Here is a 54,294-nt window from a genome sequence, read left to right on the forward strand (position 1 = left end):
CTAGCTCCAGCTCAGCTACTTGTTTCGCGCTTTGGCGCAAAGCCTTGATGATCGGCGTGGATGCAGCCGCCTTGAGCCATTTGAAAAACTCGTTCGTGAATTTTGCCACGATCGAGTAAGCGATCTGCGCCTGCTCCTCGCGAAGCAGCAAATTTTTCTTTACGATTTCCTCCAGATCATCGACGCTGTAAACTTCAATATCCTCGCTCTGGCTAAGCTCCACGTCGCGCGGCACGGCGATATCGAAAAAATATCGCTTAAAGCTTTTGGGCTCAAGCAAGCTATCGGTAATGATCGGCTCTTGCGAGCCCGTGGCGCTGAAAAACAAGCTCGCAGAGTTTAGATATTTTTTCAGATTATCCAACGCGTCGGTCTTGATGCGAGCCGCGCAGCTGCTCGCGCCGCCGTTTGAGTCTGCTTCCGCGCAGTTTAAAGCTGCGCCGGCGTCTAAATTTACGCCACACTTCGCGCTTGCGTTATTTAGATTAACATCCGCGCGATTTAAATCCGCACTATTTTCCGAATTTGCGCCGGACTCCGCGCTGATCAAAGAATCCGCTAGCCTTCGCGCGCCGGCTAAATTTCGATTTAGAATTGTAATATTCGCGCCGCTTGCGAGCAGGTGTTTACACGCTAGCTCGCTCATCTCCCCCGCGCCCACTACCACGGCGTTTACGCCATGCAAGGAGCCTAACTTTTCCTTTGCCATCGCCACGGCGACGCTTGAGACCGAGATCGGATTTTTTGAAATTTCGGTCTGGTTGCGGATACGCGCCGCGCATTTTAGCGCTTCGTCTATCGCTCTTGCGATCTGCGCGCCCGCGTGGGCGTTTTGTTTGGCAAATTTAAAGGCGTCTTTGAGCTGGCCTACGATCTGCGTCTCGCCCACTACGAGGCTATCAAGAGATGCTGCGACGGCGAAAAGGTGGTGTATTGCGCCGTAATCCTCGTAAATATCGGCGCGCTCGGCTAGCTCGTCGTAGCTCACGCCGCTTACGCGTGAAAGCGCTAAAAGCACGAATTTGCTAGCCGCTTTGAAGTCGTCCACCGCGGTAAAAATTTCTACGCGGTTGCAGGTGCTTAGCACCAAGCACTCCTCTATTGCGGAGTTTGAAGCCAAAAGGCGCAAAATTTCTTTCTTGCGCACGTCGTTTGAAAACGAAAGTTTCTCGCGAACCGTGATGTCCGTGTTTTTATGGGTGAAGCTCACGCTCATATACGCCATCAAAACTCCCTATCTATCATATCTCGCACGATTTGCTCCAGCTTGTCGTTTTTAAATTCCACTACTGCTTCGAGCGCCTTCTGCCCGTAGGCGCGAGCTTCGTTTATACAGCGCTCGATGATGCCGTGCTCGCTAAATTTTGCTTTTATCCATGAAATTTCACTCTCGCGTAGCTGTTTTTTAAAAAACGATTTTAGCTTTTGCCGTCCGGAATCATCTAAATTTTCGTATAAATAGATGTAGGGCAGGGTGGTTTTACCCTCTGCAAAATCGCTCAAGCTCGGCTTGCCGAGCGCTTCTGAGCTTTGCGTCACGTCTAAAATATCGTCGATGATCTGAAAGGCAAGCCCAAGGTTTTTGCCGTATTCGCCGAATTTTGCGCTCGCGCTTGAAATTTTATCATGATCTTTCGCGGCTTTCGGATTCCTGTCCTCGTTTTTTGCGCCGTTAATATCTGAAATTTCGCCGCGATTTTCCGCGCCGCCGAATTTTAAAAACGCCCCGCAGCGCGCGACTTCTTCGATCAAAGCGGAGGTTTTTAGATAGATCATCTGCAGATATTTGCTCGCATCGTCGTTAAAATCATTGCTTAAGCTCACGTCCATCAGCTCGCCCACGGCTAGTTTCGTGACAGCGCCCGAAAGCGCGGCGGCGATGCGGCTTTCAAATTTAGAAAGCTCGAAGTATGCCTTGGAATAGAGTATGTCGCCCAGCATCACGGCGTTTTTGGAGCCGTAAGTGGCGTTGATCGAGGGTTTGCCGCGGCGCACCGAGCTTTCGTCGATGACGTCGTCGTGCAGCAGGCTCGCAGCTTGAATGAGCTCGATGATCGCGCACAGACGCAGCGATTTTTCATCTTTTTGCGCGATGTTTAGCAGCAGCTTGGAGCGCAGTTTTTTGCCGGGGCTTAGCCTGTCAAACATCTCGTTAGCGGGCTCGTAGCCGCAGTCTGCGATGAAGCTTTTCATAATTAAATCAATTTGATCTAGCATTTTACTCGTCGTTGCTTAGGATATTTCCGCTTATTTGCAAAAATTTGTCGTTTAGCTCGTCTTGTAGATCCTGCTGCGCAATGAAGCTTTCGATCTCTCGCTCGCTAATGCCGCGCGCTTCGCAGAGCCGCTCACAGGCGATTAGGCGGATTAGAGCTTCTTCGATTTCGTTTTGCACCAAAGTAGGGCTTGCAGTGGATAAAATTTCAAAAAATTTCTCTCTTGGGCTGCCTTCAAAAATATCCATTTACCTTCCTTAAAATTTCGCGATTATAGCAAATGTAAAATTTAATTTAGGTTAGGGCGCGGCAAACTATCGGGGGCTTTTAAACATGAGTAATTACGCAGATTTTGCACTTGCGTGCGGTAAATTTTAAGCTTAAGCGCGGGATTTTGGGCTTTGAATCTCATAAATTTTAAAATTTTATTTATTTGCGAGATAGGCAGAGCGAGCGGAATTTAAAAATTTAATCTTGGTCGCGTGGCTGATTAAACGCGAAGCTTTGCAGAAGGTGGAATTTTAAATTTATAGATAAGCAGCTTTATTTTTTTTGCGGAAATTTTAAAATTTTGTGGCGCGGGTGAAATTTTAGATTTCTTGTGAGCGGACAGAATTTCGCTTTGCTTGAGCGGTAAAATTCTTGGATTTCGCGTAGGTGGAGAGGATTTTGGCTTTGCTTGTGCGGTAAAATCTTTATTTCTGAGCGGCGGATAAATTCTACTTATGCAAAATCTACTCGCGTGCATAACACAGATCAGGCTTTTTAAAATTTTAAAATTCCGCCGCTTTGCGAGAATTTGAAATTTCATGGACGCGGTAGAATGCTAAAATCGCGTTTGGCATTAAATTTTTAAACTATAATTTTGAGGCAAATTTTAAATTAATCTGCGAGAGTATCTCTAAATTTAGAATTCCGCCACCTTTTACAGATAGAATTTCATTTTTAGCGCAGATAAAATCGCGCACCACAAGAGCTACTTTTAAAATTTTAAATTCCACTCGCGCAGATGAAATTTCGGTTTTTGTGCTGGCGGAATTTTTCGCGCAAGGATCACTTTTAAATTTTAATTTCGCTTACGTTGCGCACGAGGATGGAATTTGCTCTGTTTTAGGAGCCTAAAACGCGATTTTGCCATGCTGCAATACTGCTTTTAATTTAGCTATGCCTAAAAACCAGGCTGCTTAAATTCCGCCGATGATTTCGCGCGCTTGCGCGATGCTTAGGGCATTGCAGCTTAGTTCGCTAGGCTCGCCAAACCCCCAGCATACCTGCAAATACTCAAGTTTTGCGCCTCTTAGATCTGCCAAGTTTGCCTGAAAACATCGCGTTGCCGCAGTTTGTGAGTCTTCCGTCGCTTCTGTTTTTGCGGAAATTTTAGCGCCTTTAAAGCTTAGTGTTGCCACCCCGTCAGCGTCCGAGTCGTTAGGGCGGAATTTTTCATCCGCGTTAAGATTTTTGCCGCAAGAGTTTAAGCCCTCGCTAGTGCTGAAATTCTCTCTACTCGTGTCACGGCTAGCATTTAAGCTCTCGCCGTCATTGCCGCCTTGAAATTCTAAATTTTGTAAGAATTCCGCGCCACGGAGTGCAGCTAGTTCATCTTTTTTGCTGTCGCCCAAAAAAATCGCGTTTTTGTGCGGCGAGCGCGATATTACGTGTAGCAGCATCGTAGGGTTGGGTTTTGATGGCATCTGCTCGTTCGCGCCTACGACCAGATCAAATAGCCTGCGCACGCCCGTTTTTTCTAAGATCGCGCTTAGGGTATAGGAAGGCGCATTGGAGGCGACTGCGAGAAAAAATCCTGCTTTTTTGCACGAGTGCAAAAGATCTTCGATACCCTCGTAAAGCACGGCAAAATCGCGGTAATTGCTTACGAATTCTTTTTCAAAAAACGCAAGCTCTTCGGCGCTCGCTTCGGTTTTGCCGTAAAATTCCAAAAAGGCGTTTTTGCTTGGATCGTTGATGGTGTGGACGATGAAATTCTTTTGCAGCGGTGCTAGATCGTAGAGCTCGCGGCGAGTGTTATTGACGCTGATTTCGATCGCGCGCGAAGAGTCAAGCAGCGTGCCATCCATATCAAAAATCACGGTTTTCATCTAATAATCCTTTAAAAAATCGATTTTGTGCTTGTCTTTTTTGTAACTCTTATTATTTTTGAGCTTTTGCAGAGTGTTTGCTTCATGCTGTAGCGCTGATCTAAACGCGGCATCGTTGATCTGTCCTGCCTCGCTAGCATCAAGGACGTTTTTAGCAAAGCTCTCAAGCGCCTTGGTGTAGGGACTATCGAGATTCGTAGCGGCCGCTTTAGATAAAATTTCATAGTTTTTAGCTATTCGCTTCGCAAAAAGCTCTGCGTCGAAATCCTCGCGCTTTAGCAGTGCTACGGCGGATTTTACGAAGCGCTCTAATGCGCGGATATATTTAACGCGCTCATCTTTTTCTTTGATTTGCATGATTTTTCCTTAATTAAAGCGCGCATTATAGCAAAATTCGAAATTTTGGCAAAATTACGCATATTGTAAAACTATATTTTAATAACATTTTTTCTATAAATCCTGTATTATAGGCATTTTAAAATCATATAAAAATACTTGACTTTATTTTAAAATTTAGCTATTATTCGCCAAATTTTTTACAAAGGACGAAAATGCAAAAAGAAACCCTCGCAACTCACTTCGGTTACGACTCCGTCGCAGGCTACGGCACGATGGCAGTTCCCATTTATCAAAGCACCGCGTTTAACTTCGGTTCTAGCAAAAAGGCCGCCGATCGCTTCGCGCTGCGTGATCTAGGGCCGATTTATGGGCGTTTGACAAATCCTACTACTGATGTTTTTGAGGCGCGACTTGCGGCGCTGGAAAACGGCAAAGCTGCAATCGCGGTCTCTAGCGGGCAGGCAGCGATATTTTTTGCGGTGGCAAATTTAGCCGCAGCGGGCGAAAATATCATCATCGCCGAGAAAATTTACGGCGGCGCGACTACGCTTTTGGCACATACGATCAAGCGTTTCGGCATCGAGGCTAGGGTTTTTGACTCCGAAACGGCAGATAATTTGGAAGGTTTAATCGATGATAAAACTAGAGCGATCTTTTTCGAGACGCTTTCAAATCCTCAAATTTCAGTTGCAAATACCGCTAAAATCGCTACAATCGCAAATAAGCACGGCGTAGTAACGATTGCGGATAACACGATCCCAAGTCCTGCGCTTTACAATCCGCTTGATGACGGCGCCGATGTCGTAATCCACAGCGCGAGTAAATATATAAGCGGACAGGGACTTAGCATCGCGGGCGCGGTCGTTTCGAGCAATGGGTTAAATTCCAAACTCAAAGGCAATCCGCGTTACGCACATTTCAACGAACCTGATGAGAGCTATCACGGCTTAGTTTATGCAGATTTAGTAGATAATTTCGACATTTACACGCTTAGGATTCGCTTGTCCCTGCTTCGCGATATTGGTGCGACGCTATCGCCGTTTAACGCGTTTCAGCTCATCCAGGGGCTTGAAACACTGCCGCTTCGCATGCAAAAACACTCGCAAAATGCATTAAAGATAGCAGAATTTTTGCAAAATCATCCGAAGGTAAAGCAGGTCAATTATCCGGGGCTTGCAAGCTCGCCGTTTAATGTCGCGATTAAAGCGAAATTTAAAAACGGCTATGCAAGCAGTCTGATGAGCTTCATCGTAGATAGCGAAGAAACAGCGCTAAAGGCGGTTAGTAAGGTTAAAATTTTCTCCGTCGTAGCAAATATCGGCGATACGAAGTCGATCATCACTCATCCTGCGAGCACGACGCATTCGCAGCTAAACGAGGAGCAGCTAAACCGCGCTGGCGTGCCTGCGAGCCTAATCCGCCTAAGCGTGGGTATAGAGGATGCGAACGATTTGATTTCTGATCTTAGTGAGGCACTGAAATAATGGCACTTTTAAGCACAAAGGGCGTTTATGGGCTGGCTGCGATTTTGCAGATCGCCAAAGCTAGCGAAGTAGCGCCGATAAGTATCAAAGAGATCGCCGAGCGTACGGGAGTTTCTAAGAATTATTTGGAGCAAATTCTAAATACCCTTAGAAACGAAAAGCTAGTGTGTAGCATCAAAGGTAAAAACGGCGGTTATCACCTAGCCAGAGATGCTAGCGAGATTACTTTCGGTGAAATTTTTACCGCTCTTGAAAAGGATCTGCGGATGACTAGCATCCAGATGAGCGATCCCGGACTGCGGGCGTTTTTTGAGAAATTTGACGTCAAGCTGGCAGAGATATTTAACGAGCCTCTAAGCAGCTACGAGGAGATGATGGCGCGAAGCGTCCAGTATTTAAATTTCAGCATTTAAAGGAAAAATATGAAAATAGCAAACGATGTTACGGAGCTCATCGGCAATACTCCGTTAGTTAGAATCAATACGTTTGGCAAAAATGCCCTCATCTTAGCCAAGGCGGAATTTTTAAACCCAAGCCACTCGGTCAAGGATCGCATCGCGTGGCAGATCGTAAAAGACGCGCTAAGCTCGGGCAAAATCGATAAAAATAGTGTTTTGATAGAGCCTACCAGCGGAAACACGGGCGTGGGGCTTGCGATGATCGCAGCAAAGCTCGGTATGAAGCTCATCCTAACGATGCCAAGCTCGATGAGTATCGAGCGCCAAAAGCTCATCGCGGCATTCGGCGCTAAAATCGAGCTGACCGATCCGAAATTTGGAATGAAAGGCGCGGTAGATAGGGCAAATGAGCTAGCGGCGAGCACTCCAAATAGCTTTATCCCGAGTCAGTTTGATAACCCGAGCAATCCAAAGGCGCATTTTCAAAGCACTGGACCTGAAATTTGGGAGCAAAGCGGCGGTAAGGTAGATATTTTAGTCGCAGGATTTGGTACCGGAGGCACGCTCAGCGGCACGGCGAAATTTTTAAAATCTAAAAATCCAAACCTCAAAGCCTACGGCGTGGAGCCTGCTAGTTCGCCGCTTCTTACGTGCGGCAGTGCGGGCGGGCATAAAATTCAGGGCATCGGCGCAAATTTTATCCCTGATAATCTTGATAGAAGCGTCATCGACGGTTTTTTGAGCGTTGAGAACGACGATGCGTTCGCCGCAGCTAGACAGCTAGCACAAAAAGAGGGCTTACTCGTGGGCATCTCAAGCGGTGCGAACGTTTATGCTGCCGCTCAGATCGCTGCCAAGCCCGAAAACAAGGGCAAAGTGATCGTTACGATCCTTTGCGATACCGGCGAGAGGTATCTTTCTACCGAGCTTTTCAAATAGGCGGCGGTTTTTGCGCGAGCGCGGCGTTAGCGCGGTAATTTTTGCGCGCTTTTTGCGGACACAGAGCTTTGCGCGATTAAATTTCACGCTGGCGCCGGAATTGGCGCGATGAGTTTTGCGCGATCGCGCGGGTTATTGCGACGATTGCGAAACTATATTTTGCATTTTCGCGTTACGTAGGCGATAGATTTACGCGATAGTTTCTGTGCGGGCGAGGCGATAGTTACGATGGTTGCGCGATGACTTTACGTAAGCATCGCGATTTTGCACTTCACCCATTTGTTGATTTATCGATTAGTGCCCGTCGCGAGATAAAATTTAGCCCCAAAATAGGGTTAAATTTTAAAATTTCGCCTCGCTCACAGACAATAATTTTCGGGCGCGCTATGTATGACGGCGCGATCGCGCAACGTAAGGCATTAAATTTTAAAATCGCTAGGCTCGCCAAATCTGCGCGATCTGTTCTTGCCGCAAAATTTTATATCACCGTCCGCATATGCGGCACAAAATTTTAAAATTCTACTGAAATTTTAAAGCTCGTTGCGCGGCGCAAATTTCAAACCCGCGCCGTATGTAAAACCCAAACCGCCTTTTAAATTTAGCCAAATTTCAAAATTTAATCATAAAAACGCTATCATCGGGGCAAAATTTTTAAGGTTGTAAAATGAGTTTGAGCCTGAAATTTCGCCCCAAAAGCCTAGAGCAGATCGTGGGGCAGGGCAAGATCGTAGCGGTTTTTAAAAAATTCGTCGCCGCAGGCAGCATCCCGCACAGTATATTTTTCGGCGCCGCAGGCAGCGGCAAAACGACGATGGCGCGCGTGATCGCAAGCGAGCTGAATTACGATTTTTACGAGCTTGACGCCACGAGCCTGAAGGTCGAGGATATCCGCAAAATTCTATCCTCGCACGCCGGCTCGCTCATCAAGCCGCTCATTTTCATCGACGAGATCCACCGCCTCAGCAAGACGCAGCAGGAGGTGCTTCTTATACCGATGGAGAACTACGCCGCGATCATCATCGGCGCGACGACGGAAAATCCGCAGTTCGTACTAAGCAGCGGCATCCGCTCGCGCTCGATGATCTTTGAGTTCGAGCCGCTTAGCTACGAAGATTTGGAGGCGCTTTTGGCGCGGGTGCAGGGCGAGATCGGCTTTGAGATGGACGAGGAGGCGCGAAAATACCTGCTAAACTCCAGCAGCGGCGATGCGAGGAGTATGCTAAATCTGCTGGAATTTGCACTTTTGGCAGACAGCGCCATTACGCTGGATACGCTTCGCACGCTGCGTGCAAATGCCGTAGCTGCGGGCGTTAGCAGCGATGATGTGCATTATGAGCTTGCCAGCGCGATGATAAAAAGCCTGCGCGGCAGCGACGCCGACGCCGCGCTGTATTACGTCGCGAGGCTGATAGATGCGGGTGAGAGCGCGGATTTTATCGCGCGCAGGATGGTGATCCTAGCTAGCGAGGACATCGGCAATGCCAATCCAAACGCCCTAAATATCGCGGTTAGTACGCTAGCTGCCGTCAGCAAGATCGGCTACCCCGAAGCTCGCATTATCTTAGGTCAATGCGCGATCTATCTGGCGCACAGCCCCAAATCAAACGCCGCGTACTTGGGCATCAACGCCGCTTTAAAGTTCGTCCGCTCCGCCGCTCCGCTACCTACGCCGCGCTATCTTATCAACTCGGACAAGCAGATAGCGGACTACAAATACCCGCACGACTTCGGCGGCTGGGTCGAGCAGGCCTATATGAGCGAGGCGGCGAAATTTTACGAAAGCAAGGGGATCGGCTTTGAAAAGACGCTGGATGAGTGGCTGGCGCGATTGCACAGGGAAAAGATCGATATCAAGGAGTGAGAAATGAACTTTAGCAGCGTCCTAAAACTAATGAAGCAGCGCTACGGTGCGGATGGCGAGTATCTGTGGGATGAATATCCGAATTTTGCGGTTTTTCGTCACGCAGGAGGGAAGCGCAAGTGGTTTGCGCTTTTGATGCGCGGGCTTGCAAAGGAAAAGCTTGATCGCGCACTTCCTGGCTCAAGCGACGTGATAAATTTAAAAGTTTCGCCCGATTTGGCGGCAATTTTGCGTGACGAAAAAGGAATTTTTGCAGCCTATCATATGAATAAAAAGCACTGGATCAGCGTCTGCCTTGATGCGGTGCCGCGCGAGCAGATCGAGGATCTAATCGAGCATAGCAGGGAGCTTACGAGGTAGAATTTGCGCCTGGGATCGGTTTAAATTTGCGTGCGAAAGAGGCTAAAATTGAACCGAGAGCGCAGATTTTAGCGGCTCGTGAGACTTAAATTTAAAAATTTTTGCAAAGAGCGCGGATGAATGAGCAAAATTTGAAATATATCGCAAATTTAAAAGTGCAGGACGTGCCGTGGAGCAGGCTCACGACCGCTTACGGTAGGGCGAGCGAGTTTGCTGAAATTTTTGAGAAACTCGCGCGGGCAATCGAAGCTTGTGATGCGGCGCACAGTTCGGGCGGCGAGCAAAATTTAAAAAGCGAGCTCAGCGCAGGGGAAAATTTAAAAAATCATCATGGCTGCGGGCAAAATTCTACGGATGTGGCAAGATGCGGCGCGGCACAAAATTTCGTAAATTTAGCGCAAAAGAGTGAGTCGAAATTTAAAAAGGCAGATAACGGGGCGGCGAAATTTAAAGCGGGCGGAGAGACGGAGCTTAAAACGGACGCGGCGAAGTGCGGTGAGGCGGAATTTAAGAGTGCGGATAGCGCGGCGATAAAATTTAAAGCGAGCCAGGCGAGTAAATTTAAAACGAGCGCAGCGGATAAGGACTTGGATGCGGGCGAGCGGGAGAAATTTGATATTAAAACCGCCCAGGGCGCGCTTAGTAAGATTTTTACGAGATAGAGCATCAAGGCTCGTTTTGGCACGCAACCCCTTTTGCGCTGCTGTTTTTGGTGCGTATCTTTATGCAGGCGCGCGCTGCGGCGGACAAAAACGCGAATAAAAATAATCAAAACGCCGCGGCGGAAGAAATCGGCGGAAATAATCAGAACGCGGCGGATAGAAATGCGGATAAAAGCTGGCAAAATGATGCGGCAGGCTTTATCGCGGCTCGGCTCGGTGGATTTTTTGCGTTTATGATTGAGATTTGCGATGATGCCGATAAGATCTCGCACGCAGCGCCGCTGTCGAACTTTTCGGATATGCTTGCGGAAAAATATCTGTGGCCGCAGAGCGATGAGAATGACGAGGAGCGCTGGGAGGAGTACTTTTACGACGATGAGCTATTTTACAGCCTCTATTTTTATTCGCGGGCGGTTTTGGACGCGACGGGAGTGGACTTTGCGCAGTTTAAGTCTAAGCCAGACCGGCGTTTTTAGGTGCATCGTTTAAGCGCTATGTTTAAGCCTCTTTCGCCGCCATGTTTAAATTTATCGCGACGCGCTTTGGCGACACTTTGTTTAAATTTAGACTTCAAAAAATTTTTAAAATTCTTTAAAAATTTACGGCATGCAGAATTTACAGATCGTCTGTTTAAATTTAAAATTCGCGCGATTTTTGATCGGCGGTGCGGTTAAGGCGCGGGTAACGCTTTTAAATTTAGATTGCCGCGAAGCTTCAAACTCGCTTGCGGCAGAGCTTTTTATGTGGTTTTAAAAAGATACCAATTCGGCGCAATTTTTTCTATCATTATAAACTCGCTAGGACTCATTTGCGGCAGGTCCGCCTCGTCTTGCACCCGCAAAAAGCCCACGGAATTATCGGTGATCCCGCCGATGAGCAGCATAAATCTTTTGCCATCCGTCTTGGTGTGAGAGAGATGCGGGCTTTTGATCTCCGCCTTTGCGCGCTCGGGCTCGCCGCCTGCGTAAAGCTCGTAAATTTTTTCAAATGCCGCTAGGTTTTGTTTCCCAAACTCCATAAGCTCTTTATCGGGCGCTAAGATTAGCTTTAAATTTATGATATCCGTATCGGTTCTTTGCTCAAATTCGCGTTTTTGCGCCTCGTTAAATTTTTCATATTCGCTTACGATAGCCTCAATAATAGCGGTTTGCGCCAAAACTCGCACGGCGTAGATTCCGTCCTCCTTAGTATAGACATAAAGGTCGAAGTGCTTCTCTTTAGAGCCCAGAAATACGTGAAAAATCTCGCTAAATTCGTCGCTACGTCCAAGCGGAGCAACCGTGATTTTGCTATAATTATCTGCCGCGTAGAATTTGCGCTTTAAATAGCTTCTCATCTCGCCTTTGAAATAAAGATTTTTATCGAAGTTTGCGTCGCTAAATAGCGAGCGGACGAGCTCTTCGTTAGAGCTCGCGTTTAGGTTTAACGCGCAGCTTGCACAAAGTATGAGCGAGGCAAAAATTTTTGAAAATCCCGCCGTTTTAAAAAATCTAAATAAGCCCAAAATTTAACCTTTGGAAATTTTATAAATTTAAAAAGTCCATAAATTCTGGAAATTTTAAAATTTTGCAAATTTTAAAACTCCGTAAATTTCGTTTTTATAGGCCCGCCATCTCCTCAGCGCGCGCAAGAAGCTGCTTTGCACCCTTTTCGATAAAAACGCGCGCAAGCTCCGCGCCTACACTTTGGTATTGCGATTTTTGCGCGACGATGCTTTGGCGGATGCTCTCGCTGCCGTCGGGTAGACCCACTATCGCGCTGATGTGGATATTTTCGCCGTCAAGGCGTGCGTTGATGCCGATCGGCACCTGGCAGCCACCCTCTAAAACCCTGACAAAATCCCGCTCTACGGTCGTTTCGATGATCGCGCGCTCATCTTTTAAAAATTCTATCGCGCGCAGGATTTGCGGCTCGTCCACCGCCTCGATGCCAAGCGCTCCTTGCCCCATCGCAGGGATCATCTGCGAGACCTCAAAGGGCGCTACGTGCTTTACCTCGGCGCGCAAATTTAATCGGTTGATGCCCGCCATAGCTAAGATGATCGCATCGAATTCCCCGTCTTTTAGCCTTCGCAGGCGGGTCTGGACGTTGCCGCGCAAGGAGATTATCTCTAAATCAGGCCGCATGCTAAGCAGCTGCATTTTGCGGCGAAGGCTTGTGGTGCCGACTTTTGCGCCGCGAGGTAGCTCGCCGAATTTAGAGTATTTTTCGCTAATCATCGCATCGCGCACATCCTCGCGCGCGCAAATCGCCGCTAGTACGAGCCCCTGAGGAAACTCCACTGGTACGTCTTTTAGGCTATGCACGGCGATATGTGCTTCGCCGCGAAGCATGCTCTCCTCAAGCTCCTTCGTAAAAAGCCCCTTGCCGCCGATCTTTGCAAGCGGCGTGTCTAAAATTTTATCGCCTTTGGTTTTCATGCTTTTTAGCTGCGCTTGGATGCCGCGGGCGCTAAGCAGCGATGCGATGTGCTCGCTCTGCCACAGCGCAAGCATACTGCCGCGAGTAGCGATGATCAAATTTTTCATTTTTTCTCTCCTATGCTTTTTCGAATCTCGATTTCGTTCTCTTCGATCACCTCAACGTCGATTACATCGTCGCTTGTGCGGCTGCGTCGCCAAAATTTTCGCTCTCTTTTTTCGGAATTTTCACTACTAGCGTTAAATTTAGGCACGTCGCTGGTAACGCAGTAAAACGACGCGGTAATTATGCAAACGCCTAAAATATCGCCGAAAATGCCAGGTGCAATGAGAAAAACGCCACCTACGACGAAGCCTACGCCGCTTAAAATTTCTTTCGGCGAAATTTTCATTAGATTAAAAAAGCCCATCCACGAGCGGTTTGCTACGACGTATCCGCCTAAAATCGCGCTTATGACGATCTCCACCGCATACGCCGCAAATCCGTTTGCGCTTACGAAATAATAGGTCGTAAATGCCTCAATTATCAGATACGGAACGATCAAAAGCCTAAACATATTTTTCCTTGAATTATCGCTTTAAGCCGCGCCTCTTTAATGGCGCTAAAATTTAATCGCGGATTTTAGCAAATTCCGTCTGAATTTTTAATGTATCGCAAGAGCCCCTCACAGCCGCGCTTGATATCTGCGTAGCAGCGCTCAAAATCACGCGTGTAGTAGGGATCGGCGATTTGTAGGCGTTGGGGATCGGTTAAATTTAAACCGCCGCTCTTTAAATTTAAGTCGGTTTGTTTTGCCGAGCCTTTGAAATTTAGCGCATCGCAGTCTGCAAAATTCCCCTCTTTAAATTCCAAAAGAAATTTTACCTTAGCCATATCCTTGCCGCGAAAAATTCGCCCCAGCGAGCGCATATTTTCATCATCCATGCAAAGAATTAGATCGTAGCGCTCGTAGTCTGCGGGCGTGACCTGCACGGCGCGATGCACTACGAGCGGCACCTTTTGCTCTTTTAGCACGCGCTGCGTTTCGTAATAGGGCGGCGAGCCGATCTCGTCGGTGTGCGTCGCCGCAGAATCCACGCTCACGCGCGCACTTAGGCCGCTTTGATTAATGAAATTTTGCATCACGGACTGCGCCATCGGCGAGCGGCAGATGTTACCGTGACAGACGAAAAGTAGCCTCACGCGCGCCTACTGTGTGATGATGTCGTAATTTTTCGGAATTGCGGGCTTGAAGATCGCATCGTTTACCGGCGCGTTTTTGCGGACGTTGCTTAGATTTATGACGACCTTATTGTCCATTTTATCGGTGTAGCTGATCTTGCTCGGCAAATCGCCCTTTAGCTCGATGAGATATTTCACGTCGTCGAAACTCGCCTCATAAACGCCGTTTTTATTTGGCTTTGCGTTCGCTAGGATCGCGGTTAAATTTGGCGTTTCTTTGATATTCGTGATGATGGCCTGCTCGAGTTCGGGCTCGATTACGACGACCTTTGTGAAACTAAAAAATATATTTTTTATCGTAGGGGTCTTATAATGCCACACGGCGTGCTCTTTCGTGGCGCTAAAATCGCCGCCGTAGCTGATTTTTGCATCATCGCTCTGCACGGTTTGCGAAAAATTTGCGCTCAGAGTGTTGAATTCTATCCCGCTTGCGAATGCAAAAATGCAGCTTGCCGCTAAAGAAATAAGAGTTTTTTTCATAAATTTGACCTTTATTTTTGGAAATTTGCGCGTATTATAGCCGTTTTTCTAGGATTTAATTAAATAGAAACTAAAAATATGTTAATATGCACGGTTAAAATTTTAAAACTAAGGTTTGAGATGTTTAAAAAGGTCATCCACGGGATTTTCGGTACTAAAAACGATAGGATCGTCAAACAATACGCCAAGCGCGCAGCACAGATCAGTGCGCTTGAAGAAAACTACGCGGCGATGGACGATGCGGCGCTTAAGGCCGAATTTGAAGCGTTAAGAGCGCAAGTTCGCGCGGGCGAAAAGAGCACGGACGACGTGCTTAACGAAGTGTTTGCTATCGTGCGAGAGGCGGGCAAAAGAGTGCTAAATATGCGCCACTTTGACGTTCAGCTGATAGGCGGTTTGGTGCTAAACGACGGCGCGATTGCCGAGATGAAAACGGGCGAAGGAAAGACCCTCGTAGCGACTTTGGCGGTAGTGCTTAATGCGATGGAGGGCAAGGGTGTGCATGTCATAACCGTAAACGACTACCTAGCTAAGCGCGATGCTGCGCAAATGGGCGAGCTATATGAATTTTTAGGGCTTAGTACCGGTGTGATCGTAGGCGGCGAATACGATGACGCCAAGCGCAAGGCCGCATACGCGTGCGACATCACCTACGGTACGAACAACGAGTTCGGTTTTGACTACCTGCGCGATAATATGAAATTTAGCGCAGATGAAAAGGTGCAGCGTGGGCATCATTTCGTAATCGTCGACGAGGTCGATAGCATCCTAATCGACGAAGCCAGGACGCCACTTATCATCTCAGGTCCTACGAATCGCACTCTAGATGGCTACATCAAGGCAAATGAAGTAGCTCGCCAAATGATCCGCGGTGAGGCGCCAGCCGATCCGAAAGGCAAGGCGACGGGTGATTTTACCGTAGATGAGAAAAATCGCGCCGTTTTGATTACAGAGGCAGGAATCTCAAAAGCCGAGAAGCTTTTTGGCGTCGATAACCTCTACAGCCTTGAAAATGCCGTGCTTAGCCACTACCTTGATCAAGCACTTAAGGCGAATTATCTATTTGAAAAGGACGTGCACTACGTCGTGCGCGACGGACAGGTCGTAATCGTGGATGAATTTACAGGGCGTCTGAGCGAGGGTCGCAGATTCAGCGAAGGCTTGCATCAGGCGCTTGAGGCCAAAGAGGGCGTACAGATCCAAGAGGAGAGCCAGACTCTTGCCGACATTACCTTTCAAAACTACTTCCGCCTTTACGAAAAGCTCGCCGGTATGACGGGTACGGCGCAGACGGAAGCGACGGAATTTTCTCAAATTTACAAGCTCGAAGTGGTCTCTATCCCCACAAACGTGCCGGTCATCAGAAAGGATCAAAACGATCTTATCTACAAGACCGAGCGCGAGAAATTTGACGCCGTCATAAATGAGATCAAGCGGCTAAATTCTAAAGGTCAGCCCGTGCTCGTGGGTACGGCGTCGATCGAAAAAAGCGAGAAGCTGCACGAGCTTTTGGTTAAAGAAAACATCGCGCACTCCGTGCTAAACGCTAAAAATCACGAGCGCGAGGCGCAGATCATCAAAGACGCAGGCGTAAAGGGTGCCGTAACGATCGCTACGAATATGGCGGGACGCGGCGTGGATATCCGCATAGATGATGAAGTGCGTGCTTTGGGTGGGCTATATATTTTAGGTACCGAGCGTCACGAAAGCCGCCGTATCGATAATCAGCTCCGCGGACGAAGCGGACGTCAAGGCGATCCGGGCGAGAGTAGGTTTTTCTTAAGCTTGGAGGATAATCTGCTTAGAATTTTTGGCAGCGACAAGATTAAAAATATCATGGATCGCTTGGGTTTGAAAGACGGCGAACATATCGAATCAGGCATGGTTTCGCGCGCCGTAGAAAATGCACAAAAAAAGGTCGAGAGCTTACACTTTGAAGCACGTAAAAATATCCTAGAATACGACGACGTCGCAAACGAGCAGCGCAAGACGATCTATAAATATCGCAACGAGCTTTTAGACCCCGACTACGATCTGAAAGATAAAATCATTCAAAACCGCAAGGAGTACATCTCTAGCGTGCTTGAGGAGCTTGAAATTTTCGACGGCGCAAATATCAAAGAGGTAGATAAATTCCCGATTGTCGCCAAAATCGCTCAAGAAACGGGCGAGGTGCTCGAAAACAGCGAGCTTGAGAAGGTCGATGATTTCAAAGAGCTGAAAGAAAAGATCATCGGCGCGCTTGCCGTTTCGTATGAAAACAAGATGGCGCCGATCGATCCGCAGCAGCGCAAAAGTATCGAAAAGATGCTTTATCTGCAGATCGTCGATCGCGACTGGCGTGAGCATCTGTATCAGATGGATATCCTAAAAGCGGGCATCGGACTTCGCGGCTACAACCACAAAGACCCGCTTACGGAGTATAAAAAGGAGAGCTACAATCTTTTTATGGAGCTTGTAATGCGCCTCAAATCCGATAGCATCCGCTTGCTGCATTCAATCCAGTTTAAATCTAGGGAGGAGATCGAAGCTGAGCAGCGTGCGATGCAGGAGCGCATGGAGAGCTCAAACGCCAAAGAACTCGCCGCCGCAAGCACGAATGAAGCGCAGCTAAAGGGCCCCGATGAGTTTGGCGACAAAAAGCCTAAGCGAAACGATCCTTGCCCTTGCGGCAGCGGCAAAAAATACAAAGACTGCCACGGCAAGGGCGGTCCTAAAAAAGGCGGCTTTGCGAGGTAAGCGCGACGATCGGTCGTAATATCGCGCAATCGGTGATTTCGATTGCGAGTATTACGCGATCGGCGCTTCTCGATCTTGCTTTGCTTCTGTGTTCAGCGGATATGTCGCGGGCGAAAGGCGTCATAAAATTTTAAAGAGGCTTAATCGCGAGGCAGCGCGCAAAGATGTGCGATGGGGCGGAATTTTAGTTTTGAAATTTTAAAATTTAAAAGCGTGCCTGATGCTTTGCTGCATATTTTCATAGCGCTCTGTTTCGGTGCGCCGTGCGGTAAAACGCAAGCCAATCAGCGCGTGATACTTAAATTTAGCGTGCGGCCAAGATGCTGCTCGCAGTTAAAATTTTAAATTTATGCGATTAAAGGCGAACTTTCAAGCAAAGTTCGTCTTTAAATTTTAAGAATTTTAAAATTCTAAAAGATTTGGAATTTCTAAAATTTTAAAATTTTGAGGCGTTTGAAATTTTAAAATTTAGAATTCTGATTTAGAATTTCAAGGTTTCGGCAAGACGATCTGTTTGGTTTGTCGTATCCGATATCGCTCGGGGTAAATTTTATTTGTGTATAAAAATAGATTGTAGCGCGATTTTAAATTTTTAAAACTCGCTGAGGTTTAAACCGGCTACCAATCAAGCAAAGTGCAAGAAGCAATAGAGTAGAATTCTATCCCGTTGGGAGTTAAAGCTCATCTTCCACTATCTTTAAATTTAACTTCAATTTTGTCCCGTTGGGATTTGAAATATTTCAAGAGTGTTTAAAATTATAGTTCATACCTAGTTAAAATTCTATTTAGTTAAAACTTAGTATTCCAAGGTGTGAAGCCTGTTTTTGAAATTTCAAAATTTCAAAATACCTAAAATTTCACATAAAATTTAACGCTAAATTTTATGTGAAATTTTACAAGGACGGCTTTTTGGTAAAGTATTTATTATTCAAATATCTCAGATTCGACCGCTCCCAGCCCTTCATTACGCTTTCGGCGCTACTTGCGTTCTTGGGCGTCGGCGTGGGGCTTACGGTGCTGATCGTCGCGATGGCGATAATGAACGGTTTCGATAAAGAATTCGAGCGCAAGCTATTTACGATGAACTACCCGATCACGATCCACAGCCACTTTCGCGGCGGCATTTCAAAAGACGACGTGGAGGGGCTGCGAGCGGACTTTCCAGATCTGATCTTTAGCCCCTACATCAGCTCTCAAGTCATCGCTAAAAGCGGCGAGAAACTCGAGGGCGGGCTGATTTTCGGCGTAAATTTAAACGATGAAAAGCGCATCAACTCCGTCGTCGCAGCAGGCGCCAAAGACGCCAATCTAACGGACTACGGCATCATGATAGGGCGCGGGATCAAGGACGAATTTATGCTGGATGATGGCAGTAAGATTACGATGATCTTTACTAAGAGCGATCCGGGTGGCTTTGCGCTGATCCCCAAGATGAAGCGTTTTGACGTGCGCGCGGATTTCAGCTCGGGGCTGATCGCCTACGACAAGGCGTATTCCTACGCAGACGCGAGCGATCTAGCCAAAATTTTGGGTTACGACGAGGGGACCTTCGACGGCGTGCATGTTTTTTCAAACGATCCGTTTAAGGATCTGGAGCGTATTAAAAAAAGCCTCCCTAGCGGCACTAACGCCGTGGGCTGGTGGCAGCAAAACGGCAATTTTTTCAGCGCCCTTGCGCTTGAAAAGCGCGCGCTTTTTATCGTGCTGATGCTGATAATCCTGGTCGCGAGCTTAAATATCGTAAGCTCGCTTCTGATGACCGTGATGAACCGCCGCCAAGAGATCGCGCTTTTACTTAGCCTGGGTGCCAGCAAAAAGGAGGTCAAAAGGACCTTTTTCGCGCTCGGAGCCACAATCGGCGGCGGCGGCATCATATTCGGACTCATTTTGGGCTTATTCGGCGTGTGGCTGCTCGGAAGCTTCGACATCGTAAATCTGCCGGCCGACGTTTACGGAAGCTCGAAGCTGCCGATGGAGCTCTCGCTAGGCGATTTAGCGATGATTTTAATCGGCGCGGTGCTTATCGTGGCACTTTCGTCATGGTACCCGGCCAAAAAAGCCACGCAGATCGACGTATTGCAAACGCTGCGCAACGAGTAGCTTTAAACGCGGCGCCTTTAAAATTCGGCGAAATTTTAAAATTCCAAAGTGGCGCGGCTTATTTGGCGTGGCATTTCGGCGCGCGGGTAGAGGCTGCGCGATCTTGCACGGCGCGCGTTGCGTAAATATCGCACTAATACGATTTGTATCGCCAGAATTTTAATTTTTTCGCGAGATTGTAAGCTGCGCGAAGTCTAAATTTTGACGAAATTTGTATCATTAGAATTCGCCAAAATTTTAAATTTAAAAAGAGGGCAAATTTTATGAAATGCTTTCTAAATTTTGTAAAATTTTGAAACCACTCAAAGATGAAATCATAAAAATTTTGAAAGGATCTATGGTGAAAAAGATCGTTTTGTTTCTGTGCGCGGCGCTGTTTCTATGCGGCTGCTCTAGGAGTGGACCGCAAGATGTCCCAGAGCCAGAGCAAAATAAGGCACCGAGCTACCATTATACAGGCTACTATTACGCATAGCGTATATTGCGCGGCGAGCGGCGATGCGAGGCGTTTAACGGCGAGAAAATGGAAACATTGTAGTTTTTGCTCATTCGTGGACAAAAGCTCTCAAGCCTGCAATACAAGCCTTAGCAGCGTTGCAGCCTGAATATAGCGGTGTCAAGGTGTCCATCCGTCTATAATGACGATAAAATTTAGGCTTATTTGAGCAGGCTTAAATTCAGGACGAAATTCTTTTTAAAATTCCTTCAAATTCCCATAAATCCCGCTGAATAAATCTAAATTTTATAAATTTTAGGGTAACATTCCCTATTTCTCAAAAAGGCTTTAAATGACTTTAATCGACGGCAAAAGCATAAGTGCGAAGGTAAAAGAGGAGATCAAATCGGTCGCTTCAAACCTTGCCGCAAAGGGCGTAGAGCCCGCGCTGGCGGTGATTTTGGTAGGCGAGGACGCGGCTAGCAAGACCTATGTCGCGAGCAAGGAAAAAGCCTGCGCCGCCTGTGGGATCCGATCCGTAGCGCACCGCTTGAGCTCCGACGTGAGCGAGGCGGCGCTTTTAGAACTGATAGAAAATTTAAACGAAGACGAAAGTATCGACGGCATCTTGGTGCAGCTGCCGCTTCCAAGGCATATCGATACGAATAAAATTTTAGAAAAAATAAGCCCGCAAAAGGACGTGGACGGATTTAGCGCGATAAACGTAGGCAGGCTTACTAGCGGGCTTTCGGATGGTTTTGTGCCTTGCACTCCGCTTGGCGTGATGCGCCTGTTTGAGGAATACGGCGTGCAGATCGCGGGTAAAAACGCCGCCGTGCTGGGTCGTAGCAATATCGTAGGAAAGCCGATGGCTAGCCTGCTTCTAAATGCCGACGCTACCGTCACTATCGCTCATAGTAAAACGAAAAACCTAAAGCAACTTTGCGCAGACGCCGATATTTTGGTCGTGGCGGTCGGCAAGGCGCATTTTGTGGGCGCCGATATGGTAAAACAAGGCGCAGTGGTGATCGACGTAGGGATCAATCGCGGCGAGGACGGCAAGCTAAGAGGCGACGTCGATTTTGACGCGGTCGCGCCAAAATGCTCGCTCATCACGCCCGTACCCGGGGGCGTGGGGCCGATGACGATTGCGATGCTTTTGAGCAATACGATAAAATCGGCGAAAAATCGCTTAAGACAAAGAGCCTAAATGAAAATACTAAGCAAAATTTATCACTTTTTATCGAGTTGGACGGGGACGGTCATCGTCGTTTTATTCGTCATTCTTTTTGTTGCGCAAGCCTTCGTGATCCCCAGCGGATCGATGCGTACTACGCTTTTGGAGGGCGATTTTCTATTCGTTAAAAAATTTAGCTACGGCATCCCGACCCCGCATATTCCATTTGTAGAGTGGCAGGTGGCTCCTGATAGCGACGGCGACGGGCATATCATCCGCGGCGAGGGTCCGAAACGCGGCGACATCGTGGTTTTTCGCTATCCGCTTAATGAAAAAATGCACTTTGTAAAGCGAAATTTTGCCGTAGGCGGCGACGAGGTGATATTTGATCTGAATAATTTCTACCTTCGTCCGCATGAAGGCGACGAGTTCATTGCTGCGAACTATGATGCTCGCAACATTGTGATTTTAGGTGGCGAAAAATATGTCAAAGAGCCGTATAAATTTAAGGGCATTCACTACGACCCTAATGCTAGAAACTCAATGCTAACAAATGTCAAAATCGCACTTGAGAAGGGTGAATTTTCTATGAAACCCATTAGTCTAAGCGAAATTCCTCATAGCCTCGAAGCTGCGGGGATAAGCTTCAATGCCTTTTACATCAAAGTGCCGCAGGATGAGTATTTTATGATAGGCGATAATCGAAATAATTCCGCCGATAGCCGCTTCTGGGGTCCGGTACCTTATCGTCTGATCGTCGGTAAGCCGTGGTTTACATATTTTAGTATTGACGCCGATCGCAAGATCCGCTGGGAGCGAATCGGGCGTTTCGTCGATACCTTGCAAAACGATGAGAGTTTAATCTACGAGCAAAAATAAGGAGCGGTAATGCAAATAAATAAAATTTTCATAGCGAGCGATCATGCGGGCTTTCATGCCAAAGAGCAAGCTAAAAAAGCGCTCGCCGCTTTAGGTTACGAAGCGGTCGATCTTGGCACGCATAGTGCCGAAGCGAGCGTGGACTATCCCGATTTTGCGGACACGTTGGCGGATAAAATTTTAGCCGAATGTGAAGCTTGCGCGCGAAGTGAAAATTTTAAAGAAAACGACGGCATAAATTCCGCTGCAGCCGCGGAAAATTCCGAAGCGGGCGGCAGTGAAAATTTCGGCGCAAGTATAAACGGCTGCGGAAATTTTAACGACGCCGTACAATGTAGCGAGAAAAATGAAAATTTTAACGCTGTTAAAAACACTAGTCGTCAAAATTTTAACGCTAGCGGAAGCATGACTACCTGCGTAAATGCAGCCGTAAGCCCTAATGCGAGCGAAGATAAAATTTTAAATTCCACAAGTTATGGCATTTATGGAATTCTTATCTGCGGTACGGGCATCGGTATCAGCATTGCTGCAAACCGCCACGCTCACATCCGCTGCGCGCTGTGTCATGACGCAACGAGCGCTAGACTAGCTAGAGAGCACAACGACGCCAACGTCCTAGCCTTCGGCGAGCGATTGATGGGCGCGCTGGTGATCGAAGATATGATTGGGGCGTTTTTTAATACCGATTTTGCGGGCGGTAGGCACATTAAGCGCGTCGCAAAGCTAGGCGTTTGCGGTAGTGCGAATTGTGTGCATGGATTTGACGAAGCGAATTCCATTCAGAATTCCGCTCAAAATTTTACGGAACAAAGCTGTGACGCTAATTTAAATGGGCAGAATTCTAAATTAAGCTTCGCAAGCGAAATCCCTTCTAGCAAAAATCCTATCCACACGGATTCCGCATTAAATTTTGCGCGGAGCTTTAACGATAAAAATTCCTTATTTACCGGCCAGAATTCCTTGATAAGCTTTGGTGGTGCACATCATATAAATTTAAATTCTACGCACGCAAAGATAATCTTTGATGGGAAAAATCCATTGGGTAAAAATTCTACTAGTGCAAATTTCGCGTTAAATTTTGCGCGCGAGAGCGTTTGTGAGAAAAATTTCGCTCAAAAAGCTAGCCGCAAAGATTTTGTCGGTTTGAACCCAGCAATTATAAATTTCAAGGCTACAAATTCCGTCTGTGTGGGCGTTAAGCCAGAAAACGTAAATTGCGCTAGTACGGGTTTAACAGATACGAATTTTGCTATTGCGAGCGTAAATTTAAAGGAAGCAAATCTTTCTAGCATAGATTTTAAAAGCTTAAATTCTGCCTATTTTAGCGCAACCTCCGCTACTATGCGCTTTGCAAATTCAAATAAAGGAGGCGAGCAATGAGCGTAGCATTAGGTGTTTTAGCGCTATTTTTTGCAGCGCTACTTATTCTATCGATCCGAAAAAATTCTAAAATTTACGCCTTACTTCGCAAGAGCGAAGAAAGAATTTCAAAGCTTAAAAGCGATAACGAAAAGCTTAAAACTGCCCTTCGCTTCGGCATCGAGGCTCTGCAAAACGAGGAGAGCGAAAACTGTAGCTTAAAAATCCAAAACGCAAGATTGAAAAGAGGTAAGCTATGAAAAGCTTAAGCAGCGAGCAAAAGAGCTATTTATTTCGCTCGATCCGCACCGTGCGCGACTTCCCAAAGCCCGGTATTTTGTTTTACGATATCACGACGCTCGTAGGCGATCGCGAGGCGTTTAATTTCCTGCTTGATCATCTAGCCGAGCGCTACGCTGATTACGGACTTGATTACATAGTAGGCATAGAAAGTCGCGGATTTATTTTTGCAGCGGCGCTTGCGGCGAGGTTGAGGGTCGCTTTTGTGCCGATTAGGAAGCCAAAGAAGCTTCCTTATATCACGATTTCACAAAAATACAGCCTTGAATACGGCTTCGATCAGGTTGAGATGCACGTGGATGCATTCTCCGGCGTACAGGATGCCAAGGTGCTGCTAATCGATGATCTAATAGCCACCGGAGGCACCGCACGGGCGGCATTAGATCTCATCGCGCAGACGCAGGCCAAGTGCGTCGAGGCGTGCTTTTTATTAAATTTGCGCGAGTTAAACGATCTAGGCGAGTTTTCGCGTCGCACAAACGTTTATTGCGTTTTAGAGGCGTGATTTTGGAAGAGCTACTTAAAAATTTACTGCAAGAATACCACCAATACGCCTATATCGTGCTTTTCGTTTGGTGCATTTTAGAAGGCGAAATCGCGCTGATTTTAGGCGGCATAATGGCGCACGAGGGTCATATAAATTTGCCGCTAGGTATCTTTGTCGCGGGCCTTGGGGCATTTTGCGGCGATCAGTTTTATTTTTATATCGGTCGCTACAACAAAAAATATATCAGTAAAAAGCTCGCGGCGCAGCGCCGAAAATTTGCGATCGCGCACCTGCTTTTGCAACGCTACGGCTGGCCGATAATTTTAATGCAGCGCTATATGTATGGCTTCCGCGTCATCATCCCAATGAGTATCGGCATCACTCGCTACAGCGCAAAGAAATTTGCGATCATCAATCTTTTTAGTGCTTGGTGCTGGTCGGGCGTAACGATGGTTTTGGCGTGGTATTTTGGCGAGGAGATCTGGAGCGGGCTGCGGCTAATCGAGCAACACTGGTATTTTGCGATACCTATCATAGGCGGAATTTTATATCTATTTTTTAGGTTATTTAAACGTATGGAAAATCACTTTATGAACTCACGAAAGGAACGAGATGAAAGTAAAACTGCTAGATCGTAAAATTAACGAGATAGAGGCGGATTTTGAAGTTATTTTAGTCGTGGATAAAAATTTAAATCACGAATTTATTAAAGACGCGGATAAGTTTGCACTTTTTAATTATAAAGGCGAGGGCAATCTGCTGTTAGCTGAGAGCGGGCGGCTGTACATTGGCGTCAAAGCGCTAGAATATGACCGCGTCCGCACAGCACTTGCGAGCGCATACAACACGCTTAAGGGCTACGCGATCAAAAATTTTAAAATCGCCTTTTATAAATGCGGCTGCGACCGCAGAAGCACGATGGCGATGGTCGAGGGCGTGCTTTTGGGCGGTTATGAGTTTAATAAATACAAAAGCGATAAAAAAAACTCCAGCTTGAATGAAATTTTAATCTCTACGCAAGAGTACGGCGGCAGTAGCCCCGACGTGCAAAAGATGAACTACGGCGTACAGCAGGGCATCGTGATGGCAAACGCCGCAAATTTTGCGCGCGACGGCGTCAATGAGATCCCTGAAATTTACACGCCCGAAAAGATGGCGAGTGAGGCTGAAATTTTAGCCTCGAACTACGACGATGTGAGCGTTAAAATTTACGACGAAGACTTTTTGCGCGAGCAGAATATGAATGCGTTTTTAGCGGTCAATCGCTCCAGCGCTCATCCGCCGCGCCTCATCCATCTGATCTATAAACCGCAGCGCTGCCTAAAGCGCGTCGTTTTCGTCGGCAAAGGGCTTACTTACGACAGCGGCGGGCTAAGCCTCAAGCCTGCTGATTATATGCTTACGATGAAAAGCGATAAAAGCGGCGCGCTTGCTGCGATGGGCATCATCAAGGGCGCCGCCGAGCTAGAGCTGCCGTTTGAGATACACGCGGTTATCGGCGCTACCGAGAATATGATCGGCGGCGATTCCTATAAGCCCGACGACGTGCTACTTAGCCGCAGCGGCGTAAGTATCGAGGTGCGAAACACCGACGCGGAGGGCAGGCTCGTGCTTGCCGACTGCCTAAGCTACGCGCAGGATCTTGCTCCCGATCTACTGATAGATATGGCGACGCTTACCGGCGCTTGCGTCGTGGGGCTCGGCGAATACACGAGCGGCATCATGGGAAACAGCGAGGAGCTAAAGCGTAAATTTAAAGATCTTAGCGGATCAAGCGGCGAGCTATTTAGCATTTTGGAATTTAACGATTATCTACGCGAGCTAATCAAAAGCAGTATCGCAGACGTTTCCAACTGCGCTTCCAGCAGGTACGGCGGTGCGATAACCGCGGGGCTGTTTTTGGATAAATTTATAAAAGAGGAGTATAAAGACAAGTGGTTACATCTTGATATTGCGGGCCCTGCGTATCTGGAAAAGGCGTGGGGCTATTACGCCGCGGGCGCGACTGGCGCGGGCGTGAGAGCAAACTTATATTTCTTGCAGGCTCTAGCCAAAGAGCTAAAGGACGTGTAGATGGGGCTGTCAGTAGGGATCGTAGGGCTTCCGAATGTCGGTAAATCCACCACATTTAACGCTCTTAGCGGTGCGCAAAACGCACAGGCGCAGAACTATCCATTTTGCACGATCGAGCCCAATAAAGCGGTCGTGCCCGTGCCCGATGCGCGGTTAGCAAAGCTGGCGGACATCGTTAAGCCCGGTCGCATCGTGCATTCGACCATTGAGTTTGTAGATATCGCGGGCCTCGTGCGCGGAGCTAGCAAGGGCGAGGGGCTGGGGAATAAATTTCTTTCAAATATCCGCGAGTGCGAGATCATCCTTCATATCGTGCGCTGCTTCGAAAGCGGCGACATAACTCACGTTGAAGGCTGCGTCGATCCTATCCGCGACATCGAGATCATCGAAACCGAGCTTATTTTAGCGGACATAGAGCAGCTTAGCCGCAAGATCGAGCGCCTCGGTAAGGAAGCCAAAGCAAATCAAAAGGGCGCTAAAGAGGCGCTAGCCGTAGCAAACGAGCTTTTGGCGCATCTAAACGACGGCAAGCCCGCTTCAAATTTCGCGCTCAAAGAGGATGAAAGCTACATCGCTTTAAATCGCGAGCTGCGCCTGCTTAGCGCCAAAGATGTAATCTACGGCGCAAATGTGGACGAAGACGGTATCGCGCAGGATAACGAATATGTCGCGCGCGTAAAGAAATACGCAAATGCCCGCGGCGCCGAAGTAATCAAGCTCTGCGCCAAGATCGAAGAGGAGCTCATAGGGCTAAGCGACGAGGAGACGCACGAGATGCTGCAAAGCCTGGGCGCGCAGCAAAGCGGGCTGGAGCTCATCATCAAGCGCTCCTTTGCGAAGCTCAGCCTCATCAGCTACTTTACCGCCGGCGAGATGGAGGTGCGCGCGTGGACGATCACGAAAGGCTGGAAGGCTCCGAAGGCCGCGAGCGTGATCCACAACGACTTTGAGCGCGGCTTCATCCGCGCCGAGGTGATCGGATTTGATGATTTTATCGCGTGCGGCGGCGAGAGTAGGGCGAAAGAAGCAGGCAAAATGCGCCTTGAGGGCAAGGACTACGTCGTGCAAGACGGCGACGTGATGCATTTTAGATTTAATGTTTAAATTCTTTTTTAGGTGCGTTGAAATTCGGTCTGCGCTAGCTTTAAAATTTTGTAAAATTTCGGCTCAAATGCGAGTTTAATAAAATTTTGATTTTGCGCGTAGTGGCTTTTGGCTGAAATTTGTATCGCTAGAACAAAACGAAACTTGTGCGCCAAAGCTTCGTTAAATTTCACGGCGAAATTTAGTCGGCTTGACTTGCGTTGAAATTTTACGCAAGCGAAGTCGCCTCGCGCAGGATTTGCGCTTAAAACTGCCCGGTAAAATACGTCTAAGAAATACTTCCAAAATCGCGCCAAAATTTATACGCGGCGAAAACTGCGCGTAAATTTAAAGGGAAAATTTTAACTAAAAATCGCAATAGCTCGTATCTGCGCGCGATAGAATTTGAGTTCCATATTTAAATTTGCGGCTTACAAATTTGATATCCGGTGATTTTTAAATTTTACGATCTTAAATTTAAACATGTTTGTTTAGTATGCGGTGCGAACCGCGCTCGTAAAGCTAACCGTATTAAATTTGCCGCCGATAGGCGCGGCGGAATTTAGCGAAAATTTCAAAATCAAGCTTGCGATTAGTCCATCTTGCCGCACGAAATTAGGAGTCGCGGAATTTTGTCGCGTAGAATTCCGCCGTGCCACAGAGCCTTGCGGGAAAGATGAGCGAGTTTTTCTAGCGCCAGGCAAACAGCGCCTAGCAAGCGGCGCGAAATTTAAACTTAATTTTGGAGGATTATGCGAAATAAGCAGCCCTGTATCGAAGGCAGGATAGAAAACTTGCACGTCCGCGTCCTTAGGCAGGAGATCGAGACGCTCGTGCTTTTTGAGATAGGCGGCGTTCGCTTTCGTATGCGTTGCAGGTCGTTCTCGTTTGAGCAGGGCGATTTAGTGCGCGTAAAATACTGCAACCAAGGATATCTAGGCAGCCTCGTCGCCTTGGAGGTCGAGCGCCGCAGAACGCCTTTGGAATATGCCCGCGATTTTGCGTTGAGCGCGCTGGATGCCGCAAAACGCACGCTATCTTTAGCTTGGGACATTTTGATTACATTCGGTCTGATCTTTTTCGCCACGACGGTATTTTACGCGATCTATTTTGCGTTCGCAAAAGATGCATTCCCAAACATGGGCGATTTTTTCTATACTTGTGCGGGGCTTGCGCTTGTTGCGATGATAATTCTGGCATACGTTTACACGATCGTCCGCGCTATTGAAAAGCGCGCACCTCGCTTGACACGGATATTTTTGACGTGCACCTACTTTGCTATATTCCTTATGCTTTTTACTGCCGTTTTTATCATCGCGCTTGCGGTATTGCTTTATATTTGCGATATTTTGGGCTTTGGGGATTATTTCTTTTCTTGTTTAGTGCTCGCATTCGTGTGTTCGTATCTGGTTTGCTCTACCTACATGCAAAAACTCTCATCGTGGCGCAAGCGTCATAAAAAGTAGTACCTCTGCCGCATAAATACACAGCGCGGAATTTCATAATTACGTCGCCTCAAATTTTACATATTAGAATTTCGCGCTGTGCTATAAATTTTATGCGCCGCGAAATTTTAAAATTCCGTTTCACGCGAATACGGCAAGAGGCGAAATTCCGCCACGCGAATAAAGCATACCGCCACGTTGTGAGCATCGATAATCTACTCGTTTATTCCGCCAAATTAATCCATGCCGCCGTAAATTTTACGTTTTAAATTTCACGCCGAATCTTTCGCGGCTAAAAAATACCTCGCAGAGCCGCTGTGCCCTCTACATGTCTGTACGGCAAGAAATAATGCACGAAATTTATGCAAGCTCCTCCAGACACGCATATTTCGGCGCTCAGTCTGTGTTTGACATGCGCAGAATCGAGATCAGGTATCTCTAATTCGCCGCTTTTGTAACCGCTATAGCCCATTTCTAGCGGCACCTCTAGCTCATCCTTTTCAAACACGATGCGCCCGCTTTGCACCTGCTCGAGTTTGATATTTTTCAGCACGATTCCAGGCGCGCTCACGTGGTCAAATTTTATACTTAGTTCATATGGGGCGCCGGTGGAATTATCGTCCGAGAAGTCGGGCTTCGGCTCGCGATCATCGCGCCATAATCGTCCGCCGATAGCGGTAGCTCTTAAGCTAGCGCTGATGCTAAAATCCTCCAGATCCAGCGAAGCGCTGCTAAAATCTAGGATGAGCGTCCATGATACGACGGTGCGGCCGAAAAATTTATCGGCAATCATATATGTGCCGAAAAGCGAGCTTATGACCACCCAAAACAGAAATATAAATTTAAAAACCTTACGTAAAACGAACTTTAACGTCCTCATCATTATCCTTTCAATTTAAAGCTTAAGCGGAATTTCGCCTGCAAATCCGCGGATTAAAATTCCGTGCAGAATTTCGCTTATGAAATTTCGCGCCTTTTCGGACTACGGCGGAATTTTAAGATAGAATTACGTGCCGAAATTTTGCTGCAAAATTATAAAACGAATTCCGTCCATGAAATTTTGCCTAGAACCACGCCTATAAAATTCTATGACGAAATTTGAAGATGAAATTTTATGGGCGGAATTCCATAGTTAAAATTTCGCGATGAAATTCCATAGCTAAAATTTCACGGCAGAGCCCAGAAATCAACTCCAGCGGCAGAATTCCACGCCTTAAAATTTTAAGAAAGTATGAAATTTTTTATCTGATCGCAGATCGCTTCTTCGGACTGCGCGGCATCGATTTTCAGGGTCTCAACGCCGCACGCCTTGCATGCCTGCGCCATAAGATCTTGCACACGCATTAGGTATCTCAGCCCGCGAGCCTCGATTATATCGCTGCTAGCGCGCGTTTTAAGCCGCCGCCCGATGAGCTGTTCGTCTGCCGAAAACAGCACGATTTTATCTGCGAATTTGCCCCCGAGCGCAAATTTATTAAGCGCGATAAGCTCGCTAAGATCCGCGTTTTCGTCGTTTGCCAGCGCATAGGCAAGCCCCGAGATGAAGCCGCGATCGCTTAGCACGAGCCTGTCCGCGCCGCTCTTTATCACGCGCTCGTAGTGCTCGGCGCGGTCTGCGAGGAACAAAAGCAGCTCGGCGCGTTTTGAAATTTCGCCGCAGGCCTCGCGCAGATTTACGCTGCCGCGCGACCACTTAAAATCCTCGCCCAAAACGAGGCTTCGCACCGCCTCGCCGAGCTTCGTGCCGCCCGGCTCCTTGGTCACGATCGCCTGCGGGAAAGTCGCCGCCAGTCGCGCTATCTGCGTGCTTTTGCCCACGCCGTCGATACCTTCGAATATTACATACATTTTTCGCCTTTAAATTTGAGCGCTATTTTACAAATTTATAGCTAAATAGCGGCTTTTTTAAATAGCGGGGCATAAAATTTTGCCTCAAAATCGGGCTTTTGCGCGAGCTTGTGCGAGTTGCTTTTGATCTTTTGGCGTAAAATTTATCGGGCGCTTTTTTTGCTCGGCTCCTGCTCTTTGCGGCACGGCTCGCGGTTAAATTTAGCGCTTGGACGGATGCGTCGCATAAACAGCGAGCGAGCAAATTTTGCGCTTACGGACATGTACCGAGTAGGGTATAGCACCAGTCGATAAAAGACGGCGCGCCGTGCGGACAGAATGGTACGTCGGGCGAGGAGGGCGGCGCTTTTGCGGAGCAGGGCGGCGTTATGCAGAGTGGGGCGCATTGGGGCGGGCGAGTGCTGCGCGCGGTAACAAAACCGCGACGATAAAATTTTAAATTTTGCCCTTATACGCGCTTACAAGCTCTGGATTTATCGCTTTGAAATTTTTCCGCAGATCGCTAAGATCATAATCACTCGCCACGAGCGCAAAATCCTCGCTCAAGTCGAGCCCGAGCTCGCCGATATCCGCCTTAAGCTGCTTCGCGCACTCTAAAATAAGCTTTTTGGCTTGCGAGGATCTGCCATTTAGCCGTGTTTCTTGATTGAAAAGATCAAAAAGATTTGCCGTCTCGTCGTCCTCGTCCAACTCAGCCTGAAACTCATAATCGGCGACGTTCCAAACGATCCAGTTATCGTCATCGCCCTGCACAAGCCACTGTGCGCGCTGTTCTTGCGAGCCGAATCCGATCTGAGGTGGCAGCGAGCCCGTGTCGTTGTAGGCTAAATTTATGCAGTAGAGCTTGCAACCGGGCGCATGCTTTTTGATCGTCTCTTTAATCGCGGGCAGTAGCCTTTGCGCAGCGAGCTCATAGAGCTTTTTGTAGCTCATTTTTTTATCCGGTTTTCTGTAGTGCACGTAGCCGTCCTCGACTATTAAGCTTAGCTCGCCTATCGCGTCAAATTCGTAGTTTATGACGCGGTCGAATTTGCCTCCGTATGGATCCGTGCCGCGCCACTGCTTTTGCGCGAGCTTGCCGCCTTCGTAAGCGAAATTTTCTATCCAGTAGCCTTCGCTCGCAAAAGCCGAGTAAATGGACTTTAGCGTGCCATCCGCATAGACAAATCTTTTTACGTTCACGCATTTTTTATCGTAATAATCAAATCGGTAGCTTAAAATTTCATCCTGCCGCCAAAAATAAAACTCTTCGTAGAAATATTTTTCGCTCACATACTGCCTCTTAAAAACGGCGCGATCTTGCGCGTCAAAGCCGTATTCGTAGGCGTTTGCGATGTTTTTGGATGCTTCTTTTAAAACCCTACCTTTTGAGAAACGGTTGAACTCAAAATAAAACGGCTCTAAATTAATATACTCGTCCGACGCCCAGCGCCTGCTTACGACCTGCGCTTCGGCCCTCTTTTTTAGGGCTTCGTAGTCATCTTTTGCGCTTTTAAAAAGCTCTCGCAATTTTTCTATCTCATCCATTTGCTTATTCATTTTTATCTCCTGTGCAGTTTCAAATTTTAAATTTTATCCTTTTACGCTAGCTCGGGATTTATCGCTATGAAATCTTTCCTCAGATCGCTAAGATCGCAATCGGTAGCCGTGATCGTAAAATCATCCGTCATGTCGAGCGCAAATTCGCCAAGATCTGCTTTGAGCTGCTTCACGCACTCCCAAATGAGCTTTTTAGCCTGCGCATATTTATCATTTAGCTGCGTTTCTTGATTGAAAAGATCGAAAATTTTCGCCGTTTCGTAGTCTACTTCGACCTCGGCTCGAAACTCGTAATCAGGAACGAGCCAAAGAAGCCAGCCGTCCTTTCGTGCAAGCCACTGCGCGCGCTGCTCTTGCGAGCCGAATCCGATGATTGGCGGCAAACTCCTATTGTCGCAAGCTAAATTTATGCAGTAGAGTTTGCAATTCGGCGCGTGCTTTTTGATCGTCTCTTTAATCGCTGGCAGTAGTCTTTGTGCGGCGAGCTCATAGAGCTTTTTATAGCTCATATTCTTATCTGGCTTTTGATAGCGCACATAGCCATTTTCGGTTATTAAGCTTAGCTCGCCCATTGCGTCAAATTCATAGTTTGTTACGTCATTCCTTCTGCCTGCGCGAGGGTGCTCTACATACTCCCGTCTTTGTGCGAGCTTGCCGCCTTCGTAAGTAAAATTTTCTATCCCATAGGCGTTGTTGTCAAAGGCCGAGTAGATGGACTTTAGCTTGCCATTTTCATAGATAAATCTTTTTATGTTGAAGCATCCTACGCATCTTTTATTGTAGCAACCGAAATGATATTTTAAAACTTCATCCCGCCCCCAAAAATAAAGGTTTTCAAAGAAATGTTTTTTGCCGTCATGTTGTCTTTCAAAAACGACGCGATCTTGCGCGTCAAAGCCGTATTCGTAGGCGTTTACGACCTTTTTTGGTTTAGCTTTTAAAATTTTGCCCTTAAAGAAGCGGTTATATTCGAAATAAAACGGCTCTAAATTTAAATACTGATTTGATGCCCAGCGCCTACTTACGACCTGCGCTTCGGCTATTTTATTTAAGGCTTTGTATTCATCTCTCACGCTTTTTAAAAACGTTCGCAGTCTTTCTATCTCATCCATTTGCTTGTTCATTTTATCTCCCATGCAGCTTGCAAATTTTAAATTTAGCCGCGCCTGCGGGCTAAATTTCAGTCGCTTGCGAGCTCATTTTTTCAAAAATTTTAAAATTTCGCTCGGCACCAGGTGCGAGACATCACCGCCGTGGCTCAAAACGGAGCGGACGATCGAGCTTGAGATGAAGGCGTTTTTGAGCGTCGGCATCAAATACACGCTCTCAAATTCCTCCCATAGCGAGGCGTTTGCATAGCCGATCTGTAGCTCGTACTCAAAGTCGCTAACCGCGCGAAGCCCGCGGATTACGAAGCGCACGCCGCAAGATTTAGCAAAATCCACGAGCAGATTATCAAAGCTTTGCACGCTCACGCCGCGAAGTCCGCGTGTCGCGGCTCGCGCCATCTCTAGTCTGGATTTTAGGCTGAAGTAGGGTTTTTTGCTCTCGTTTAGCGCGACTGCGACGATGACTTCATCAAAAAGCCCTAGCGCGCGCTTGATGACGTCCAAATGGCCGTTCGTGATAGGATCGAAAGTGCCCGGATAGATACATTTTCTTGAGTTTTGCATTATTGCCACCTTTTAAATAGCTCATTTTGCACGCCTAGCGCGTCGCACCACTTGCCGATTATGAAATTTTTTAAATTTTGCACGCCGCAGTAGCCCGCGATCACGGGCGGAGCGATGATGACGCCGAGCGCGGCTAGCTCGCTCATCTGACGCAGGCTGATCGCAGAAAGCGGCATCTCACGCACGCCAAGAACCAGCCGCTTGTGCTCTTTTAACGCGACTGCAGCGGCGCGGGTGCTTAAGCTGTCGCAAAGCCCGCCGTAGATTTTGGCCAAAGAGCCAATAGAGCAGGGCGCAAAGATTGTGGCGTCAATGCCGAACGAGCCCGAAGCGGGCGGCGCGCCCAGATCGGTATTGGGATAAAATTTTACGCTCCTAAATTCCGCGGATTTTAAAGCCTCGTCCGCGTCTATGCCGCTTTCGGCGCGCAGGACGCGGCGCGCGCCCTGAGTAAGTACGGCGTGGATTTCATGCGGTGAGTTGGCAAGAAATTTAAGCAGATCAAGCCCGATCTCGCAAAAACTCGCGCCGCTTACGCAAACTAAAATTTTCATTTCAAGGCTTTCATATCGAAATTTTGTGGTTTAAAAGCGAATGGGGCGGAAAGAATTTTAAAATTTGAAGTTAAGATGGAGCGGGAAACGAGAGTCGAACTCGCGACATCAACCATGGCAAGGTTGCGCTCTACCACTGAGCTATTCCCGCATGCAGTAAAAATAAAGCGCGATTGTAGCCTATAAATTTTCATTTGTCAATAATTTCTCGCTTAAATTTCATAAATTTTTACGATTTCTCCAGCGCGAACTTTGTCACATTCGGGATCAGCCAAGAAAAAATGCGATGCTGCAGCCAGCGGTCTGATGCGCCCAGAAGGCGATGGCATAGGCGTAAAAACTCCGCCTTCATACGCACCTACGGTTAAATTTACTCTGCCGCTTTTTAGCTTCAGATCGCTTGCGAGCTTGGCATATATCGCCGTTTCTGCGCTAAAAGCCCCACCTGCGCCGCTAAGCTTAAATAGTATCGGCAGTATGACAGCGCGCGTAAGCACGAAAGCAGCCATTGGATTGCCTGCCATTGCAAAGACGAATTCGCCGTCTTTTGCGAAGCACTTGCTGGGGCGGCCGGGCTTGATATCAATGTGATCGAAAACCTGCAAAAATCCAAGTTCGCTCATAGCGCTTTGCATAAAATCCGCCTCCCCAGCGCTTGCTCCACCGCTGGTAATTAGCACGTCAAATTTACGCGTAGCAGTATCTAGCGCCTCGCAAACCGCGCTAAAATCATCCTTTAAAATCCCTAAATACTCATTTTCAAAGCCGTACTTTTGCAGCAATGCAGCAATACCGCTAGAGTTGGCGTTATAAATTTCGCGCTCGCTTGCGCTCTGCCACGGCTCTTTTAGCTCGTTTCCACTGGAAAATAGAGCGATTTTAGGACGCGCGTAAACGCTTGCTTCGTAAATTCCTTGCGCGGCAAGAAGCATGATTTTAGCAGGGTTTAAAATTTCGCCACAGCGCAATAAAAGCTCGCCCGCACGCACCTCCTCGCCTTTTTTACGAAAGCCGTCGTGGGCATGAACGAAAGCGGGGATTTTTAGAGTACCGCCTTGCGCGTCTACATCCTCTAGCCTCGCGACGGAGTCCGCGCCCGCAGGCATTGGCGCGCCGGTCATTATCTTTTGCGCTTGCGTAGCCTTGATTTCGTAGAATTTCTCATCTCCTGCAAAAATCGTAGGCTCTACGATCTCTAGCTCTTCGTCTTTGAAGTCCGCCGCGTAGGCATAGCCGTCAAGCGCCGAATTATCGAAGCAGGGCAGGTTTTTAAGCGCAGAAATATCGCTAGAAAGGATGCGACCTAGAGCGCTGGGAAGAGGTACCTTTTCGCTCTGCCTGCTTGATGTGATTCTAGCCGTAGCCAAATCTATAGCCTCATTTATTCCTATCATTTTAAGTCCTTTTTATCATTTTTTTACATTTTAAATTCGCGCAGTTAAGACCTTGCGTAGCCTTGAATTCTATATTGTGCCAAAGCTTGCAAAGCAAAATTTTACCCAAATAAATGCGCGAAATTTTACGGGCTCAATTGCCTTATTTTAATGCTAGTGTTACTTAAAATTTCAAAACATTTCGCTCGTAAAATTCCACTTTGCTTGCTCGCACAAGATTTTATTCCGAAGTCTTCATTCCTCAAGCCTCTGTATATCAGCACCAAGCGCACCAAGCTTAGCTTCCAGCCTCTCATATCCGCGATCTAGGTGGTAAATTCTATGTATTTTGCTCTCGCCGCACGCCGCAAGGGCGCCTAAAACGAGTGCCGAGCTGGCGCGCAGATCGGTCGCCATAACGTCCGCGCCGTTTAGCTTGCCGCCGCTGATAGTCGCGATGTGTCCGTTTAAGCGGATATCTGCGCCCATTCTCGAAAGTTCGCTAACGTGCATGAAGCGGTTTTCAAAAAGCCTCTCGTCGATAGTGCTGACGCCCGAGGAGATGCATGCTAGCGCCATAAACTGCGCCTGCATATCGGTAGGAAAGCCCGGATATTCGCTCGTGATGATCTCTACGGGTTTGATTTTTGAAGCGGGCAGGATCGTGATCTCGTCGCCGCCGTTTGAAATTTCAAATTTAAAGCCCATATCTTCAAATTTTGCAAGTACGGCGCCAAGATGAGCCGTGCAAGCGTGCGTGATCTTGATACGAGAGCCCGTGATCGCGCCTGCGCACAGATAGGTGCCTGCCTCGATGCGATCGGGAATGATTGAAATTTCATCGAAGCTTAAAAGCTCGCCGCCGCTTCCTTTGATGAGGATTTCGTTCGTGCCGATGCCCTCTATGTCGATGCCTGCGCTTTTTAATGCGTTGCAAACAGCTATCACTTCGGGCTCTTTCGCCGCGTTTATGATATGCGTGGTGCCGCTTGCTAAAGCCGCCGCCATTACGATATTTTCGGTGCCGGTGACGGTAATTTTGTCAAAATTTATAGTCGCGCCCTTAAGCCCCTTTTTTGCGGTGCAAACGACGTAACCTTGCTCGATCTTAACCTCCGCGCCCATCTTTTCAAGCGCGCTAAGGTGTAGATCGATCGGTCTGGCGCCGATCGCGCAGCCCCCCGGAAGGCTTACCTCGCAGTGTCTAAACCGCGCTAAAAGCGGCCCTAGCACCAAGATCGAAGCGCGCATTTTACGTACTATGTCGTAGATCGCTTTGGTCGAGTTTACCTCGCGCGGATCGATTTTGGCGATATTGGCATCAAGAAACTCGCACTTTGCGCCTAAATTTGAAAGCAGCTGAATTAGCGTGTGGATATCGGAAACTGCAGGTAAATTTTTAATTACAACTTCGTTTTTTGAAAGGATAGATAGGGCTATGAGCGGCAATGCGGCGTTTTTTGCGCCGCTTATTTTGACGCTGCCGCTTAGTTTTTTGCCCCCGTCAATTCGTAGATAATGCATGATTTCTCCGTGTAAAATTTCGGCGATTATACAGAATTTAGCTTTAAAGTTACCATTTTGTTACCACTGAGCGCTAAAATTACGCCTAAATTTAACCGTTACATAATTTTATAAGGATTTTTTATATGAAACAACTAATTATTTGCGCTTTGGGTGCGTTTTTGCTGATCGGTTGCTCCTCAAAAGCCCCGTCTGCTGGCAGCCAGCAAGCGTATGTCTTAAACGATCATGAAGAAGGAATAACTTCGGTGCCAGGAAGCGAGTTTAACCGCTCGCTAATCGCATCGGTGGACGATTACACCGGCACTCGCGCGGGAGGGGACTGCAGCGGATTTATCACCGTGCTAAATGATAAATACGATGATCTATTTTTTAACTCAAAAGATCTGCCAAAATACTTCACAAACGGACGCAAATCCCAAGCAATATATAATTATTACAGCCGTAGAAATTTACTCAGCAATACGCCGCGAGTAGGGGATTTGGTGTTTTTTCAAAACACCTTGCGCTCTAACAAAGGCAAGGTCAATAACGAAATCAGCCATATCGGCATCGTGCGCGAGATCTATGCTGATGGTCGCGTGAAATTCGTCCACAATACTCGTGGTAGAAATCAAGCGGACTTCGTAAATTTAAATAAGAAAAACGTCCATGTAGTGGGGCAAAAGATGGAAAATAGCTATATCGTCCGCTGCGGCAAAGACCGCATAAGCTGCCTAGCATCGAACCGCTTCGCAGGATACGGACGGGTGAATAACTAGAATTTTGAAAATTCTTTCGCCGTATTTTTTGAAAAATTTCTTATAACTTTTGGAATTTATTAGATTTTATGGAATTTTGCTAGACCTTTTAAAAATTCGCGGCGGTTTGATTTAGGCTCTAGGGTTTTAAGCGAAATTTTACAGATAAAATCTCGCTTGTAGTTCTAGCTATGACTTGCTTTATAGAATTTATTAAATTCCTAAAATTCTAATCAAATTTTAAAATTTTTATGGCTTTTAAACTCCTGCAGCAAAAACTTATGAATAAAAACTCACTTTGATGCTGTTATGGCAAATCAAATTAGCATTTTTAACGCGTAATTATATATAACAAGCATTTAATAAAATATTACTCTAAAAATTTATTTTGAAATTAATTTGAACTCAAATTTTTGTTATTCTTAGTAAAATTATTCTTATAATTTTATATAAAATTCTACAAAGTAGCTTTATATAACTGAAATTTTATCGTCATTAAATTTACAGCGTGTTTGCTTTTTAATTTACGTCGGATAAACTCTATGAATTCCGTAAAACTTTGAAAAAGATTTACGATCTAAATTTTATCATGAAAATTTTACTTTAAAGCTGCTATATCTAAATTTTAACTTTAACGCAGCTATTTTGATAAGATGCTTGCAATTAAAACCATTATCAAAATTTTGATGCTAGAACTTATCTATAATTTTTCTCTAACCCATAAAAACACGCGACGCCTTTAATTTAATCAAAATTTCGCTACTATGCGTGAAAAATTTAAGGAGTTTCATGCAATCAGGCAAATTTACTCTCGCGATCATTGTAGCGAATGTCCTATTTTTCGTGATTTCATTCGCATTAGAATATTTTTTCGGCTTTAAGTCCTATCTATTTTTTGGGCTCAATCCGTATTTTTTCGAAGGGATGCCGTGGCAGTTACTAAGTTCATTTTTTATGCACGGCGGAGTGATGCATTTAGCGATGAATATGGCGGTTTTATATCAATTCGGTGGGATTTTAGAGAGAGCGTTCGGTGGGATAAAATTTACGCTACTTTACATCGTAGGCGGGCTGCTGAGTGGCGCTTTATGTCTGATTTATATCCGTTATGCCATGAGCATGGGAGAAATCGTCAATATCGTAGGCGCTAGTGGCGCTATTTGCGTGCTTTTAGGCGTGATTGCTTATTTTGATGAACGCAATACGGGCGGGATTTTTGTCGCGATTTTGATAATGAGCTTTGCGCCGATGTTAATGGGCGTAAATGTGGCATGGTATGCGCATATAGCGGGATTTGTGGTCGGTTATGGCTTTGGAATGATCCAGAAAAAATTTAGAATTTTGTAGAATTTAACGCTAAATTTTACATAAAATTTTATGAAAGGATGCAGATGAAACGGATATATTTTATAAGACATGCTGAGGCGCAAAGCGGCAACGGAAGCGATTTTGAGCGGGCATTAAGCCATGCGGGCGAACTTTGCGCAATTAAACTCAGAGAAAAGCTGCGTAGCTTGGGGCTTGCGCCTGATTTAATTATTACAAGCCCGGCTATACGCGCACTCCATACGGCGCAAATTATCGCTAATGCGCTGGATGCGACAAAAAGGGTAGCGTCATTGCGAGAGTTATATGACGTAAGCTTATGGGATTTGGCAAGGTTTGTTCGCGGCTTGGATGAGAAACGATTTTTTGGGTGCGGTGTGAATGCTGAAAAATACAATGTGTTTGGTCTGAGTAGCGAAAAACATCGCGACGCAAACGCTGAAAATTCTGCTTTTAAGAGCGCTAAAATTCCCGCTAGCATTGGCGAAAAGAATGCGATATCTTGCAACAATGTAGAAATTTCTAGCACTGATGTTATGCAAAATTTTAACGCAGCTAGCGCGGAATGCGTATTTATCGTTGGACATAATCCGACAATAGGCGCAATTTGCTCGCTTTTAGGCGAGAAGGAAGTCGATAAATTCCCTCCTTGCTCGATTTGCGTCTTAGAATTTGACGTTCATAAATTCTCAGAAATTACTGATCATAGCGGCAAAATGGTAATGCTGCAGTGCCCTTAATTACGCTTTTAACGCTTCATAATTACAATCGGGCGGCTCGTTGGCGCATAAGGCTAATTTTGCCGAGCATTGTCATATACTCGTAAAATAAGACCATATGGCAAAATAGCAAATTGCTTTGAGATAACTTTAAATTTTAAAAAATTTCCAATGATGTGGCTCGCCTTGAAATCGTGGACTAAATGAGTCAGAAAACTAAATTTTATATTTTTAGATAATCGGTCGTTAGCGCTTTTGCTTGAAATTCTAGTTGCTTTGTAAAATCTTAAGTTTAGATTTTGCGGATGGAAATTCCGTGCCAAAATTTTCTCAAAAACATAAATTTATTGAGAAGAATAAAATTTATTAAGTAAAATTTAATAGTAGCCGTGGTATCATTCCACAAAATTTTTGATAAGGGGGTTGAAAATGAGACAGTACGAAACTTACAGATGCGACAAATGCGGCACGGAGGTCGAGGTGCAAAACGTAGGCGGCGGCACGCTTAGCTGCTGCGGAGAGCCGATGAAATGCATCACCGAAGATCTGACGCAGGTAAATTTGATGAAAGCGTTTGCAGGCGAGTCCCAGGCGCGCAATAAATACGATCTTTACGGCGATTTGGCTAAAGAGGCGGGCTTTCACGCCATCGCGCGACATTTTTACGAGGCTGCCGAAAATGAAAAATGGCACGCCAGAGCCGAGCTAAAGGCGCATCATGCAGCCGCAGGCATTCCGCTTGATAAGATGGATAAAAATCTACTCGACGCCGCCGCAGGAGAGCGCTACGAGCACGAGAGTATGTATCCTAGCTTCGCTAAAATCGCGACTGAAGAGGGTAAAAAAGAGGTAGCGCGCCTTTTTAACGCTATCGGTAGGGTCGAGGAGGAGCACGAGCGCGAATACAACGAGCTTCAAAAGATCCTGCTAGAAGAGGGCTTTTTCGAGAGCTTTGACGAGGAAGTTTGGGTGTGCGAGGTCTGCGGCCACGTTCATCGCGGCAAGAAAGCTCCCGGCGCCTGTCCGCTCTGCAAGGCTCCGCGCGAGTATTTCAAAAAACAAAGGCTCGTTTAATTTTGATGTTTACGGCACGGCGTTTTTGCGATAGCTTTCGAAGCCGTCGCAAATTTAGTTTATTGTCGCGAGCTGATCGTTCAAATCTTGGCTTAAAATTTTGCGCGAGATTTCGTCTTTTTGCTCCTTTTTGCCGCGAATTCCGTGGCTAGACGAAATCTCGGGCTAAATTTATTTAGCCTAAACTCCTTTTCTTATCCCCCTAAGAAATGAAGTCCTGCTCGCAAGAGCGGGATTTCTGTCGTAAAATAAATCTAAAAATAGTTATGCCGATGGATTTTGTATCTTTAAATTTTTAATATAAATTCCTATATGATTCTTGCGCTGTTTACGAAGCAAGCTTCGCATCGGTAAATTTCGCAGCAAACTTTGGTGGCAGAATCTTTTGTGTCTTTAATTTTAAGGCGAATACGGTGCGATGAGAATTTGAAAGCAAATCAAACTATAAAATTTCGAGGGTTTAAATTTTAAATCAGAAATTCCATCCTTGCGGAATTTGCAGATAAATTTTATATCCGCTACCTCTTAATATGTCGATTATCTTTTGCTTATAAAATCCTCAGATGAAATCCCGTATCGTCAAAATTTAAATGAAATTTTATACTAAATTTATCTGGAATTTTAGGCAAAATCGCATGAGAAAATCTAAAAAGTAAATTATTCTATATTCCAAAAGAGTAAAATTTTAGATTCTTTTGCGATCAAGCTCTAAGGCTCGCGCGTTAATTTAAAATTTTACCGAGTTAATGAGTTAAATTCTAAAATGCGAAAGGCAGGATTTTTGGTCTTGTTATTCGAATATGAAAAACAAATTTTAAAATTTTTCAAAATAAAATTCCAAATTTTTTAGAAAATAAATTCCATAAAAAACGATTTCAAAGCCGCCTCAAAACGAAATCTCAAAAAATCTCGCTCAAGCAAGCCTCTCGCTACCTCAAATTTTAAAATTTCACTCCTCGAATTCCTCCGCGACCTTCGCCGCAAGGCGCAGTTTGTCGCTATCGAAGTGGGTGTAGATGCGCGAAGTATTAAGGCTCGCGTGGCCGAGGGCTTCTTGGACGAGCACGAGGTCCTTTTGCTTTTTGTAAAGCATCGTCGCGAAGGTGTGGCGCAGCATGTGAGCGCCGTTTTTTTCCTTGCGGATGCCCGCGCTCATTAAAATTTTCTCCACGATGCCGCTGACGTAGGCCTGAGTAAGCGGGGCGCCGTTTTTGGTGACGAAAAGATAGCCCTCTTTGTTTGCAAAGTTCGTCTCCAGCGCGTTTAGATGTTCCTCGATCAGGTGGCGCTTGATCATTACGATGCGGTATTTGTTACCCTTGCCGCGGATTCGGATGACGAAAAGATCGCCCTCGGGCGCGATATCTTTGCGCTTTAAATTTATCGCTTCGCCCACGCGGATGCCGGTGTAGACGATGATTTTTACGATTAGGCGGTTGCGATGGGCAAAGGAGGGGAACTCGCTTAGATTTATTGCGTCCAAAAACCGCTTCAGCTCCTCCTCGCTCATAAACTCAGGAAGCTTTGTGCCGCGGCTGCCGCTAACGCCGCCCCAGTGCTTAAGCTCGATGCCGAAGTTATGCGAGGTGCCGTCCTGCTCGTTTTGGCGGTCGATGAAGCCGAAAAAATTTATCACGGCGATGCGGTAGTTTTTTTTGCTCGCATCGCTTAGCCCACCCGTAATGGAAGCTAAAATTTCGCTCAAAAGCTCCTCGTCGATATTTTTCATGCTCTCAAGGCCGTACTGCATGATCGCTTCGTAAAATTTTTTAAGCGGATTGAAGTAAGTGTTAATGCCGGTAAGGCCTGCATTTCGTGCGTCTTTTGCGAGCCGCTCGAGTTCGCCGATACTTGCTACCTCGTGATTTAGAGCCAGGCTCGCGCGGCGAAATAGCGCGTCGTTTTTCAGCTCCTTATTCGATAGCGCGCTTAGCTTGTAGCGCACGAATTTTACGAGCCAAAACAGCAGCGATTTTTCAAAGCTATCCTTATAATCGAGTGGAAATTTCATCTACTCTCCTCGCTGTCGCCGAAGATCACAAAAGGCAGCATCAGCGTGTTTTTGATAAGATTATACGGCGTTTTTAGCACATCGGTCGCAACGCCGGTCGAGTAGGTAGGCTTTTTCATCGTGCCGCGAATCTCGATGATCGTGGAGATCGTATTGTTTTCGCCTAATATGATATGATTTAGCAGCGGGATTTTTGAGATTATCGAGCTTGCGTCTTTGAGGTATTTAAGCTCCAGATCGATATTTAGCGCACCGCTTTTCATATCCACTTCGCCGTTGCCTGCGATATCTGCGCTACTGCCGGTAAAGTTCATCGCGTTTATATAAATTTTATCGCCGCTGCGGCGAAAGTAAATTTTGCCCCTCTGCACGCTAAAGCCGCGATCGTTGAAATCGGGCGTCTTAAACGTAAGCAGCGACGGCACGGAGTTTATAAAGCTAAGCAGCCTTTGATAGATGATGTAGTCCTTCAGATAGGTGTTTTGCACGTTGATCTCGCCGCGGTAGTTGCGCGGATCGATGCCGCTTGCTTTTAGCGTAAATACCCCTCCGTCGAAGCTCTGCGAGCCTAGGAATTGATTGAGCGCCTCGCCGCTGATGTTTTGCGCAAAAATTTGAAGCAAGCTCTTTTTAAAGATCAACTTCACGTCGCCGCGTTTGAAATTCGCGTTCAGGTTCATATTTTTACCGTCCAGCACGCCGTTAAAGTGCGTAAATTTCAGCGTCTTATTAAGATCCGATAGTACGATGGAAGAGTTTTGCCCGCTGAAATTTATCGGCGAGCGCTCCTTTGTGCCGCTATTAAACTCGCTGGTTTGCACGCTCGTATTGATCGCGACGTCCACGTCTTTTAGCGAGACAAAGTTACCGCCTTTGTTGATTTTGAGAGAAATTTTACCGCTTCCGCTAGAGCCGTCCAGATCGCCCCCGCGCACCCGAAGCGTGAAAGAGTCATTTTTATAAGCTCTGCCGTCTTTGTTTAGCAGACCGAAATCAAAGATGAGATTGCTGCTGCTGATATCCAAATTTGTAAAATCGCTGGTTAAAATTTTAAGATCTCCGCCGCTAATGCCCGCGTTTTTAAGCGTCTTAGAAAAGGGCAAAATTCCGCTAATATCGGGCGAACTAATCTCGATCCGCTCGCCGAAGCTCATCTTCGCGCCTAAAAATTGCGAGCTCAGCACCGGCGCTTTGCCGCTAAAATCAAGGCTTATATTATCTCGCGCGTCGCCAAATTTTAAAATTTCTTTGCCGTTCGGGGAGAGATTAAAGCTATGGATTATGCCGTTAAATTTGGCCTTGCGCGTGGCGATGTCGATACTGCCGCTTGCAGTGGCGTTAAAAATTTCATTTTGCAGATTCGCGTCTTTGATGTCGATCTTTTTTTCTGTGATATGCACCCGCGCGGCTTTGGAGTGAAATTTTGCCTTTGAGATCATCAGATCGGCGTCTTTTAATGTCACGTTCGCATCCACCTTGGCACTTTCCTTTTCGACGTCCACGTCTATCAGCACGCGCGCATCGATCCCGCCGCCTAGCGGATATACAGGCTCGTCTATGCCGTAGCTTTGTAAAATATCCACAAGGTCCTTGCCCAAGCTCTCTTTAGTCCGCAGATCCAGATATACGACCGGCCTCTCTTCAAAGAGTCCGCCGATACGCACGCCGCTTCCCTCCAGGCTTTTGCCTTTAAATTTAGGCTCATTTAGCGTGAAGCTTAGAAAATCGTTTTTAAGCGTGATGTTGGCGTCTTTTACCGTTACGGCTTCGATTTGCGGTTGAAATTTTATCGTAAGATCCTGCGCGTAAGCCGTGGCGCTAACATTTTCGGCGACCGGGCGCGGATCTTTCAGATCAATTTTGGCGTGGAGGTTTTCGATATAGTAGTTTTGCGCGACCGCCTTGCCGTAGATCCACTCGTTCGCAAGAGGATTTAGTCCCGTAAGTGCGCCTAGCTCATTCATAAAATTTTTCAGACTCAAAGCCGAGGCGCGATTTATCTCGATATTTAGCTCCGAGCCGATATTGTGCACGTCAAGCTCGCCCGCGATCTCGTGCGAAGCGAAGGTGCCGTTAAAATCATACGTATCGGCTCTGAAATTTGCCCGCGCCGCGCCGCGCAGCGTGAGATTAAAGTCGTTTAGTTCAAGCTCGATCGGATCGAAGTTCAGCCCGTTTGCACTCGGCGTGATCTTCGAGTTTAGCCTAAAAAACCGCGTGTCGGCGTAAAAAACGTCGCTTTTGTATTTTAGCTTTAGACTTTCGCCCTTGATCTTCAAATTTTGCACGTCGATCTCTTCAAAAAATGAGTTGATAAGCGAGATTTTTTTGCTAAATTCCAAAATTTTCTCGCTTTGCGTGCGCAGATCGGTGGAATTTTGCTCTAAATTTTGTGTATTATTTTGCGTAATTTCAAGATTTTTGATACGCAGCACGAGACCTTTATTTAGCTTGAGATAAAACCCCTCAAGCTTTGCAAAGCCCACGTCCAGCTGCGAAATCGCAATACCGTGTTTTAGACCTACCGCGCAGACTATAAAAAGTATCGTTATGCCCAAAAAAAATCTAGCCAAAGTTCTAAACATCATCGCCTCATCAAAAAACTCCGCCCCAAAACCAAATCGGGCGTGCCGAAAAACTGCGCTTATAATATGAAATTTATTCAAAATTTTGGCTTATTTGCCTATAATTTCAGCTAAATTTTGAAAGGAACGCATGAAATTCTTTATAAAGCTCATCAAAGCGGCGTGCGTTTGTATCGAGCTTGCGGCTATCGTGCTTTTAGCCGTGGGTTTTGATCTACACGAGCGCGTCGGCAACGCGGCAACCGTGCAGATAGGCCAGGGCAGCTCAACGAAAATTTTATCGCAACTCTCAAAGAGCTATCCAAAATTTAGCAAATTTGACGCGAGGCTGCTTTCTTTTTACGGTGGCGCAAAAACCGGCGAGCTGGAGCTTAGCGGCGAAAATTTGCCCAAATATCAGTTTTTATATGAGCTAAGCGTCGCAAAGCCCGTGATGAACGAGATTAAGCTGATCCCGGGAGAGACGACGATCGTGTTTTTAAAACAGCTTGCGAAAGATCGCGGGCTAAGCTTTAGCGAGCTTGAGCGCGAATACAACGCCACGGCGCCGTTTTACGAGGGCTTTCTGGTGCCTGAAACCTACAAAATTAGCAAAAACGAAAGCGAAAAAAATATCATCGACCACCTTGTTTCAAGCGCGCAAAAATTCCACGAAGGATTGTCGCGCGAGCTTAGCGGCGATTACAACGCCACGGCATGGAAGCAGGTGCTGATCAAGGCCTCTGTAATCCAAAAAGAGGCCGCAAACGCAGATGAGATGCCACTCGTAGCCTCCGTCATCGACAATCGCTTAGCCAAAAATATGCGCCTTCAGATGGACGGCACGCTGAATTACGGCGAATTTTCGCACGTCAAGATCACTCCGCAGCGCATCCGCACCGACACCAGCCACTACAATACCTACCTCAACGACGGACTTCCCAAAGAGCCCGTGTGCGTGGTCTCTCGCGATGCGATACGCGCCGTTTTCGCGCCCGCAAAGAGCGAGTATCTGTATTTTATGCGAAATAAAAAGACCGGGCTTCACGATTTTGCGCGTACGCAAGCCGAGCACGAGCGCAACATAAAGGCGCAGAGGTAAAATTTAAAACTGCTTCGGCATTAAATTTAAAAAACTAGATTTCGTCTTTAAATTTTAAAATTTAAACCCCGCAGTTATAAAAATGCGGACCGATTTTGGGAGATAACAATGAAAATAGCAATATTCGGCGCCGGAAACATCGGCGCGGCAGTAGCGAACGATCTTATCGTAAGCGATTCTTTGAGCCAAAAGATAGATAGCATCGCGCTTGTGGATGCGGTAGAGCGGATTGCGCGCGGCAAGGCACTCGATCTAGCCCATACAGCGGTGGTTTATGAGCGCGACCTGCGCATAAGCGGCAGCACGGAGCCCGGCGACATAGCGGACGCGGGCATCGTCGTGATCACGGCGGGACATGCAAGAAAGGCAGGGCAGAGCAGGGAGGAGCTGTTTAGCAGCAACGCCACCATCGTCGCGCAATGCGCGCGAGATGCCGCAAAATACGCACCAAGCTCCATCATCGTCGTCGTTACCAATCCGCTTGATATGATGGTCTATGCGGCGCTGCAGGCCAGCGGGTTTGCAAAAGAGCGAGTCATCGGCATGGCGGGCGAGCTGGACGGCGCGCGGCTTAAATTTGAACTCGCGCGAGCGAGCGGCAAGGAAATTTCATCGATGAGAAGCGCGATCGTGGGCCCGCATAGCGAAGAGATGATTGCGCTTAAAAACGAGCTGGGATTTGAAATTTCGGATGAAATTTTTGGGCGCGCGGTGCAAAATACCAAATTCGCCGGCGCGCAGATCGGCGAGCTACTGGGCGCGTCGGCGTATTTGGCGCCCGCTGCCGGGATCGTAAAGATCATAAAATACATTCTTTTTGATACCTGTGGCACGCTTGCCTGCTGCGTCGCGGATAGATCGGGAGTGCCTTTGGGGCGCTTCGTAAGCGTCGGCAAAATGGGCGCAATAGAGAGAAATTTCGCCTACTCGGGTGATTTCTACGCGCAGCTTGAACGGATGCGTGAGCGGATAGCGGAACTGAAGTTTTAGTGGAAATAAAGCGAATTCGACGCAATGCGGAATTTACAGAGCTAAAATTTTAAAGCGCAGAATTCTTGCGATAGAATTTGCAGCATCAAATTTCACTTTGGTAAGAAATTTAAGCTCGCGGAATTGTGTAGCGTAAAATTTAATTCGCTGCGGAATTTTAAAATTTGCGCAATTTCGCCTGCTGTGAAATTTCGTAGATTAAAATTTTACTTTGGCTCAGAATTCTGCGTGACGTAAAATTTTTGAGAGTCACAAAATTTTAAAATTTAAACTCTGCAAAATTTAAAAACGAGAGGACTTTAATGCGATCAAAGCAGGCTTGCGCCGCAAAATTTCAAATTTTAAATCGCGAGGCGGGATTTGGTGCGGATTTTGATAAATTAAGGAGAAAATATGAGCGAAAATGAGAGCCAGCGCGCCGTCTGGACGGATGAGAGCCGCTGTAAGGCGTGCAACATCTGCGTAAGCGTCTGTCCTAGCGGCGCGATCGCTATGAGACAGGACGAGGGCGCCGTGCAGGGCATGATGATCGACGTGGTGGATGAGGGCGCCTGTATCGGCTGTAGGGAGTGCGAGTTGCACTGCCCGGATTTTGCGATTTTCGTTGCACCCAAAGGCTTTAAATTCGCTCGTCTAAGCTCGCAGGCTAGAGAGATGGCTGAAAAAATCAAAAACAATAATTTTATGAAACCCAAGGACGCATAATGAGAGAGGTAATTTCCACAGGCAACGCCTTAATTGCGCGTGCGGCGATTGATTGCGGCTGTAATTTTTTCGGCGGCTACCCGATCACGCCGAGCAGCGAGATCGCGCACGAGATGAGTCGCTTGCTACCTAAGGTCGGAGGCAAATTTATCCAGATGGAGGATGAAATTTCGGGCATTTCGGTAGCTTTGGGCGCGTCTATGAGCGGTGCGAAGGCGATGACGGCAAGCTCCGGTCCTGGAATTTCGCTAAAATCAGAGCAGATTGGGCTTGGCTTCATCGCTGAAATTCCGCTTTTAATCGTAAATGTTATGCGCGGAGGTCCTAGCACCGGGCTTCCTACGCGAGTGGCGCAGGGCGATATTTTGCAAGCTCGCAACCCCACTCACGGCGATTTTCAAAGCATCGCGCTGTGCCCGGGCTCACTAAAGGAGGCTTATACGCAAACCGTGCGCGCCTTCAATTTAGCCGAGCGGTTTATGACGCCGGTATTTTTGCTACTTGATGAGACGCTTGGGCATATGCAGGCTAAGGCGATGCTCCCTGAAATTTCGGATCTAAAAATCGAGCATAGGGCGGAATTTAAAGGTAGTCCGAAAGATTATGAGCCTTACGATGCTGCGCCCGATAAGCCTGCGGTGCTAAATCCCTTTTTTAGGGGATATCACTATCACATAACGGGGCTGCATCACGGCGCGAAGGGCTTTCCGACCGAAAACGAGCAGATCGTGGATCGCTCTATAAAAAGGCTTTTTAATAAAATTTCGGCGCATGAAGATGAGATCGTGCAATACGAGGAATTTATGCTAGATGACGCTGATGCTTGCATCATCACCTATGGCAGCGTTAGCTTAGCAGCAAAAGACGCGATTTTAAAGCTACGTGGGCAAGGCGTGCGTGTGGGACTTTTTCGCCCGATCACGCTGTGGCCAAGCCCAGCGCGCAAGCTAAGGGAGCTAGGGGAGAGATTTAATAAAATTTTGATCGCCGAGCTAAATTTAGGGCAGTATCTGCTAGAGGTGCAGCGCGCTTGTTTGAGAGATGATTTTAAGACGCTTCTTAAGGCAAACGGCAGACCGATCAGCCCTAGCGAGATTATAGAGAAAGTAAAGGAGCTTTAAATGGCGTTTGATTACGACAAATATCTAAGAACGGACAAGATGCCTACGCTTTGGTGCTGGGGCTGCGGCGACGGAGTGATCTTAAAAGCGATCATCCGCGCGATTGACCGCGTAGGCTGGAGCATGGACGATGTGTGCGTGGTAAGCGGTATCGGCTGTAGCGGCAGGATGTCGAGTTACATAGACTGCAATACCGTCCATACGACGCACGGACGCGCGATAGCTTATGCTACGGGTATCAAGCTTGCAAATCCAGGCAAACACGTAATCGTAGTCACTGGCGATGGCGATGGGCTTGCGATAGGGGGCAATCACACGATCCATGGATGTCGCCGTAATATCGATCTAAATCATATCTTAGTAAATAATTTCATCTACGGGCTTACAAACTCGCAGACGAGCCCTACGACGCCGCGCGGGTTTTGGACGGTTACGGCGCAATACGGCAATGTCGATCCTAGCTTTGATGCGGCGAAACTTGCAATCGCTGCCGGGGCAACTTTTGTCGGACGCGAGAGTGTGACAAATCCAGAAAAAATCGAGCGACTTTTGGCTAAGGGTTTTGAGCACGATGGTTATAGTTTTTTTGATATTTTTAGCAACTGCCACGTAAATTTGGGTCGTAAAAATAAAATGAGCGAGGCAGTGCAAATGCTAAAGTGGCTTGATTCGCGCACGATTTCTAAAGCAAAATTTGACGCTCTTGGCGAGGATGAGCGAGCGGGGCTATTTCCGCTTGGGGTTTTACATGAAGATAATGAGCACACCGAATACACAAAGGCGTATCAAAAAGTGATAGACGCGGCGCAAAGCGGCGAAGCGATAAATTTTGAAGGACTAAGATGAATCAATTAAGATTTGTGGGAGTGGGCGGTCAAGGCGTAATCTTAGCAGGCGAAATTCTAGCTGCGGCAAAGATCGCACACGGCGGCTATGGAATCAAGGCATCTACGTATACCTCTCAGGTACGTGGTGGGCCTACGAAAGTAGATATTATCTTAAGCGATGAAGAAATTCTATATCCTTACGCGAGCGAGGGCGAGATCGATTTTATGCTCGCAACGGCGCAGAGCAGCTACGATGCTTTCAAAAACGGCGTGAAAAAAGGCGGCGTGATCGTAATCGAGCCGAATTTAGTAGCACCGAGCGATGAGGATAGGGCAAGCTTTAAAATTTATGAAATTCCAATCATTACCATCGCAAAATACGAAGTTGGAAATGTCATCACTCAAAGTGTCGTGGCTCTAGCGATCGCAGTAGAGCTTAGCCGCTGTATGGACTCAGGGCTCGTAAAAGAGCAAATGCTCCGTTCTGTGCCTGAAAAAACCCGTGCGCTAAATGAAAAGGCATATGATCTGGGGATGAAATACGCAAGAGAGGTTTTTGAGACGGAGTAAAATTTTATGGCAGCGAAACGATAGAAGTAGGCGGTAATATTCTAGCGGCTTTATTCTTGCTTTTTTTGCGAAGTGCATCAGCTATAAGGATGAAATTTATCGCGTTGTTAAAATTTTTATTTTGGTACAAGTATACTCATCGCTTTTCTTAAAGGATTACACTTGCTATCATTTAAGCAAATTTCTAATTGCTCCTTTATTTTGCAAGAAAAATCCTTCTTGTCGCTCTCTTTTCCATAACAAACCTTGTCAAAGTAACCGATAGCCCTATGTATATTTCCGCCGTAAAATATTTCATTCCCTGCTAGCAAAAAGCAATAATACATCATATCCGCCTCGCAAGCTTTCTTTAATGCTGAAACGAAATCTTTATATCTACCCATTGTAACCAAAAGCACCGCGCCGAGCGATCCGCAGCTTTCGTAATCTCCTTCGTCGCACTTCTTGGATAAAATTTCGACTAGCTTTGTGCATGCGCTATATTTTCCATCGCCGTTATCGCACTCTAAATTTAGCTCTTTTTCCTCCCAAGTTTTGAAAAAGCTCGAATCCATGGGTCTTGCCATACTAGAGCATATTGAAAATATGAAAGCTAGAATTATAAATTTAATTTTCTGCATTTTCTCTCCTATTTAAAATTTTGATATATAAAGTGGCTTTTTAAATAACATCATCTTACGCTTTTTAACAAAATTCTTGCTTTTTTTATAGGATTGCACTCGCTGTCATTTAGACATTTTTCCAATTCCTCTTTTATCTTGCACGCTTCGTTTTTAAACAGGCTATTTGCTGCTTCACATGTCTTACCAAGATATTTAATTACCGAATTTATATCTCCGCCATAGTGTATTTCGGTCGCACTTAGCATATAGCAGTAGGTTACTACGCCGGCCTCACAGGCTTTTTTACAAGCGAAGGCAACGTCCTCATATCTATTGGAATCGAAAAGTGCTAGACCGAGCGAACCGCAGCTTTCGTAATCTCCGCCGTCGCACTTTTTGGATAAAATTTCGACTAGCCTCGTGCATGCGCTATATTTTCCGTTGCCGTTATCGCAAGAAATCGCTAAATCTTTTTCCTCTTGGGTTTGTAAATGATCTACGCTTACCTTTGCCGCAGCGGGGATCGCTGCAAATGCTATTATAAACGCAAGTGCTGAAATTTTAAGATAGAATTTTTTCATCGCCGCTCCATGTTTTTAAGCGGCGATTATATATTAAAGTATTTTAGCGGGCTCTTAAAATTTCGCAGAGTTAAAATTTCGATCGCTCGCTAAATCTAGCGGCGCTATTTTCAAAAGTCGCGCCGCTTTGGGATTTAAAACACCACTTTTAAATTTTTAAACGTTGCTCTTAAATTTTAAACGTCGCGGTGAAATTTTAAAATTCCACCGCAAGCTTTGGGCGGCTTCAAATTTAACATCCCGAGTTCGGCTGCACCCGCGTTTCGTTGCCGATGTGGATCAGTTTGGCCTTGCCGCGCCTAAATCTACACGGCGGATCGGCTTGCACCGATGAGTACTCCTTGCCTTTAAATTTATAGATGATGTTGGAGCCTTGCACCGTCTTTTGGGAGTTTTGGATCGCATCTCCGGCGACTGCGCCTACCGCTGCGCCGCCTATGAGTCCTACGGTTTCGGCTAAGCGCTTGCTGCTGCTATGTTTGCCGAGCTTATGCCCGATGATAGCGCCCGTGGTTCCGCCCGCGACGCCGCCTAAAATTTTACCCGTGTTGCCCTCGGAGCGCTCTACGTTTATTTTGGCAGGCAGGACGTCGATGATCTCGATCTGGTCGCTCTGCCTCATACGGTTTGTTTCACCTGCACTATAAACGTCGCCGCCGTATCGATCCTGCGGAGTCGCGCAGCCGCAAAGCGCCATCGCTGCGATCAAACATAATGTGAAATTTCGCATAATATCCTCCTTAAAATGGATTTACCGCTATTATACAGCGCGAGATTATACCGACGGTTATCGCGCGGCAGTATTATCAAAATGATACGATAATTCAAAATTTTACGAAATTATATAAAATCAAATATCAAATTAAAATCCCGTTGAAATCGTATCTTATAAAGCAAAATATACAAAAACCATCTGTTTTAGCTTAAAGATAAATTTAGCTATTTTTACTAAAAAATATTTAAGAATTTCAATTTTCTTAAAGAATCGATGATATATAATCTCTAAAATCAATCAAAATTCTGTTTTGGCTCCGCCATTCAACGAAATTTCAAGGAAGTACAATGAGCGAATCAAATTTCAACAGACGCGATTTTTTGAAATCGGCCTGTATCAGCGTCGGCGCGCTTAGCCTTAGCGGTTGCGGCGATGAGATAAGACGCGATGCAGACGGCGAGCCTATTAAAAATTTCGGCAACGAAAACGGGCTTCCTAGCATCGATGTACTTATCATCGGCTCGGGAGGCGCGGGTTTGCGTGCAGCCGTGGCGGTGCGCAAGAAACATCCGAACTTGGGCGTCGTGGTCGTAAACAAAGGCATGCCTTCGCGCAACGCCACCTGTATGGCGGAAGGCGGTATCAACGGCGTTATAGATTTCGAGCATGGCGATAGCCACAAGCTTCACGCTTACGATACCGTAAAGGGAAGCGACTTTTTGGGCGATCAAGATGTTATTGCTAAATTTGTCGAAAAAGCTATCGAGGCGATCCATGAGTTGGATTACGCCGGCATGCCGTTTTCGAGAAAAGACGGCGGCGATGTAGCAGCAAGATTTGCGGGCGGGGCGAAATTTGAACGCTGTAATTACGCCGCGGATAAAACAGGCCATGCGATGATGCATGCTTGTTTGGATGAGGCGATCAGCAGCGGAGTAAAATTTCTTTTAGACCACTACCTGCTAGATCTTAGCACTGACGGAGATACTTGCGAGGGCGTCGTGCTTTTAAATATCCGCACGGGCGATGTAGTGCCGATTTTAGCTAAGGCGGTCGTGCTTGCTAGCGGCGGATATACGAGACTATTTTTTAACCGCACCTCCACGCCATTTAATGCTACCGGCGACGGTATCGCAACAGCACTTCGTGCCGGGCTTGCATTTAAAGATCCTGAAATGCTTCAATTCCATCCTACGGGAGTTCGCAACGGCGGTGCGCTCATCACAGAGGCTGCACGCGGTCTTGGCGGCAAGCTTATCAACAACAAAGGCGAGCGCTTTATGAGTAGATACTCCAAAAAGATGGAGCTTGCGCCGCGCGATATAGTTTCGCGCTCGATAGAGACAGAAATTCGTGAAGGACGCGGTTTTGGTGAGGGTATGGGATCATACATACTTTTAGACGTAACTCACTTAGGCGAGGAGAAGATTATGGGCGGACTACCGCAGATCCGCCACGTGGCTATGCTTTTTGAAAATATGGATTTGGTAAAAGAGCCTGTTAAAATTCGTCCGACTGCGCATTATTCGATGGGCGGCATAGATGTGGTTAAATTTGACGATATGAGCACTAAAATTTCGG

Annotated in this window: 55 protein-coding genes, 1 tRNA gene and 2 pseudogenes (1 of these 58 cut by a window edge); 32 read left to right on the top strand and 26 right to left on the bottom strand. The window is 46.8% G+C overall.

The window, feature by feature from the left end:
- The 6 genes from hemA to Q0323_RS06810 form a co-directional block, all read right to left on the bottom strand.
- Nucleotides 1-1,225 carry the 5' portion of a glutamyl-tRNA reductase gene (hemA, locus tag Q0323_RS06785; RefSeq protein WP_298052855.1) on the bottom strand. It extends 239 nt beyond the left edge of the window, so only the first 1,225 of its 1,464 coding nucleotides appear in the window; its start codon is at nucleotides 1,223-1,225; its stop codon lies off the left edge, out of view.
- The gene (locus Q0323_RS06790; RefSeq protein WP_298052856.1) at nucleotides 1,225-2,217 is read right to left on the bottom strand and encodes a polyprenyl synthetase family protein; all 993 of its coding nucleotides are present in this window, start codon (nucleotides 2,215-2,217) and stop codon (nucleotides 1,225-1,227) included. Before Q0323_RS06790 ends, hemA begins: the two co-directional genes overlap by 1 nt.
- 1 nt (nucleotide 2,218) lies before the next feature.
- Nucleotides 2,219-2,464, bottom strand: a complete 246-nt coding sequence (locus Q0323_RS06795) for a DUF2018 family protein (protein ID WP_298052858.1) — start codon at nucleotides 2,462-2,464, stop codon at nucleotides 2,219-2,221.
- Between the two features lie 242 nt (nucleotides 2,465-2,706).
- Entirely contained in the window at nucleotides 2,707-3,027 is a 321-nt protein-coding gene (locus tag Q0323_RS06800; RefSeq protein WP_298052860.1) for a hypothetical protein, read from the bottom strand.
- Nucleotides 3,028-3,400: 373 nt separating this feature from the next.
- Entirely contained in the window at nucleotides 3,401-4,312 is a 912-nt protein-coding gene (locus Q0323_RS06805; protein WP_298052862.1) for an HAD family hydrolase, read from the bottom strand.
- Complete coding sequence (locus tag Q0323_RS06810) at nucleotides 4,313-4,669, bottom strand: hypothetical protein (protein ID WP_298052865.1); 357 nt, start codon at nucleotides 4,667-4,669, stop codon at nucleotides 4,313-4,315. It lies immediately after the preceding gene.
- A 194-nt stretch (nucleotides 4,670-4,863) separates the two neighbouring features.
- On the opposite strand from Q0323_RS06810, the gene Q0323_RS06815 reads away from it, so the two are divergent.
- The 8 genes from Q0323_RS06815 to Q0323_RS06850 all read left to right on the top strand — a co-directional run bounded on the left by Q0323_RS06815 (nucleotide 4,864) and on the right by Q0323_RS06850 (nucleotide 11,108).
- On the top strand, nucleotides 4,864-6,135 hold the full coding sequence (locus Q0323_RS06815; protein WP_298052868.1) for an aminotransferase class I/II-fold pyridoxal phosphate-dependent enzyme: 1,272 nt from the start codon (nucleotides 4,864-4,866) through the stop codon (nucleotides 6,133-6,135).
- Complete coding sequence (locus Q0323_RS06820) at nucleotides 6,135-6,548, top strand: Rrf2 family transcriptional regulator (RefSeq protein ID WP_177387438.1); 414 nt, start codon at nucleotides 6,135-6,137, stop codon at nucleotides 6,546-6,548. Before Q0323_RS06815 ends, Q0323_RS06820 begins: the two co-directional genes overlap by 1 nt.
- 9 nt (nucleotides 6,549-6,557) lie before the next feature.
- On the top strand, nucleotides 6,558-7,472 hold the full coding sequence (cysK, locus tag Q0323_RS06825; protein ID WP_295151870.1) for a cysteine synthase A: 915 nt from the start codon (nucleotides 6,558-6,560) through the stop codon (nucleotides 7,470-7,472).
- Between the two features lie 664 nt (nucleotides 7,473-8,136).
- Nucleotides 8,137-9,333 carry a replication-associated recombination protein A gene (locus tag Q0323_RS06830; RefSeq protein WP_298052871.1) on the top strand — a complete coding sequence of 399 codons (1,197 nt, stop codon included), beginning with the start codon at nucleotides 8,137-8,139 and terminating at the stop codon, nucleotides 9,331-9,333.
- A 3-nt stretch (nucleotides 9,334-9,336) separates the two neighbouring features.
- A complete protein-coding gene (locus Q0323_RS06835; RefSeq protein WP_298052874.1) occupies nucleotides 9,337-9,693 on the top strand; it encodes an MmcQ/YjbR family DNA-binding protein in 357 nt (118 codons plus the stop codon).
- 116 nt (nucleotides 9,694-9,809) lie between these two features.
- Nucleotides 9,810-10,355 (top strand): hypothetical protein, encoded by a 546-nt coding sequence (locus Q0323_RS06840; protein ID WP_298052876.1) that lies wholly within the window; start codon nucleotides 9,810-9,812, stop codon nucleotides 10,353-10,355.
- Nucleotides 10,356-10,417: 62 nt separating this feature from the next.
- The gene (locus Q0323_RS06845) at nucleotides 10,418-10,831 is read left to right on the top strand and encodes a hypothetical protein (protein WP_298052878.1); all 414 of its coding nucleotides are present in this window, start codon (nucleotides 10,418-10,420) and stop codon (nucleotides 10,829-10,831) included.
- A 130-nt stretch (nucleotides 10,832-10,961) separates the two neighbouring features.
- Complete coding sequence (locus Q0323_RS06850) at nucleotides 10,962-11,108, top strand: hypothetical protein (RefSeq protein WP_298052881.1); 147 nt, start codon at nucleotides 10,962-10,964, stop codon at nucleotides 11,106-11,108.
- Here the strand turns inward: Q0323_RS06850 and Q0323_RS06855 are convergent.
- The 5 genes from Q0323_RS06855 to lolA all read right to left on the bottom strand — a co-directional run bounded on the left by Q0323_RS06855 (nucleotide 11,095) and on the right by lolA (nucleotide 14,477).
- On the bottom strand, nucleotides 11,095-11,859 hold the full coding sequence (locus tag Q0323_RS06855) for a hypothetical protein (RefSeq protein WP_298052883.1): 765 nt from the start codon (nucleotides 11,857-11,859) through the stop codon (nucleotides 11,095-11,097). The genes Q0323_RS06850 and Q0323_RS06855 overlap by 14 nt on opposite strands.
- 94 nt (nucleotides 11,860-11,953) lie before the next feature.
- Nucleotides 11,954-12,883, bottom strand: coding sequence for a hydroxymethylbilane synthase (gene hemC / locus Q0323_RS06860; RefSeq protein WP_298052886.1), 930 nt, complete (start codon nucleotides 12,881-12,883; stop codon nucleotides 11,954-11,956).
- Nucleotides 12,880-13,332: an FxsA family protein gene (locus Q0323_RS06865; RefSeq protein WP_291937031.1), complete on the bottom strand. Its 453-nt coding sequence runs from the start codon at nucleotides 13,330-13,332 to the stop codon at nucleotides 12,880-12,882. Before Q0323_RS06865 ends, hemC begins: the two co-directional genes overlap by 4 nt.
- A gap of 65 nt (nucleotides 13,333-13,397) precedes the next feature.
- On the bottom strand, nucleotides 13,398-13,958 hold the full coding sequence (locus Q0323_RS06870; RefSeq protein WP_298052890.1) for a low molecular weight protein-tyrosine-phosphatase: 561 nt from the start codon (nucleotides 13,956-13,958) through the stop codon (nucleotides 13,398-13,400).
- A 6-nt stretch (nucleotides 13,959-13,964) separates the two neighbouring features.
- A complete protein-coding gene (gene lolA / locus Q0323_RS06875) occupies nucleotides 13,965-14,477 on the bottom strand; it encodes a LolA-like outer membrane lipoprotein chaperone (protein ID WP_297944117.1) in 513 nt (170 codons plus the stop codon).
- 120 nt (nucleotides 14,478-14,597) lie between these two features.
- Between lolA and secA the strand changes: the two genes are divergently transcribed.
- The 12 genes and pseudogenes from secA (at nucleotide 14,598) to ychF (ending at nucleotide 27,131) form a co-directional block, all read left to right on the top strand.
- Nucleotides 14,598-17,216, top strand: a complete 2,619-nt coding sequence (gene secA, locus Q0323_RS06880) for a preprotein translocase subunit SecA (protein ID WP_298052893.1) — start codon at nucleotides 14,598-14,600, stop codon at nucleotides 17,214-17,216.
- A 909-nt stretch (nucleotides 17,217-18,125) separates the two neighbouring features.
- Nucleotides 18,126-19,316 carry an ABC transporter permease gene (locus Q0323_RS06885; RefSeq protein ID WP_298052895.1) on the top strand — a complete coding sequence of 397 codons (1,191 nt, stop codon included), beginning with the start codon at nucleotides 18,126-18,128 and terminating at the stop codon, nucleotides 19,314-19,316.
- Nucleotides 19,317-19,656: 340 nt separating this feature from the next.
- Nucleotides 19,657-19,791, top strand: coding sequence for a hypothetical protein (locus Q0323_RS06890; RefSeq protein ID WP_298052898.1), 135 nt, complete (start codon nucleotides 19,657-19,659; stop codon nucleotides 19,789-19,791).
- A gap of 313 nt (nucleotides 19,792-20,104) precedes the next feature.
- Entirely contained in the window at nucleotides 20,105-20,962 is an 858-nt protein-coding gene (folD, locus tag Q0323_RS06895; protein WP_298052900.1) for a bifunctional methylenetetrahydrofolate dehydrogenase/methenyltetrahydrofolate cyclohydrolase FolD, read from the top strand.
- Nucleotides 20,963-21,808 carry a signal peptidase I gene (gene lepB, locus Q0323_RS06900; RefSeq protein WP_298052905.1) on the top strand — a complete coding sequence of 282 codons (846 nt, stop codon included), beginning with the start codon at nucleotides 20,963-20,965 and terminating at the stop codon, nucleotides 21,806-21,808.
- Nucleotides 21,809-21,817: 9 nt separating this feature from the next.
- A pseudogene (locus Q0323_RS06905) lies at nucleotides 21,818-21,982 on the top strand (RpiB/LacA/LacB family sugar-phosphate isomerase); the annotation flags it as partial.
- Nucleotides 21,983-22,291: 309 nt separating this feature from the next.
- A pseudogene (locus Q0323_RS06910) lies at nucleotides 22,292-22,534 on the top strand (RpiB/LacA/LacB family sugar-phosphate isomerase); the annotation flags it as partial.
- Between the two features lie 650 nt (nucleotides 22,535-23,184).
- Nucleotides 23,185-23,427 (top strand): hypothetical protein, encoded by a 243-nt coding sequence (locus Q0323_RS06915; protein WP_177388948.1) that lies wholly within the window; start codon nucleotides 23,185-23,187, stop codon nucleotides 23,425-23,427.
- The gene (locus Q0323_RS06920; RefSeq protein WP_291937052.1) at nucleotides 23,424-23,972 is read left to right on the top strand and encodes an adenine phosphoribosyltransferase; all 549 of its coding nucleotides are present in this window, start codon (nucleotides 23,424-23,426) and stop codon (nucleotides 23,970-23,972) included. The genes Q0323_RS06915 and Q0323_RS06920 overlap by 4 nt, the downstream gene beginning before the upstream one ends.
- A gap of 2 nt (nucleotides 23,973-23,974) precedes the next feature.
- On the top strand, nucleotides 23,975-24,592 hold the full coding sequence (locus tag Q0323_RS06925; protein ID WP_297960895.1) for a DedA family protein: 618 nt from the start codon (nucleotides 23,975-23,977) through the stop codon (nucleotides 24,590-24,592).
- Nucleotides 24,567-26,027, top strand: a complete 1,461-nt coding sequence (locus tag Q0323_RS06930) for a leucyl aminopeptidase (protein ID WP_298052907.1) — start codon at nucleotides 24,567-24,569, stop codon at nucleotides 26,025-26,027. Before Q0323_RS06925 ends, Q0323_RS06930 begins: the two co-directional genes overlap by 26 nt.
- Nucleotides 26,028-27,131: a redox-regulated ATPase YchF gene (gene ychF / locus Q0323_RS06935; RefSeq protein ID WP_298052909.1), complete on the top strand. Its 1,104-nt coding sequence runs from the start codon at nucleotides 26,028-26,030 to the stop codon at nucleotides 27,129-27,131.
- Nucleotides 27,132-27,601: 470 nt separating this feature from the next.
- Here ychF and Q0323_RS06940 read toward each other — a convergent pair whose 3' ends face one another.
- The gene (locus Q0323_RS06940; RefSeq protein WP_298052912.1) at nucleotides 27,602-27,814 is read right to left on the bottom strand and encodes a hypothetical protein; all 213 of its coding nucleotides are present in this window, start codon (nucleotides 27,812-27,814) and stop codon (nucleotides 27,602-27,604) included.
- Nucleotides 27,815-27,862: 48 nt separating this feature from the next.
- On the opposite strand from Q0323_RS06940, the gene Q0323_RS06945 reads away from it, so the two are divergent.
- Nucleotides 27,863-28,576, top strand: coding sequence for a hypothetical protein (locus Q0323_RS06945; protein WP_298052915.1), 714 nt, complete (start codon nucleotides 27,863-27,865; stop codon nucleotides 28,574-28,576).
- Between the two features lie 271 nt (nucleotides 28,577-28,847).
- On the opposite strand, the gene Q0323_RS06950 is transcribed toward Q0323_RS06945, so the two are convergent.
- The 9 genes from Q0323_RS06950 to murA form a co-directional block, all read right to left on the bottom strand.
- Nucleotides 28,848-29,435, bottom strand: a complete 588-nt coding sequence (locus Q0323_RS06950; RefSeq protein WP_298052918.1) for a hypothetical protein — start codon at nucleotides 29,433-29,435, stop codon at nucleotides 28,848-28,850.
- 341 nt (nucleotides 29,436-29,776) lie between these two features.
- Nucleotides 29,777-30,403 (bottom strand): dTMP kinase, encoded by a 627-nt coding sequence (gene tmk / locus Q0323_RS06955; RefSeq protein WP_298052921.1) that lies wholly within the window; start codon nucleotides 30,401-30,403, stop codon nucleotides 29,777-29,779.
- Between the two features lie 435 nt (nucleotides 30,404-30,838).
- Nucleotides 30,839-31,942, bottom strand: a complete 1,104-nt coding sequence (locus Q0323_RS06960) for a hypothetical protein (RefSeq protein ID WP_298052924.1) — start codon at nucleotides 31,940-31,942, stop codon at nucleotides 30,839-30,841.
- A 41-nt stretch (nucleotides 31,943-31,983) separates the two neighbouring features.
- Nucleotides 31,984-33,066, bottom strand: a complete 1,083-nt coding sequence (locus Q0323_RS06965; protein WP_298052927.1) for a hypothetical protein — start codon at nucleotides 33,064-33,066, stop codon at nucleotides 31,984-31,986.
- 72 nt (nucleotides 33,067-33,138) lie between these two features.
- Nucleotides 33,139-33,615, bottom strand: a complete 477-nt coding sequence (coaD, locus tag Q0323_RS06970) for a pantetheine-phosphate adenylyltransferase (protein WP_177387474.1) — start codon at nucleotides 33,613-33,615, stop codon at nucleotides 33,139-33,141.
- Complete coding sequence (locus Q0323_RS06975; RefSeq protein ID WP_298052929.1) at nucleotides 33,615-34,169, bottom strand: UbiX family flavin prenyltransferase; 555 nt, start codon at nucleotides 34,167-34,169, stop codon at nucleotides 33,615-33,617. The genes coaD and Q0323_RS06975 overlap by 1 nt, the downstream gene beginning before the upstream one ends.
- A gap of 76 nt (nucleotides 34,170-34,245) precedes the next feature.
- A tRNA-Gly gene (locus Q0323_RS06980) sits at nucleotides 34,246-34,320 on the bottom strand.
- Nucleotides 34,321-34,381: 61 nt separating this feature from the next.
- A complete protein-coding gene (locus Q0323_RS06985; RefSeq protein WP_298052932.1) occupies nucleotides 34,382-35,563 on the bottom strand; it encodes a molybdopterin molybdotransferase MoeA in 1,182 nt (393 codons plus the stop codon).
- A gap of 234 nt (nucleotides 35,564-35,797) precedes the next feature.
- A complete protein-coding gene (murA, locus tag Q0323_RS06990) occupies nucleotides 35,798-37,066 on the bottom strand; it encodes a UDP-N-acetylglucosamine 1-carboxyvinyltransferase (protein ID WP_298052934.1) in 1,269 nt (422 codons plus the stop codon).
- Between the two features lie 125 nt (nucleotides 37,067-37,191).
- Here murA and Q0323_RS06995 point away from each other — a divergent pair, with 125 nt between their 5' ends.
- The 4 genes from Q0323_RS06995 (at nucleotide 37,192) to Q0323_RS07010 (ending at nucleotide 40,925) form a co-directional block, all read left to right on the top strand.
- Nucleotides 37,192-37,827 (top strand): NlpC/P60 family protein, encoded by a 636-nt coding sequence (locus tag Q0323_RS06995; protein ID WP_298052935.1) that lies wholly within the window; start codon nucleotides 37,192-37,194, stop codon nucleotides 37,825-37,827.
- A gap of 768 nt (nucleotides 37,828-38,595) precedes the next feature.
- Nucleotides 38,596-39,153, top strand: coding sequence for a rhomboid family intramembrane serine protease (locus Q0323_RS07000; protein ID WP_298052938.1), 558 nt, complete (start codon nucleotides 38,596-38,598; stop codon nucleotides 39,151-39,153).
- Between the two features lie 44 nt (nucleotides 39,154-39,197).
- Nucleotides 39,198-39,872: a histidine phosphatase family protein gene (locus tag Q0323_RS07005; RefSeq protein WP_298052943.1), complete on the top strand. Its 675-nt coding sequence runs from the start codon at nucleotides 39,198-39,200 to the stop codon at nucleotides 39,870-39,872.
- Between the two features lie 408 nt (nucleotides 39,873-40,280).
- A complete protein-coding gene (locus Q0323_RS07010; RefSeq protein WP_298052946.1) occupies nucleotides 40,281-40,925 on the top strand; it encodes a ferritin family protein in 645 nt (214 codons plus the stop codon).
- A gap of 949 nt (nucleotides 40,926-41,874) precedes the next feature.
- On the opposite strand, the gene Q0323_RS07015 is transcribed toward Q0323_RS07010, so the two are convergent.
- Nucleotides 41,875-42,936 carry a tyrosine-type recombinase/integrase gene (locus Q0323_RS07015; RefSeq protein WP_298052949.1) on the bottom strand — a complete coding sequence of 354 codons (1,062 nt, stop codon included), beginning with the start codon at nucleotides 42,934-42,936 and terminating at the stop codon, nucleotides 41,875-41,877.
- Nucleotides 42,933-45,521, bottom strand: a complete 2,589-nt coding sequence (locus Q0323_RS07020) for an AsmA-like C-terminal domain-containing protein (RefSeq protein ID WP_298052951.1) — start codon at nucleotides 45,519-45,521, stop codon at nucleotides 42,933-42,935. The genes Q0323_RS07015 and Q0323_RS07020 overlap by 4 nt, the downstream gene beginning before the upstream one ends.
- 130 nt (nucleotides 45,522-45,651) lie before the next feature.
- On the opposite strand from Q0323_RS07020, the gene mltG reads away from it, so the two are divergent.
- The 6 genes from mltG to Q0323_RS07050 all read left to right on the top strand — a co-directional run bounded on the left by mltG (nucleotide 45,652) and on the right by Q0323_RS07050 (nucleotide 50,815).
- Entirely contained in the window at nucleotides 45,652-46,602 is a 951-nt protein-coding gene (mltG, locus tag Q0323_RS07025; protein ID WP_298052954.1) for an endolytic transglycosylase MltG, read from the top strand.
- Nucleotides 46,603-46,710: 108 nt separating this feature from the next.
- Nucleotides 46,711-47,592, top strand: coding sequence for a malate dehydrogenase (locus Q0323_RS07030; protein ID WP_298052956.1), 882 nt, complete (start codon nucleotides 46,711-46,713; stop codon nucleotides 47,590-47,592).
- Between the two features lie 393 nt (nucleotides 47,593-47,985).
- Nucleotides 47,986-48,297, top strand: a complete 312-nt coding sequence (locus Q0323_RS07035) for a 4Fe-4S binding protein (protein ID WP_177388316.1) — start codon at nucleotides 47,986-47,988, stop codon at nucleotides 48,295-48,297.
- On the top strand, nucleotides 48,297-49,418 hold the full coding sequence (locus tag Q0323_RS07040) for a 2-oxoglutarate synthase subunit alpha (protein WP_298052959.1): 1,122 nt from the start codon (nucleotides 48,297-48,299) through the stop codon (nucleotides 49,416-49,418). The genes Q0323_RS07035 and Q0323_RS07040 overlap by 1 nt, the downstream gene beginning before the upstream one ends.
- Nucleotides 49,419-50,264, top strand: a complete 846-nt coding sequence (locus Q0323_RS07045; RefSeq protein WP_298052962.1) for a 2-oxoglutarate ferredoxin oxidoreductase subunit beta — start codon at nucleotides 49,419-49,421, stop codon at nucleotides 50,262-50,264.
- A complete protein-coding gene (locus tag Q0323_RS07050) occupies nucleotides 50,261-50,815 on the top strand; it encodes a 2-oxoacid:acceptor oxidoreductase family protein (protein ID WP_298052964.1) in 555 nt (184 codons plus the stop codon). The genes Q0323_RS07045 and Q0323_RS07050 overlap by 4 nt, the downstream gene beginning before the upstream one ends.
- A 116-nt stretch (nucleotides 50,816-50,931) precedes the next feature.
- Here Q0323_RS07050 and Q0323_RS07055 read toward each other — a convergent pair whose 3' ends face one another.
- From Q0323_RS07055 to Q0323_RS07065, 3 genes are all read right to left on the bottom strand, one after another.
- Nucleotides 50,932-51,435 (bottom strand): hypothetical protein, encoded by a 504-nt coding sequence (locus Q0323_RS07055; protein WP_298052967.1) that lies wholly within the window; start codon nucleotides 51,433-51,435, stop codon nucleotides 50,932-50,934.
- 50 nt (nucleotides 51,436-51,485) lie between these two features.
- A complete protein-coding gene (locus Q0323_RS07060; RefSeq protein WP_298052969.1) occupies nucleotides 51,486-51,998 on the bottom strand; it encodes a hypothetical protein in 513 nt (170 codons plus the stop codon).
- Nucleotides 51,999-52,230: 232 nt separating this feature from the next.
- The gene (locus Q0323_RS07065; protein ID WP_298052971.1) at nucleotides 52,231-52,728 is read right to left on the bottom strand and encodes a hypothetical protein; all 498 of its coding nucleotides are present in this window, start codon (nucleotides 52,726-52,728) and stop codon (nucleotides 52,231-52,233) included.
- 332 nt (nucleotides 52,729-53,060) lie between these two features.
- Between Q0323_RS07065 and Q0323_RS07070 the strand changes: the two genes are divergently transcribed.
- Nucleotides 53,061-54,294 (top strand): FAD-dependent oxidoreductase (locus tag Q0323_RS07070; protein ID WP_298052973.1); only part of this gene is annotated, 1,234 nt, incomplete at its 3' end.

Source organism: uncultured Campylobacter sp. (assembly GCF_938030145.1).
Classification (GTDB): domain Bacteria; phylum Campylobacterota; class Campylobacteria; order Campylobacterales; family Campylobacteraceae; genus Campylobacter_B.

Bases quoted from the DNA above. Each gene is read 5' to 3' on its own strand.
- Q0323_RS06790 (WP_298052856.1), bottom strand. From the start codon at position 2,217: ATGCTAGATCAAATTGATTTAATTATGAAAAGCTTCATCGCAGACTGC.
- Q0323_RS06795 (WP_298052858.1), bottom strand. From the start codon at position 2,464: ATGGATATTTTTGAAGGCAGCCCAAGAGAGAAATTTTTTGAAATTTTA.
- Q0323_RS06800 (WP_298052860.1), bottom strand. From the start codon at position 3,027: ATGAAATTTCAAATTCTCGCAAAGCGGCGGAATTTTAAAATTTTAAAA.
- Q0323_RS06805 (WP_298052862.1), bottom strand. From the start codon at position 4,312: ATGAAAACCGTGATTTTTGATATGGATGGCACGCTGCTTGACTCTTCG.
- Q0323_RS06810 (WP_298052865.1), bottom strand. From the start codon at position 4,669: ATGCAAATCAAAGAAAAAGATGAGCGCGTTAAATATATCCGCGCATTA.
- Q0323_RS06815 (WP_298052868.1), top strand. From the start codon at position 4,864: ATGCAAAAAGAAACCCTCGCAACTCACTTCGGTTACGACTCCGTCGCA.
- Q0323_RS06820 (WP_177387438.1), top strand. From the start codon at position 6,135: ATGGCACTTTTAAGCACAAAGGGCGTTTATGGGCTGGCTGCGATTTTG.
- cysK (WP_295151870.1), top strand. From the start codon at position 6,558: ATGAAAATAGCAAACGATGTTACGGAGCTCATCGGCAATACTCCGTTA.
- Q0323_RS06830 (WP_298052871.1), top strand. From the start codon at position 8,137: ATGAGTTTGAGCCTGAAATTTCGCCCCAAAAGCCTAGAGCAGATCGTG.
- Q0323_RS06835 (WP_298052874.1), top strand. From the start codon at position 9,337: ATGAACTTTAGCAGCGTCCTAAAACTAATGAAGCAGCGCTACGGTGCG.
- Q0323_RS06840 (WP_298052876.1), top strand. From the start codon at position 9,810: ATGAATGAGCAAAATTTGAAATATATCGCAAATTTAAAAGTGCAGGAC.
- Q0323_RS06845 (WP_298052878.1), top strand. From the start codon at position 10,418: ATGCAGGCGCGCGCTGCGGCGGACAAAAACGCGAATAAAAATAATCAA.
- Q0323_RS06850 (WP_298052881.1), top strand. From the start codon at position 10,962: ATGCAGAATTTACAGATCGTCTGTTTAAATTTAAAATTCGCGCGATTT.
- hemC (WP_298052886.1), bottom strand. From the start codon at position 12,883: ATGAAAAATTTGATCATCGCTACTCGCGGCAGTATGCTTGCGCTGTGG.
- Q0323_RS06865 (WP_291937031.1), bottom strand. From the start codon at position 13,332: ATGTTTAGGCTTTTGATCGTTCCGTATCTGATAATTGAGGCATTTACG.
- lolA (WP_297944117.1), bottom strand. From the start codon at position 14,477: ATGAAAAAAACTCTTATTTCTTTAGCGGCAAGCTGCATTTTTGCATTC.
- secA (WP_298052893.1), top strand. From the start codon at position 14,598: ATGTTTAAAAAGGTCATCCACGGGATTTTCGGTACTAAAAACGATAGG.
- folD (WP_298052900.1), top strand. From the start codon at position 20,105: ATGACTTTAATCGACGGCAAAAGCATAAGTGCGAAGGTAAAAGAGGAG.
- lepB (WP_298052905.1), top strand. From the start codon at position 20,963: ATGAAAATACTAAGCAAAATTTATCACTTTTTATCGAGTTGGACGGGG.
- Q0323_RS06915 (WP_177388948.1), top strand. From the start codon at position 23,185: ATGAGCGTAGCATTAGGTGTTTTAGCGCTATTTTTTGCAGCGCTACTT.
- Q0323_RS06920 (WP_291937052.1), top strand. From the start codon at position 23,424: ATGAAAAGCTTAAGCAGCGAGCAAAAGAGCTATTTATTTCGCTCGATC.
- Q0323_RS06930 (WP_298052907.1), top strand. From the start codon at position 24,567: ATGAAAGTAAAACTGCTAGATCGTAAAATTAACGAGATAGAGGCGGAT.
- ychF (WP_298052909.1), top strand. From the start codon at position 26,028: ATGGGGCTGTCAGTAGGGATCGTAGGGCTTCCGAATGTCGGTAAATCC.
- Q0323_RS06945 (WP_298052915.1), top strand. From the start codon at position 27,863: ATGCGAAATAAGCAGCCCTGTATCGAAGGCAGGATAGAAAACTTGCAC.
- Q0323_RS06950 (WP_298052918.1), bottom strand. From the start codon at position 29,435: ATGAGGACGTTAAAGTTCGTTTTACGTAAGGTTTTTAAATTTATATTT.
- tmk (WP_298052921.1), bottom strand. From the start codon at position 30,403: ATGTATGTAATATTCGAAGGTATCGACGGCGTGGGCAAAAGCACGCAG.
- Q0323_RS06960 (WP_298052924.1), bottom strand. From the start codon at position 31,942: ATGAATAAGCAAATGGATGAGATAGAAAAATTGCGAGAGCTTTTTAAA.
- Q0323_RS06965 (WP_298052927.1), bottom strand. From the start codon at position 33,066: ATGAACAAGCAAATGGATGAGATAGAAAGACTGCGAACGTTTTTAAAA.
- coaD (WP_177387474.1), bottom strand. From the start codon at position 33,615: ATGCAAAACTCAAGAAAATGTATCTATCCGGGCACTTTCGATCCTATC.
- Q0323_RS06975 (WP_298052929.1), bottom strand. From the start codon at position 34,169: ATGAAAATTTTAGTTTGCGTAAGCGGCGCGAGTTTTTGCGAGATCGGG.
- Q0323_RS06985 (WP_298052932.1), bottom strand. From the start codon at position 35,563: ATGATAGGAATAAATGAGGCTATAGATTTGGCTACGGCTAGAATCACA.
- murA (WP_298052934.1), bottom strand. From the start codon at position 37,066: ATGCATTATCTACGAATTGACGGGGGCAAAAAACTAAGCGGCAGCGTC.
- Q0323_RS06995 (WP_298052935.1), top strand. From the start codon at position 37,192: ATGAAACAACTAATTATTTGCGCTTTGGGTGCGTTTTTGCTGATCGGT.
- Q0323_RS07000 (WP_298052938.1), top strand. From the start codon at position 38,596: ATGCAATCAGGCAAATTTACTCTCGCGATCATTGTAGCGAATGTCCTA.
- Q0323_RS07005 (WP_298052943.1), top strand. From the start codon at position 39,198: ATGAAACGGATATATTTTATAAGACATGCTGAGGCGCAAAGCGGCAAC.
- Q0323_RS07010 (WP_298052946.1), top strand. From the start codon at position 40,281: ATGAGACAGTACGAAACTTACAGATGCGACAAATGCGGCACGGAGGTC.
- Q0323_RS07015 (WP_298052949.1), bottom strand. From the start codon at position 42,936: ATGAAATTTCCACTCGATTATAAGGATAGCTTTGAAAAATCGCTGCTG.
- Q0323_RS07020 (WP_298052951.1), bottom strand. From the start codon at position 45,521: ATGTTTAGAACTTTGGCTAGATTTTTTTTGGGCATAACGATACTTTTT.
- mltG (WP_298052954.1), top strand. From the start codon at position 45,652: ATGAAATTCTTTATAAAGCTCATCAAAGCGGCGTGCGTTTGTATCGAG.
- Q0323_RS07030 (WP_298052956.1), top strand. From the start codon at position 46,711: ATGAAAATAGCAATATTCGGCGCCGGAAACATCGGCGCGGCAGTAGCG.
- Q0323_RS07035 (WP_177388316.1), top strand. From the start codon at position 47,986: ATGAGCGAAAATGAGAGCCAGCGCGCCGTCTGGACGGATGAGAGCCGC.
- Q0323_RS07040 (WP_298052959.1), top strand. From the start codon at position 48,297: ATGAGAGAGGTAATTTCCACAGGCAACGCCTTAATTGCGCGTGCGGCG.
- Q0323_RS07045 (WP_298052962.1), top strand. From the start codon at position 49,419: ATGGCGTTTGATTACGACAAATATCTAAGAACGGACAAGATGCCTACG.
- Q0323_RS07050 (WP_298052964.1), top strand. From the start codon at position 50,261: ATGAATCAATTAAGATTTGTGGGAGTGGGCGGTCAAGGCGTAATCTTA.
- Q0323_RS07055 (WP_298052967.1), bottom strand. From the start codon at position 51,435: ATGCAGAAAATTAAATTTATAATTCTAGCTTTCATATTTTCAATATGC.
- Q0323_RS07060 (WP_298052969.1), bottom strand. From the start codon at position 51,998: ATGAAAAAATTCTATCTTAAAATTTCAGCACTTGCGTTTATAATAGCA.
- Q0323_RS07065 (WP_298052971.1), bottom strand. From the start codon at position 52,728: ATGCGAAATTTCACATTATGTTTGATCGCAGCGATGGCGCTTTGCGGC.